This is a genomic window from Methylosinus sp. DMC45 (genome assembly GCF_056313885.1).
On record NZ_JBQUZK010000044.1, the window covers coordinates 56449 to 110222 of the forward strand.

The following is a 53774-nucleotide window of genomic DNA, read 5'->3' on the forward strand; positions in this document are numbered from 1 at the left end:
GGAGGTCTTAACAAACATCTAAATGAAAGAGCTAACGAATTCCTATGATTTCCGCGCGAGGATTCGTGTCCGAGAGAGCGGTTCGCGGGCTGGCGGCGGCGCGCTCAAGCATTCGCGCGGAGCTCTCTTTCGTCCAGCGCCACCGATTTCACCAGCGCATAGACTTGCGCGCCGACGCTCAGATTCATTTCGGCGACCGACAGCCGCGTTGTCGCCGAGATGAGCCGATCGCCGCCTTCGAGCTCGAGCCGCACGAAGGCGAGCGGACTCGCATCCTCGTCGATCGCGACGATGCGGCCGCAAAGCACGGTGCGTATGCTGGTGTTCTCCGGCTTGCGGTAGGCGAGCGCCACATCGGTGGCGTTGATGAGCGCGCGCACTTGCCGGTCGCCATTGGCGACATGCGCCGCGACGACGATCTCGCCCGAGGGATGCGCGAGCCGCGTCACGCCATAGCGCGGATCATAGTCGCCGACATGCGCGACCAGCGCGCTGACCACCGAGAAGCGGCCGCCTTCCGTATGCCGGCTGGCGGCGGCGAGCGTCTCCGAGGGCAGGCCTTGCGCGACGCTGCCGCCGCGCTCGAGCGAGATCACCTCGTCGGCGAGGCGCAATATCTCGTCGGCCGCGTGAGACACGAGCAGGATCGGAATCGAGAACTCGTCGCGCAGCCGCTCGATCAGCGTCATGATCTCCTGGCGCCGGTCATAGTCGAGCGAGGCCATGGGCTCGTCCATCACCAAAAGGCGCGGCGAGCAGAGCAGGGCGCGGGCGAGGCCGACGCGCTGCCGCTCGCCGCCCGAGAGCGCGCCGGCTCGGCGGCGCAGCAGATGCGCGACGCCGAGCGTCTCGACGACGGCCTCGAATGGCACGCGGCGCTCCGCCTTGGGCGTGAAGAAGCGGCCGAACAGAATATTCGTCCTCACGTCGAAATGCGGAAACAGCAGCGCATCCTGAAACACGAGGCCGATTCGGCGCTTCTCCGGCGGCACGAAGAGACGCTGCGCCGTATCGACGAGAAGCGCGCCATTGACGACGATATGGCCCTCGTCCGGCGCCGTGAGGCCGGCGACGAGATGGGCGAGCGTCGTCTTGCCGGAGCCGGACGGTCCATGCAGCGCGAGGATGCGGGCCTTGGACGCGAAGGCGGCGGCGAGGGTGAAATCGCCCCGGTGCAATTTTATGTCGACGCCGATCATTTGCCGGCTCGCGTCGCATCGGCGCGTTTTTGCAAGATCTCCGAGACGACGAGCGCGGCCACGGCGATCGTCGCCGAGACGGCGGCGAGCCGCAGCGCGTCGGCGTCGCCGTCCGGCGTCTGGGTGAAGCTGTAGATGGCGGAGGGAATCGTCTGCGTCTCGCCGGGAATGTTGGAGACGAAGGTGATGGTCGCGCCGAATTCGCCGAGCGCCTTGGCGAAACCGAGAATGGAGCCGACGATGACGCCAGGCGCCGCCAGAGGCAGCGTCACCAGGAAGAAGGTCCACAGCGGATCGGCGCCCAGCGAGCGCGAGGCCAGCGCCAGCCGCTCGTCTATGCTCTCGAAGGAGAGGCGAATCGGGCGGATCATCAGCGGAAAGCTCATCACGGCGGCTGCCAGCGCCGCGCCGGTCCAGCGAAAGGCGAAGACGACGCCGAAATATTCCGCGAGAAAGTGGCCGAGCGGCGTCTTGCGGCCGAGCAGCAGCAGCAGGGCGAAGCCGGTGACGACCGGCGGCATGACCAGCGGCAGATGAATGAAGGCGTTCAGCGCCGCATGGCCGGGGAAGCGCCAGCGCGCCAGCGCATAGGCGACGAAGACGGCGAGCGGCAGCGAGAAGACGGTCGCCGTCCCCGCGACCTTCAGGCTGAGGGCGATCGCCGTCAGCTCCTGCGGGGAGAATTGGAGGGAAGGCGCGAGATCCGAGAGGGTCATGCCCCAGGACTTACGCCTTCACTCCCGCTACGTCGAGCGCTTATATAGCGCCGTTGATCCAGCGCAGCAATTCGCCCTTGGGCGCGGCGCCCACCTTCTGCGAGGCGGCCTTGCCGTCCTTGAAGATGATGAGCGTCGGGATGGAGCGAATGCCCAGCATGCCGGCGACATTGGGGTTCTCGTCGACATTGAGCTTGACGATCTTGAGCTTGTCCTTGAGCTCGGTGGCGATCTCCTCGAGCGCCGGCGCGATGGTGCGGCAGGGGCCGCACCATTCGGCCCAGAAATCCACGACGACCGGCTGGTCGGATTTCAGAACCTCGGCTTCGAAGCTCGCATCGGAGACTTTGACGGTCGCGGCAGACATGGCTTTCCTTTCGAATTGAAACTTTGTCGAAAGAGTAGGAACGGCGCGGCGGCGCGTCAAGCCGAGGTCGACCCTGGCGAGGCGGAGCCGGGTCGATCCGGCCCGCCCGGCGCCCGACCGTTGACAGAGGCGGCGCCGAGCTGGTCTATGCGGCTGCGCCGCCGTATTCGATCGAAGGAGGTTCGGCCTGTCGCTCGCTCAGATACCGCCCATCGCCTATGTCGCTCCCTTCGAGCGGGCCTGGCACCATAGGGAGCTCATCCGCGCCGTGGTGCGGCGGGAGCTGACCTCCAGATTCCGCGGCTCCGTGCTCGGGCCGCTCTGGGCCGTGCTCGCCCCGCTGATCATGCTGCTGACCTATACCGTTCTGTTTTCCATAACGGTTCCGCAATTGTCGGCGGGCATGAGCACCAGCGATTACGCCGCCGGCATCTTCATCGGGCTCATCGTCTTCAATGTGTTCAGCGAGCTCGCCTATCGCGCGCCGGGCCTGCTGCACGAGCATGTGACCTTTGTGAAGAAATCGATCTTCCCCAGCGAGACGATCGCCTGGGTGGCGACGATTCGCTCCTTCGTCTATGGCGGCATCAGCCTCGGCGTCTATGTGATCTTCCGCCTGCTGACGGCCGGCGAATTGCCGATGACGATTTTCTTCGCGCCGCTGCTGATTCTGCCCTTCGCCTGCTTCATGCTCGGCGTCGTCTGGTTTCTGATGGCGCTCGGCGCCTTCACCCGCGATGTGGCGCATATCATGGTGTCGGTCGTGCCGGTGCTGATGTTCGCGACGCCGATCTTCTATCGGCTCGATCAGATGCCTTCGCATATCTCGATCTGGCTGCGCCTCAATCTCGTCGGCGACTATATAGAGATGCTGCGCGGCGTGGCGCTCGACGGCGTGCTGCCCAATCCCATCGCTTATGTCGCGCTGGCCCTGGTGTCCTACGGGATATTCCTGTTCGGCTATCAGTTCTTCATGCGCTACAAATCGGTCATCGTCGATGTCATCTGAACCCATCATCCGCTGCGACGGCGTCGGCAAGGCGTTCCAGCTCTATCTGCACCGCAACGACCAGCTGAAGCAGATCCTCTTTGGCCTGTGGAAGAAGTTCTATCAGGAGCATTGGGTGCTCCACGACATAGGCTTCGAGGTCGGCAAGGGCGAGAAGGTCGGCATTATCGGCCGCAATGGCGCGGGCAAGACGACGCTGCTGCAAATTCTCTGCGGCATCACGCGGCCGACGCGCGGCTCCTTCGAGGTCAAGGGCCGCGTGGCGCCGATTCTGGCGCTGGGCTCCGGCTTCGACGGCCTGCTCACCGGACGCGAGAACGCCATGATCGGCGGCGCGATCCTCGGATTGAAGCGCAAGGAGGTGGAAAAGCGCCTGCCGGCCATCGCCGAATTCGCCGATATCGGGGCGTTCTTCGATCAGCCCATGCGGCTCTATTCCAGCGGCATGGTGGCGCGCGTCGCTTTCGCCATTTGCGCCAACGCCGACGCCGACATCCTCATCGTCGATGAGGCGCTGTCGGTCGGCGACGAGGTGTTCCAGGCCAAATGCGAGGCCTTCATCGCCGATTTCGCCAAGAAAGGGACCATTTTGATGGTCTCGCACGATCTGCGCTTTCTCGGCGATCTCTGCGACCGCGTGATCTGGATCGACGAGGGCGCGGTGCGCGAGACCGGCGCGCCGGATGTCGTCATTCCCCATTATCGCGAGGTGGTGCTCGCCGCGGCGTGATGTCGTCATTGCGAGCGATGCGAAGCAATCCAGGAGTCGAGGGCGGCCCCTGGATCGTCGCTTCGCTCCTCACGATGACGAAGGTTGGTCAGGCCGCGACAGTCTGCGGCTCGGCTGCGGCGATGGTCTCGAAGGCCGAGAGCTTGCGCATCGGGCTGGTGCTTCTGTTGCGCCGGTAGATCAGCAGGATCGACACGCCGACCTCGAGCGCCGCCGCTCCTCCCAGAAGGAAAGCGAAGCGGGCGTCGGCGCGCAGCAGCGATTCCAGCGCCACCAGAAAGAGGATATGCACCGCCGGAATGGCGATGATGACCAGCGAGCTCATGCCGCCGCGTCGTCCGGTGACATTGCCGAAGGTCAAGACCAGCGCCATGGCGAGCAGCGTATGCGCGATGGCGAGCGACGGCACGCCGAAGCGCTTGGCCGCCTCCGCCATCCATTCGCCGGCCTGGCGGCGGTCGAGCTTGGCGGTCTGCCAATTGGCGATGAATTCCGGCAAGGTCAGCTCATAGACGCCGCGCCAATTGCGCGGCGGCAGCGATTCGCTGCCCTGCATCGGCAGCGCCATCGCATATTCGTCGAAATTGGCGATGCGGACCTCGTCCGTGTCGAAGGGCTTGGTCTGAATGCTGCCGTTGGACAGCGCCACCACGACGCCGGAGGGCTGGCGGCGGAACTCTGCGCGCGCCGCGGTGATCGTCTCCTCCTGGCGCTTCTCGATGGAAATCTGCCGCACGAAGAGATTGACGGCTATGTCCGGCGTCTCCCAGCGCTGGAGGTAGAGCGTCTTCACGCCATTGTCGAAAGTGTAGAAATGCGCCGCGTCCAGCATGCGGTGATTGAGCGAGTTGCGCACCACATTGATGACGTCCTGCAAGCCGCTGGCGTAATAGGGCGCCATGAGATTGGCGAGCCCGTAGCCGAGGACGACCAGCGCGCCGGCGCAGACGACCGCCGGCCGGCAGATGGACCATACGGACAGCCGAAGCGCATAGAGCACGGCGATCATGCCCTCATTGGACATTCGCGCGAATTCGAGCGCCGTGGCGACGCCTATGGCCATGGGCAGGGTGATGAAGCCGACCGTCGGCATGGTGCCGATGAGCGCCGGGGCCAGCAGGCCGGCGCGAATCGCCGCCGGCGTCAGCGTGTAGAGCAGATAGGAGAGCACGACCGGCACGATGAGCGCGAGCTGGACGACGAGCGTGGTGAACAGGATGCGCCGTGCGAGATAGAGAAAGAGTAGGCGAGGCATTGGTCCTGTTCCGTGCGTCGAGAATGGCCCGTCCCGGAGGGAGGGCCGCCGCCGCACGAGAGTCTCATAGCGGAATTCGGCCTATTTGCGAAATTTCGCCCAGGCGGCTTTGGAAAACTCCTTCCACGAGGCGTCGAAAACGCCCGTCGAGGGGAGGGCGGTCGCGCCCGCCCAATGGCAGAAGTAGATTTCCTTGCCGTCGGGATCGAGCGGCTTGCCGTCGGCGAAGGTGATTCCGGGCGCCTGATAGAAGCTCTCATGCGAGGCGCGCTCGACGCAATGCGGCAAAAGCGTGATGGCGAGCCCGCGCCGATGCGTCACGAAATTCACCAGCGGCTGGGCGAAGAGCTGCCCGCGCTTGCGCACCTCATGGAAGAGCTTGGCGTCCTCGCGCATCGTCTCGATGAAATGGTCGAGCTTCAAATATTGGTTGGACGTGACCCAGAAGCCGTCATTGAACAGCAGCGCGTCGCGCAGGAAGGGGTAGTTCGCCTTCTTCTCGTTGTAGACATATTCGAAGCTCGGCGAGGCGACGATGAATTCCGTCTTCTTGGCCTCGAGCCGGCCGAAAATGGGCGAGAAATCGCGATAGAGCACCACATCGACATCGACATAGGCGACCTCGTCCAGTGGCAGGGCGAGGGCCTGCAGCTTGCGCAGCCGGCGGCGATTGCCATTGAAGGGGCCGGGATAGAGCTCGGCCGCGAGCCTGTCGATCGCCTCGGGAACCTCCTCGATGAAATGCGCGCCGTATATGTCCGCCGCGCGGCGCGTCTGCGCGACATTCTCGTCATAGGGGACGAGAAAGAGCGGCAGATGCGCGTTGGTCTGCGCATAGCTCTCGAGGAAGGGGAGCAGCCAGTCGATGATCTTGTCATTGCCGACGATGGCGATCCCATAGCGCTTGCCGGCCGCGGCCCCGCTCTGGTCCGAGGCGGCGCGTAGCGGGGAAAAATCTGGATTTGCGGGTCGAAGGCTCATATACCCCGTCTACTTGGAAACGCCGTCGCAGGGCAAGCGGGGCGGGCGGACGGCGCCGGCGTCGGAACCTGCGGAACCGCGCAGGAAGAGGCGTTTTCAGCTCCCCCCTGAAGGGGAGGACGCGAGCGCGCTGTGCGTCCTAAAGTCGCGGGGAACGGGAGGGGGCGATAGAGCAGCTGGTTTCCAATGACGCTTCCGTCGCCGCAGGACCGCTCGCGGGGAAAACGGTCGCGGTGATTCACGCCGCCTGGCATTCCTGCGGCAGCTATCAGGTCAATGTCAGCCAGCTCGAGGCCTATCGCGCGCTCGGAGCGCGGACGATCTCCGTCGCTCTGATGGATGCGCCAGCCCCGCGTCCGCCGCATGGGCCGCGCTGGGAGGCCTATTTCGCCGCCTCCGCCGATCTGCCCGCCGACAAGCGCTATTTCTGTGGTCCGAGCCGGCTCGCCGCCCTCTCGCCGTCCTTTCTCGCTCACGCGTGGTGGCGGCTGATCCATGGCGATCAGGCGACCTGGCTCGTCGAGCTCGCCAAGCTCGTCGATCTTCCTCCGGGCCTCGCAGACGAGAATGTCGATCTCGTGCACGCGAATCATTACTTCACCCTGCCCTTTGTTGCTCGACTGCTTCGCGGACGAAATGTCCCGGTCATGGTCGAGACGCAGGATATCCAGGCGCGTCAGTATATTCTACGCAATCAAGGCGGCTTCTTCCTGCCGCCCTATGTGTCCTATGACGACATGCTGTCGATAGAGCTGGAGTGGATGCGCGCGGCGGATCTCTGCATACACCTCAATGAGGAGGAGCGGGCGGAGTTCGCCCGTCTGCTGCCGCAGGCGCGCCATCGTCTCGTCTATCCAGCCATCGCGCCGGTTCCCTGCGGGCCGGGCGGCGATCGCATCGTCATCGTCGCCAGCGACAATTACGGAAATTTCGTCAGCCTGCGCTGGTTTCTGCGCGAGGTCGCGCCGCTCGCCCCTGGCGTCGAAGTGGAAATCTACGGCAATATCGATTCCGGCGTGAAGCGCCTCGACAAATCGCTCTACGAGTCCCATCGCGCGCTGTTCAAGGGGCGCGTCGACGATATCGGCGCGGTCTATGCGCAGGCCGCCTGCGTGCTGCTGCCGACAGTCGAAGGTCACGGCCTTTCGGTGAAGGCGGTGGAGGCGATGGCGAGCGGCGCGCCGCTCATCGCCACGCGGCGAGCATTTCGCGGCATGGCCATCGATCCAGAGCGGCTCGGCAATGTCATTCTCGCCGATGAGGCCGCCGATTTCGCCGCCGCCCTGCGCGAGATCGGCCAGCGTCGCGACGCGGGCGCGCGCGAAGTCTCCGACACGCGCCGCCTCTATGACGATATGTTCAGCCCCGCCGCCTATGCGCGCGCCTTGCACGAGACGGCGGCGCCGTTGCTTTTGCGATGAAAGACACAGCTTCTCGGCCGCTCGCCGGGCGTCATGTCGCCATTGTGCATCCGGCCTGGCATTCCTGCGGCACATATCGCGTCGTGCTGGGGCAGGTCGCAGCCTATCGCGCGCTCGGCGCCCGCGTCGCGCCGGTCGCCATTTGCGACATGCCGGGCTTCACGCCGGAGCGCGCCTGGCGCTGGCGCGCTTTCGTCGAGGCGACGCCCGAGCTCTCGCGAGGCGAGCGCTGGTTCGGCGGCGCGCCTTTCCACGCTTTCGCGACGCCGCGCTTTCTGCGCGATGTTCTGTGGCCTTATCTGCATGGCGATCAGGCCATTATTCGCGCCGGCGTGGCCGAGCGCGCGGAGCTGGCGCTGGGCCTCATGGATCGGCGCTTCGATCTCGTCCATTGCAATCATTTCTTCCTGATGTCGGCGGCGAAGCGCCTCGCGCGCGGCGCGCCGATCATGCTCGACAGTCATGATCTGCAGGCGCGCCAATTCGCGCTGATGAACGAGCATATGCCCTGGCTGCCGCCGCGCGTGACCTATGAGCAAATGCTCGCCCGCGAGCTGGAGCTGATGCGCGGCGCCGATCTTCTGCTGCATCTCAACGCGCAGGAATATGACGACTTCCGCGCGCTGCTGCCCGAGAAAGACCATGCGCTGCTCTATCCGAGCGCGCCGGAAGCGCCGCTCGGCCCCGGCGGCCAGGATATTCTGCTCGTCGCCAGCAACAATAGCGCCAATGTCGATAGCGTCTGCTGGTTCCTGCGCGAGGTTCTCGGCGATACGCGCATTCCGCATTTGCGCATCGTCGGCAATGTCGACGCCGGGGTGAAGGCGCGCGACCCCGCGCTCTTTGCCACGCATCGCTCATCCTTCGTCGGCCGCGTCGACGATCCGGGCGCCGCCTATGCGACGGCGCGGCTCGTGCTGCTGCCGACGATCAGCGGCCATGGCCTCTCCATCAAGACGGTGGAGGCGCTGGCGAGCGGCCTGCCGCTCCTCTCGACGAGCCACGCTTTTCGCGGAATGCATGTCGATCTCGCGCGCTTCGCCGATGTGACGATCGCCGACAGCGCGGAGGATTTCGCGCGCGCGTTGAAGGCCGCGGCGGCCGATGCGCGCGTTCCGAGCGAGGCGCAGCGCGCGGCGAGCGAGATGCGCCGCTTCTATGATGCGCATTTCTCGCTCGACGCCTATCGCGCCAATCTCGCCGCTCTCGCGCCGGCGCTCATAGGCGCGAAGATGCGAGCCTGAAGGCTCGCGGTCCGACGCGCGCCTTGGACCGCGAGCCTTCAGGCTCGCATTCTCGACAATCAAACATAATCCAGCATCGCTGTGAGATCGAAGCTCGAGCGCTTCCCCAAATCATCGCCATTGCGCTCGAGAAACGCCTCCGCGCGGCGCCGTCCTTCCTCGCGCAGCATCAGCAGGAAATCCCATTCGGCGATCAGCTTGGAGGAGGCCGACAGCTCCGCGGCCATGTCCGTCGCGACGGCGTGAATGCGCATGGAGGCCCAGCGCGCGCCCTCGCTATGGCCGGGATCGGCGACCTCGCGCAGCAGCGCGATCATGCGCAGCTCTTTCAGCAGCGGCGAGTTGAAGGAAATCTCGTTCAGCCGGTTCAATATGTCGATCGCGCTGCGTGGCGTCTCCTTGCGCTCGATCGGATTGACCTGCACCAAAATCGTGTCCTTCGACGCGCATTCGCGCACGAGCGGCGTGATCGTCGGATTGCCGGCGTAACCGCCGTCCCAATAGGCCTCGCCGTCGATTTCTATTGCCTGGAACATGGTCGGCAGGCAGGCGGAGGCGAGCAGCGCCTCGGCGGAAAGGTCGGCGTTGCGAAAGACGCGCGCGCGGCCGGTGCGCACATTGGTCGCTGTCACGAAGAGCTTGATCGGCGAGCGCGCCAGACGCTCGAAATCGATGGTCTCGCATAATATGTCGCGCAGCGGATTGGCGCCGGCGGGGTTGAGGTCATAGGGCGAGACCAGCCGCGAGGACAAATCCAGGGCGAGAAAGGCCGGCGAATTGTCGAGCGTCCAGCGGCCGAGCAGCATATCCAGCGGGCTGCGCTGCAGCGGGCTGAATCGCGCCGCGGCGGCGACGCGCCGCCAGAATTCTTCCATCGCCGCGCGGGCGCCCTCGACGCCGCCCTGCGAGAAGCCATGGATCAGCGCGGCGGCGTTCATCGCCCCGGCCGAAGTGCCGGAGACCCCGTCTATGCGCAGCCGAGGCTCCTCGATCAGCCGCTCGATTACGCCCCAGGTGAAGGCGCCATGCGCGCCGCCGCCCTGCAGAGCCAGATCGATGAGGATTTCGTCTCGCATCGCGCCCGCCCCGCCCAAAATCATATCCAAGAGAGATAGGGCGTCGGCTTCGCTCGCCATCCCGCGCGGCTCGTGCTGGCATAATATGCCAAAGGACACTATGATTATTAAAAGCTAGGAATCCGCCATGCCGATCCGCAACGTCGTTCTCACCGAGAGGCAGGAAAGCTTGATCGAGGCGCTCGTTCAGAGCGGCCGCTATCAGAATGCGAGCGAGGTTCTGCGGGAAGGCCTGCGCCTCGTCGAGAGCCGTGAGATCGACGAAGCGCGCAAGCTCGAGGCTCTGCGCAGCGCAGCGCGAGACGGCGCTTCGGCTTTCGATCGCGCGGAGTTCAAAGAATTCGCGGACGCCTCCGCGCTTCTCGCCCATCTCGACGCGCTCGCCTCTTCCGGGGCCGTGGAAAAGTGATCGAGGCGCCTTGGCGCATCCGCCTCGGCGCCGAGGCGGAGCGCGATTTTCTGCGCATTCTGCAATATACGGCGGAGACTTTCGGGTCGCGTCAGATGACGATTTATAAAGCGACGCTCATGGACGCCCTCGCCGAGCTGACGCAAGGACCGAATGTGGCGGGTAGCATGGCGCGCGACGAAATCCTTCCGGGGCTTCGTACGCTCCATTTGGCGAGGCGCGGTCGCCGCGGACGGCATTTCATCATGTATCGCAGGGCGGAGGGAAGGGTCGTCGAAGTCCTGCGCATCCTGCATGACGCCATGGACCTCGCTCGGCATATCCCGCCGGATATCGGTTGACGCTGTCGCCGGCATGGCGCGGAGCGCCTATTTGAAATCCTTCGCTCCTTCGCGCAGACCGGGCTTGACCCGCGCCGCCGAGGCGCCATTCTTCCGTCATGATCCGCATGGGCCATTCGATCCCTCCCGCCGGCGCGCAGAGCTTCGCCAATCTCGGCGATCGGCCGCGCGAAATCTTTCGCCAGATCGTCGACACCTATCTGTCGAGCGGCGATCCCGTCGGCTCGCGCCAGCTGTCGCGGCTGCTGCCCATGGCGCTGTCGCCGGCCTCGGTGCGCAATGTGATGCAGGATTTGGAGGAGCTCGGCCTCGTCTATGCGCCGCACACCAGCGCCGGCCGCCTGCCCACCGAGCTCGGCCTGCGCTTTTTCGTCGATTCTCTGCTGCAGATCGGCGATGTCGCCGAGGCCGAGCGCGCGCAGATCGAGGCGCAGGTCGAAGCCGCCTCCAAGGACCATGATCTCGAGGGCGTGCTGGCGGAGGCGACGAGCCTGCTCTCCGGCCTCACTCGCGGCGCCGCCGTTGTGGTGACGAGCAAGGACAATGCTCGGCTGAAGCAGATCGAGTTCGTGCGCCTCGAGCCGGAGCGCGCGCTGGCCATTCTCGTCGGCGAGGACGGCTCGGTCGAAAACCGCGTGCTGCAGGTGCCGCGCGATCTGCCGGCCTCCTCGCTGATCGAGGCCGCCAATTATCTCAACGCGCGCATTCGCGGCCTCACCCTCGGCCAGGTCCGCACGGAGATAGAGGATGCGCGCAAGGCCGCGCAGACCGAGCTCGACGAATTGACCGCGCGGCTCGTCGACGCCGGGCTCGCCAGCTGGGGCGGGGCAGGGGCGGAGCATCGCCAGCTGATCGTGCGCGGGCAGGCCAATCTGCTCGAGGATTTGACCGCTATGGCCGATCTCGAGCGCATCCGCCTCCTCTTCTCCGACCTAGAGACCAAGACCGAGGTCATCGATCTCCTGGAGCGCGCCGAGACCGGCGAGGGCGTGCGCATTTTCATCGGCTCGGAAAATCGGCTGTTCTCGCTGTCCGGCTCCTCGATGATCGCCGCGCCTTTGCGCGACGGCAATAAGCGCATCGTCGGCGCGCTCGGCATCATCGGGCCGACGCGGCTCAATTACGCGCGCATCGTGCCCATGGTGGATTACACGGCGAAGGTGGTGGCGCGCGTCGTCGGCGGGTGATCTCGGCGGCCAGCGTCGTGAACATGAAAGCCCACAAACAAAAACGGCGCCCCGAGGGACGCCGTTCTGCTTTCGCGAGACCGAGGTCTCAGTAGTTGTAGGCGCGCTCGCCGTGATCGGCGATGTCGAGGCCCTCGCGCTCCTGATCGGGAGCGACGCGCAGGCCGATCACCACATCGACGATCTTATAGAGGATCGCCGAGCCTATGCCCGAGTAGAGGATGGTCGCGCCGACGGCGGTCGCCTGCGAGATCATCTGCTGCACGAGATCGTATTTGCCGGCGAAATTCTCGCCGATGTTGGTGTAGTCGGTGATGCCGACGCCGCCGAAGTCCGGGCTCACCAGAATGCCGGTGGCCAGAGCGCCGGTGATGCCGCCGATGGCGTGCACGCCGAACACGTCGAGCGAGTCGTCATAGCCGAAGAAGTTCTTCACCTTGGAGACGAAGAACAGGCTGATCGGCGAGACGATGAAGCCGAGCGCGATGGAGCCGATCGGACCGGCGAAGCCGGAGGCCGGGGTCACGGCGACGAGGCCGGCGACGGCGCCCGAGATGAGGCCGAGCAGCGAGGGCTTGCCCTTGAGCGCCCATTCCGTCAGCAGCCAGGAGAGCGCCGCCGCGGCGGTCGCCACCATGGTGTTGACGAAGGCGAGCGCCGTCGTGCCATTGGCCTCGAGGTTGGAGCCGGCGTTGAAGCCGAACCAGCCCACCCACAGCAGCGAGGCGCCGACCATGGACAGCGTCAGCGAGTGAGGCGGCAGCGCCTCCTTGCCATAGCCGATGCGCTTGCCGAGGATCAGCGCGCCGACGAAGCCGGCGATGCCGGCGTTGATGTGAACGACGGTGCCGCCGGCGAAGTCCAGCGCGCCGACGCCCTTCATCCAGGGAGCGAGGCCGCCGGCGATCCAGCCGACAGAGGCTGTGAGGCTGTCGATCTCGCCCTGAGCGGCGGTCTTGGCTTCATCCGTCGTGGCGGCGGCGAGCTTGGTGGCCGCGTCGACGAGGGCGTTCGGATCGGCGACGCCCCACACCCAATGCGCGACCGGGAAGTAGATGAACGTCACCCACAGCAGCACGAACACGAAGGCCGCCGAGAATTTGATGCGCTCGGCGAAGGCGCCGATGATGAGCGCCGGCGTGATCATGGCGAATGTCATCTGGAACACGAAATAGGCGTATTCGGGAATGACGTGGCCGGGGGTGAAGGTCGGCGCGTTGGAGGAAGCGTCGACGCCCTTCAGGAACAGCTTGTTGAAGCCGCCGATATAGGCGTTGAGCGAGCCGCCGTCGCCGAAGGCGAGCGAATAGCCGTAGAGCGTCCAGACGACGCCGACCAGCGCCACGATGGCGAAGGTCTGCGTGAGGACGGAGAGCATGTTCTTCGAGCGCACCAGGCCGCCGTAGAACAGCGCGAGGCCGGGGATCGACATCAGCAGCACCAGCGCCGACGAGACGAGCACCCAAGCCGTGTCGCCGGGGTTGGGAACGGGCGCGTTGCCGGCGGCGAAGGCGGGATCGGCGAGGCCCACGGCGATCGCCGCGCCGACGAAAGTCGAAGCCGCAGACAGGCTCCGAGGCAGACGAAGTCTCATTTGGAACTCCTGGTGATTTTTCGAGAGTGGGTCAGAGCGCGTCGGCGTCGCGCTCGCCGGTGCGGATGCGGATCGTCTGCTCGAGGGGAAGGACGAAAATCTTGCCGTCGCCGATTTGGCCGGTATGGGCGGCGGTCGTGATCGCTTCGATGGCCTTGGCGACGAGCTCGGACGTCACGGCGACCTCGATTTTCAGCTTCGGAAGGAAGCTGACGGCGTATTCCGCGCCGCGGTAGATCTCGGTATGACCCTTCTGGCGCCCGTATCCCTTGACTTCCGTCACGGTGAGTCCGTGGACGCCGATGTTCGTCAGCGCGTCACGGACCTCATCGAGCTTGAAGGGCTTGATGATCGCTGTCACGATTTTCATCTGCCTATCCTGTTGTTTTAGACCTTCATGGCTATGACTGCTCGCGTCGCGAGACGGCGCCCAATGCGGCGATGGCCATGATGAGCACCGTTGTGCTCATGCCGCAGAACCATCAAATGCCGTGCCATCTCTGGCGCGCTCTCGCGGCGCGACACGAATTGGAAAAGAACTGCAAAAAAAATCAAGTCCGTGGCGAAGCGCCGCAGGAAGCGCAGGGCCTGCTGCGAAAAGGATTTGCGCCGGCGGTTGCGGAGAGGGGCGGGAAGGCCGCGGAAAGCGCAGGCGCCTGCAAAAAGGCGGCAGGCGCCTATAAAATCATCAATCAGCTGCTCGAGTTTCGGATGAGTGATCGCGGATCAGGCCTTCCTGCGCCACGGAGGCGACGAGGCGTCCGTCAAAGGAGAAAATCATTCCCCGCGTGAGCGTGCGCGCTCCGGCTGCGGTGGGGCTGTCCTGCGTGTAGAGCAGCCATTCGTCGGCGCGGAAGGGGCGATGGAACCACAAAGCGTGATCGAGGCTCGCCACCTGCAGGCGTTCGTCGAAGATCGAGCGGCCGTGCCGCACCAGCGCCGTGTTGAGCAGCGTCATGTCGGAAAGATAGGCGAGCAGCGCCTGATGCAGGCCGATCTCGTCGCCGATGCGGTCGGCGATTCTGAACCAGATGAATTGTCGAGCATCCGCCGCGGCATTGTTCAAAAAAAAGGCGCTCGGATCGATCACGCGTATATCGACCGACGGCGATCCGGCGATGCATTGCGTGGCCGCGAGCGGGAGAAAATCGGCGAAACGCTCGGCAAGCGCGTTTTTCGTCGGCAGCGTCTCGGGCGGCGGCGTCGCCGGCGCGGGAACGGCGTGCTCTAGGCCCGGCTCCTCGATATGGAACGAGGCCTCCATCGAGAAGATGGTCCGCCCGCGCTGCTTCGCTTCGCAGCGCCGCGTCGTGAAGCTCTTGCCGTCGCGCAGCCGGGTGACGAAAAAGTCGATCGGCTCGTGCGGGTCGCCGGCGAGCAGGAAATAGGCGTGCAGGGAATGGGCGGGGCGGTCGGACGGCACGCTGCGCTGCGCGGCGACCAGCGCCTGGCCCACCACCTGCCCGCCATAGACGCGCGCATTCTTGCACCGGCTGTAGCCACGATAGGCGTCCGGGCCGATCGGCTCGAGATCGAGAAGCGCGAGCAGCTCGCGCGCGGGGTTGAGCGCGTCCATCGGGTCAGTCGACCGGCCTGGCCTCCTCCGGCAGCATGATGGGGATGCCGTCGCGGATCGGATAGGCAAGCCGCGCGGAGCGTGAGATCAGCTCCTGGCGCTCGGAATCATATTCGAGCGTCGATTTGGTGAGCGGGCAGACCAGAATTTCGAGAAGGCGCGGATCGACCTTCGTCGCCTCGGACGCGTCCTCGCCCTCATGCGCGGGCTTATCGGATTTGTCGCTCATCGTGACGCCTTTCTGCTGCGAGCCGCGGGGCCTCGGGAAGACCGGGGCTTTCTGGAAAACGCCGCAGGCAGCCTCGGCCGCGGCCCGGTTGAGGTAAAAACTATCTCGCTATATGCCGCAGCGGCGGAAAAAGTCTCTAATGGAATTGCGGCGGATCGTCGCTGTTCTGCGCCAGATCGAGCTCGGCCAGCGCCACCAGAATCTCGGCGCGCGAGCGCAGGTCGACCGCCTCCAGCAGCGCCTGCTTCTCGCTGGCGCCGAAGGGGCTCATCATGGCCAGCGCATTGACCAGCGCCTCATTGGGGGCGGCGTCTATGCTGGTCCAGTCGACGTCGAGCTGCGAGCCGTCGGCGAATTCGCGCAGCATGCGGATCATTCCGGTGCGGTCGACATTGTCCTCGCCGGCGCCGGGCTCGAGATCGACGAGGAAGTCGTCATAGCTGACCCGGCAGCTGCGATAGGCCAGCGTCGTCGGCAGCTCCTCCTCTATGCGGAAGCGCGCTATGCCGGTGAGCGAGATGAGATAGCGGCCGTCGCCGGTCTCGGAGAAGCGCGTGATGCGGCCGGCGCAGCCGATCTTGTGCAGCGCGGGCGTCTGCTCGCGCTCGTCCTGGCCGGGCAGCGGCTGAATCATGCCGATGACGCGTTGCGAGGCGATGGCGTCGTCGACCATGGCCAGATAGCGCGGCTCGAATATGTTCAGCGGCAGCTCGCCGCGCGGCAGCAGCAGCGCGCGCGTCAGCGGGAAAACGGGAATGACGACGGGCAGGGCGCTCGTGTCTTTATAGGGATGATTGACGCTCATGGCGGTCGGCGGCGGTCGCCGCTGCTCCTCGAGAAAACGCGCTCACATCATGAGAACAGCAGCGACGACAGGCGTCGCCTGGCGCCTATGGTCGCTTTGTCGAGCGGTCCCCAGGCGTCGAAGAACTGGATGAGCTGCTTCCTCGCCCCGTCGTCGCTCCAACTACGGTCCTTTCGGATGATGTCAAGGAGCGCGGTTGCAGCCTCGTCGCGCTTGCCTTTGGCGTTGAGCGCGAGGGCGAGATCGAAGCGCGCCTGCAGATCGTCGGGATCGAAGGCGACGCGTTTTTGCAGCTCGTCGATCTCGCCGAGATCGGAAGCGGCGAGCGCATTCTCCAGCGACGCCGCCGCGGCGGCGACCAGAGAATCGGCGCGAATGGGGGCGGGCAGGCCGTCGAGCAGCGCTTGCGCGTCGGCGAGGCGCTCCTGCTCGACATAGAGGCGGACGAGCTCGGCCGCCGCTTTCGTGTAAGGGGGCTGATGCGCGACGAGCTGCAGCAAGATCGCCTCGGCGGCCTCGAGCTGTCCCTCGCCGATCAGCGCCTCGGCGGTGAGGAAGTCGTCGGTTCCCTCGTCCTCCAGCGGGCCGGCGAGGCGCTCGATGAAGCCGCGCAGCTGCTTCTCCGGCAGCGCGCCGACGAAGCCGTCGGCCGGCCGTCCGCGCTGAAAGGCGACGACCGCGGGAATGGATTTGACGCCGAGCTGTCCGGCGACCTCGGGATGCTGGTCGATATTCATCTTGACGAGCTTGACGCGCCCGCCGGCGGCTTTCACCGCGCGCTCGAGGGCGGGCGCGAGCTGCTTGCAGGGCTCGCACCAGGGCGCCCAAAAATCGACGAGCACGGGCTGGCGCAGCGACGCCTCGAGGACGTCGGCGCGAAAGCTCTCGGTCGTCGTCTCGATCGTCCGGGCGTCGTCCTGCGCCGTCAGTTCCGCCGCCATCGCACCCTCTCCTGCACCGTCTGCAGAGCTTCGGCCGGTTCCCGCTTCGCTCGAAAACACTCTAGGCGTCGCGAGCTCCGTCGCGACGCCGCTCGAAAGTCAGATAGACCGGTTTGCGTCCGGCCGCCATCGCTTTCGCCTCGTATTTCGTCTGTGTCCAGCCCCGCCAGGGCGTCAGCCAGTCCGCCGAGGCTCGAGCTGTCCATGCAAAATCCGTGGACTCCCGGACGCGCGCCAGCGTCCAGCCCGCATAATCGTCGATATCGGTGGCGAAACGCAATTCTCCGCCGGGGCGGATCACGCGGGCGAGCGCCGCCAATGTCTCCTTCGAGACGAAGCGGCGCTTGCGATGCCGGCGCTTGGGCCAGGGGTCCGGGTAGAAGAGATAGGTCCGGCCGAGGCTCGCCTGGGGCAGCCAGCCGATCGCCTCCGCGGCATCGCCCTGGTGGAGGCGGATATTGGCGAGGCCGAGCGCGTCGATCCGCGCGAGCAGCTTGGCCATTCCATTGACGAAGGGCTCGCAGCCGATGAAGCCGACATCGGGCCGGGCGGCCGCGGCGGCGATCAGATGCTCGCCGCCGCCGAAGCCGATCTCGAGACGCACGTCCGTCACCGCGGTCGGAAACAGGCCGGCGGCGGACGGGCAGGGTTGCGTGAGATCGAGCGTCAGCCGCGGCAGCAGCTCTTGCAGCAGCCGGGCCTGGCCGGCGCGCAGCGCCTTGCCCTTGCTGCGGCCGTAGAGGCGGCGCGCCACATGGGCCGCGCCGCCGTCGATCGCCTCTTCCATGGCTTCGTCTCGGGCGTCTTCGTCGCCGGAAATCGCCTGCGTCAGGAGAATTGCGCCTTCAACGCGTCGACGAGATCGGTGCGCTCCCAGGAGAATCCGCCTTCCTCGTCCGGCGTGCGGCCGAAATGGCCATAGGCCGAGGTGCGGGCGTAGATCGGCTTGTTGAGCTGCAGATGCTCGCGAATGCCGCGCGGCGACAAGCGGATGATCTGCGGCAGAATGGCCTCGAGCTTGTCCTCGGGAACCTGGCCGGTGCCATGCAGATCGACATAGATCGACAGCGGCTCGGCCACGCCGATGGCGTAGGAGAGCTGCAGCGTCGCGCGATCGGCGAGGCCGGCGGCCACGATGTTCTTGGCCAGATAGCGGGCGGCGTAGGCGGCCGAGCGGTCCACCTTGGTCGGGTCCTTGCCGGAGAAGGCGCCGCCGCCATGGGGCGCGGCTCCGCCATAGGTGTCCACGATGATCTTGCGGCCGGTGAGGCCGGCGTCGCCGTCCGGGCCGCCGATGTGGAACTTGCCGGTCGGATTGACGTGCCAAACCGTCCCCTTGGTGACGAAGCCCGCGGGCAGCGCCTCGAGGATATAGGGCTCGACGATGGCGCGAATGTCCTGGGGCGTCAGATTCTCGTCGGTGTGCTGATGCGAGAGCACGATCTGCGTGGCCTCGACCGGCTTGCCATTCTCATAGCGCAGCGTGACCTGGCTCTTGGCGTCCGGGCCGAGGCCCTTCTCCTTGCCGGTGTGGCGGGCGTGGGCGAGCTTCTCCAGAATCTTGTGCGCGTAATAGATCGGCGCCGGCAGCAAGTCGGGCGTCTCGCGCACGGCGTAGCCGAACATGATGCCCTGATCGCCCGCGCCCTCGTCCTTATTGCCGGCGGCGTCGACGCCTTGCGCGATATCGGCGGATTGGGCGTGCAGCAGCACCTCGACGTCGGCGTTCTGCCAATGGAAGCCGGCCTGCTCATAGCCGATGGACTTGATCGCCTTGCGGGCGACGTCGACGATCTGCTCCTTGGGAATGGCGGGGCCGCGCACCTCGCCGGCGATCACGACGCGATTGGTGGTGGCGAGCGTCTCCGCGGCGACGCGGATCTGATAAGGGTCGACGCCGAATTTGGCGCCCTCACGAAAAAACAGATCGACGATCTCGTCGGAAATGCGGTCGCAGACCTTGTCGGGATGGCCTTCGGAAACCGACTCGCTGGTGAAAAGATAGTTCTGTCGCGTCACATCCAATCTCCGTCCAATCGCCGCTCCGCCGCTTCGGCGGACAGACCTCTCCATTCGCCCAAATCAGTACAGGCGTCGTTCGTTTCGTCAAGCCGTATGTGCCAAAATGTTCTTTATAGAGAACTCGGGCGGGCTGCGCCGAGCTTCGGCCTATTTGTCGGCCGTGTCGCCTATTGCCGGCTCCCGCGCGACTTCCTCCTGCTCGGCCAGCGTCGAGATGAGGTCGATGACGCGCTTGCGCACCTTGGGGTCCTTGATGCGGGCGAAGGCGCGATTGAGATGCAGGCCTTCCGCCGTCGAGAGGAAATCGACGACATATTGCGAGGAGGACTCCTCTGCGAAGCCGTCGCCGGAGGCCGGCTGGGCGTTGGGCGCGCCCTCGAAAAAGAAGGAGGGCGGCACGTTCAGCGTCTTGGAAATCTGCTGCAGCCGGCTCGCGCCGATGCGGTTGGTGCCTTTCTCGTATTTCTGCACTTGCTGGAAAGTGAGGCCCAGAGCCTCGCCGAGCTTCTCCTGACTCATCTTCATCAGGATGCGTTGCATGCGCACGCGACTTCCGACATGCCTGTCGATCGGATCGGGCGCTTTTTTCACTGCGAATGCTTCCTTTTGCTCATCAGGGGCCGCCTTTTGTTTCGAAGAGGCTGATCTACAGCGGATTTCGCCCTTTCGATCGCTGGCGCGGTGGTGCTCGCCATAGTGTCGAGGAGCGTGTCGTCACGCGCTCGCACGACCGGAAGTCGAACCCGCGAGGCCACGAAAGCGTCCGAACAGGGCGAAAATTATTGTGAAGAACCAAAGCGTTGAAGTCCAGCGAAAAGGATGGGCGGCAAAGGGCGGCGCGTCGGCCGCGCGCGGCAGGCGCGCATCGATGACGCCATCGACGCCGAGCGGAAGCCGGTGGAGAACGCGGCCATAAGGGTCGACGACCGCGGAAACGCCGGTGTTGGCGACGCGCGCCAGCGGCAGCCCTTCCTCTATGCTGCGCAGACGCGCCTGGGCGAAATGCTGATAGGGTCCGCTGGTCATGCCGAACCAGCCGTCATTGGTCACATTCAGCAGCCATTGCGGCCGCTCGCCGGCGGGGTCCGCCGTCTCGCCGGGGAAGATCGCCTCATAGCAGACGAGCGGCGCGGCCAGCGGCAATCCCGGCGCGGCGAGCCGTCGCGGCCCCGTTCCTTCGTCCCATGTTCCGGGAACCAGCTGCGAGACGCCGAGCGGCGCGAGCAGCTCGGCGAAAGGCAGATATTCGCCGAAGGGCACGAGATGCGCCTTGTCATAGGCGGCGACGATGCGGCCGCCCTGGACGGCGAGGATCGAATTGAAAATCTTGGTGTGGCGCTTGCCGTCCTCGCGCCGCGCATCCTCCTCCGCGCGCGCCGCGCCGGTCAGCAGCACGGCCCCGCGCATGGTCGCGGCGATGCGCGCCAGCGCCTCGGGATCGCGCGAGAGAATGAAGGGGAAGGCCGATTCCGGCCAGATCAGATGCGTCGCGTCGGCGACGCCGGAGCGGCCGGGCGCGACGGCGCGATCGGAGAGCTCGAGATAGCGGCTCACGATCGCCGGGCCGTTCTCGGGCTTGAATTTCGCGTCCTGCGGGAGATTGGGCTGCATCAGCCGCAATTTGACGCCCTCGACATATTCCGTCTTGCCGGCGCCGAGCCGCAGCGCGCCATAGCCCGCCATGCCGATGGCGAGGACGAGCGCGACGATGATGGCCGGCGTCAGGCGGCGCGGGCCGTCGATGAGCGTCGCCGGCGCGGCGAACAGAATGACGGCGAGAATATCCAGCCCATGCAGGCCGACGATCGCGGCGGTCTGATCGAGAAATGGAATGGCGGCGAGCGCCATGCCGAAATCATTCCAGGGAAAGCCGGTGAGGATGTGGCCGCGCAGAAATTCCGAGGCGCCGAGCCCGGCTGCGAGCGCGAAAATGCGCGCCGAGCCGCCCGACCACAACGCCCGCGCGAGCGCGAAGCCCAGCGCCGGAAACAGCGCGAGGACGGCCGGCGCGCCGATGACGGCCAGCGGCAGCGCCCAGGCGAACTGGTCCGGCTCAACCAGCATGGCCGCGCCGAGCCACCACAGCCCCGCGAGAAAATAGCCGAAGCCGAGCCACCAGCCGGCTCCCGCCGCACGGCGCATGGAGCCGGCGAGATAGGAGAGGCCGCCGTCGCCGCGCGCGGAGGCCGAGCCGTCGAGCAGCCACACGGAGACGCACATGGTCACGAGCATAGCCGGGGCGAGATCGAGCGGAGCCAGCGCCAGCGCGCCCACGGCGCCCGCCGCAAAAGCGATGGCGCGGCGCGTCCAGCCCTCGGCGAGGATGATGCGTTGCGGAAGTGTCGGCCCCGTCCGCGCGCCATCGGCGAAGGACCGGGTGAGAAATTGCTGCGCCATGTGCATCCGTTCGATTCGAATTGGCGTAACGACTTTATCCCGTCCAATGGCTACGCCCTAGAGCCGGCTCGAAAACGGCTCTCGCATTTCAATGGGATCGAATTGTGATCGCTCGCGCTATTTGCGAGAATCGTTATCATTTTCACGCGCGGCCGCGTTGTGCGGCGGCGCACGCGGCGACGGCCGCGAGAGACGAATCGAGAGACGAATTCGCCCGATGACCGCCAAGCGCCTTCTCATCCTCGCTCATGCGCCTTCGCCCAATACGGAGCGTCTGCGCGAGGCGGTTCTCGCCGGGGCGCGCGAGATCGCCGGCGTCGAAATCGTGATGCGCGCGCCGCTGGAGGCGACGCCGGAGGATGCGCTCGCAGCCGATGCGCTCATTCTGGGAACGACCGAAAATCTCGGCTATATGAGCGGCGCGCTGAAGGATTTCTTCGATCGCAGCTATTATCCCTGTCTCGAGCGCATGCAGGGCCGTCCCTATGCGCTCTATATTCGCGCCGGAAACGACGGCGCCGGCGCGCGGCGCAGCGTCGAGACGGTCGCGACCGGGCTGCGCTGGCGCGCCGTGCAGGAGCCGCTGATCTTTCGCGGGCCTTGGCGGGAGGAGTTCGTCGAGGCGTGCCGCGAGCTCGGCATGGCGATGGCGGCGGGGCTGGAGGCGGGGGTGTTTTGAAGGAGGCCGCGGTCGGTCGCGCGAGGCGTCGTCGATTCCGGCGCGCCTATCTTTCTTCGCGGTCTCTCGATATGTTCGCGTATCTATTTTCGAAAGGTGCGACTTTGCGCTCGGGATTTGTCATCGGCGGCGTCATTGCGTCGGCGCTGTTCCATTGCATCGCTTTTCCCCACGGTCGATGAGTCATGGCGGAGGAAGAGCCCGGCATCGAATTTTTCGGCCACGGTCTGGGGCCGAGACGCGCGGAGAGCCCGCGCAAGCGATCGCTTCGCGTCGAACGCGAAGGCATAGCGATCTATGGCCACGGCCTCGGACCGCGCCCGGCTCCGCCGCCTCGCCTCGAGGAGCCCGTCGGCGAATCTCTGCATCTGCCGTCAGAGCAAGCGTGGCCGCTCGCCATCGCGCTGATCGCGCTCGGCGCGATCTCTATCGGAATTTTCGCGCTGGCGCAGATTGTCGATCGTCAAATATGCGCGGCCGATCCGCGGCGCGATTGTGAACGCGGCAGCGACCCGGGGGGCGGCGGAGGTGGCGGCGGGGGCGGCGGGGGCGGCGGTTGGTCGGGCTATCATGCCTATTACGGCGGATTCGGCGAAAGCGGCGGCTTTCACGCGGGCGGCTCGTGAGACGGCGTCTCTCGGCGCTTCTATCTTTCGTTCATCCGCTTTGCTAACCTCGTCGCGATTTTTACGAGAGGACCGACCTTGCCCGCAGATCTCGCATCCGGCCTTCTGTCCTTTGCGGCGTATTTTCTCGGGGCCATCGCCTATTGCGCCGCATTTTGCGTCGTCTACACGCGCTTGACGCCGCATTGCGAGTTCGACCTCATCGTCGAGGAGCACAACGCCTCCGCCGCCATCGCTTTCGGCGGCAGCCTCATCGGCTTCGCCATCGCGCTCGCTGGCGCGGTGCACAACACGCAATCGGCGCTCGAATTCATCATTTGGGGCTTTGTCGCCTTCGCCACGCAGATCATCGCTTTTCTTCTCGCGCGGCTCGCGCATCCGGGCCTTTCGCAGGCGATCGAGCAGAACGCCATCGCCGCGGCGGTGTGGCTCGGCGCCGTTTCCATTTCCGCAGGCGTGCTCAGCGCCGCCTGCATGAGTCCGTGAGAGCCATGGCCGCGCCGCCGCGCAAGGAGTTCGGCCGCCGCGGAATGGCGCCGCCCATCGTCACCCATGCGCCCAAAGGGCTTCCCGGCGGCGGCGCCACTCCGTCGCCCTTTCGCAAGCGCTCGCTCGCCATCGCCGCGATAGCGGTCGGCTCGCTGTCGATCGGCGCGCTGGCGCTGCTAGAGAAGCCGCGGCGCGATTGTCCCGAGGGCGCCGATCCCGAGCGGCAGGATTGCAGCCAATCCAGCAGTCAATCCAGCAGCCATGGCGGCTCGGGCGGACATTCCTATTCCAGCGGCTCGTCGTCTTCCGCCTCGCATTCTTCCTCTGGCGAGAGCGCGTCCGGCCATGCGGGCGGCTCCTCTCTCGGTCATGCCGTCTCATTCGGCGGTTTCGGCGGCGCCGGCGCTGGACATGGCGGCGGCTCGTGAGGCGCGAGCTTTCGCCGCCGCGGCCGGACTTCGCCGAGGAGGCGCGCAAAATCGGCTTCCAATATGCGCAGGCCGATGGCGAGCCCTATTGGGACGAGAGCGCGCGCTATGTTTTCTCCTTGCGCGAGATCGAGGACGATCTCGAGAAAGCGACGGCCGATCTTTCCGCGCTCAGCGAGGAGGTCGTCGCGCGCATCGTGAAAGACGAGCGCGCGCTCGAGCGTCTGCGTATTCCACATCACGCATGGGGGCTCATCGCCGAGAGCTTCGCGCGGCGCGATCCTTCGCTCTATGGCCGTTTCGATTTTTCCTATGGCGGGGAAGGGCCGCCGAAGCTGCTCGAATATAACGCCGACACGCCGACGAGCCTTTACGAATCTTCCGTCGTGCAATGGTTCTGGCTCGAGCAGATGATCGCGCGCGGCCATTTGCCGAAAGGCGCGGATCAGTTCAACTCGCTGCATGACCGCCTGATCGCGCGCTGGCGCGAGATCGCCGGCGGCGGCCCTGTGCATTTCGCCTGCATGACGCAGAGCGTCGAGGATCGCGGCAATGTCGCCTATCTCGCCGATTGCGCGACGCAGGCCGGCTCCTGGACTGCGCGCATCGACATGCGCGACATCGGCCTCGCAGGCGAGCGATTCGTCGATCGCCTGGGGCGGCGCGTGGAGCGAATGTTCAAGCTCTATCCTTGGGAATGGATGTTCGCCGACGCTTTCGGCAAATCGGCGGCGATGGGCGCGACGCGTTTCGTCGAGCCGCCATGGAAGGCGATCGCGTCGAGCAAGGGATTTCTCGCCTATTTGTGGGAGGCGGCGCCGGGCCATCCCAATCTTCTACCCTGCTTCTTCGAGGACGACGCGCGCGCTGCGTCTTTGACGCGATATGCGCGCAAGCCGCTCTACTCGCGCGAGGGCGCCAATGTCGCGCTCTACGACGGCGAGACTCTGCTCGCGCGCACGGATGGCGACTATGGCGGCGAAGGCTTCGTGCGTCAGCAATTGTGCTTGTTGCCGAGCTTCGGCGGACGTTATCCCGTGCTCGGCTGCTGGCTCGTCGGCGGCGAGCCGGCCGGCCTGGGCGTGCGCGAGGATTCGTCATTGGTGACGACGGATCGCTCGCGCTTTTTGCCGCATGCGATCATCGATTGACGCTTACCCAGTCGGGGCGTACGCTCTTCCCTGCAAATAAAAAAATAAGGGAGGACGGCCATGCCCGATGTCACCTTCTCCACCCCTCTTCTCCATAAAAATGTGACGGTCTATGCGGTCGCCGGCGACACGCACACGATACTCGCCGTCGCCGAGGCGAATAAGATTCCGATCCCGCATGATTGCAAAGACGGCGAATGCGGCTCCTGCCTCATCGAGGTGACGCCGCTCGACGACAAGACCATGGGCGCGACGCTCACCGAGAAGGAGAAAGCGCAGCTGAAATCCATGGGCAAGATCACAGCGGAGGAGATTTCCCGCGCGGTGGTCGACGACATTCCGCCCAAGTTTCGGCTCGCCTGCCAATATGTGGTGCGCGACCAGGACATATTGGTGAAATTCACCGGAGAGCCCGGCGGCGCCTGACTCTGAGCCCGAGCGCTTTCGATCCAGAGCCGCAGGCCGGCTCTGGATCAGACGCGCCGACAGCCCCCTCGGGCGGGCGCCGCGCTATATTGATCCTCGGCGATTTTCCCGCCGGCTTCGCCCCTGGCTGTGGCGAAGCCGTTTCGGCGCGGGCGACGCCGGGGGAACTGGCCTTGCGTGCGCGCGCATGCTAACAGCGGCCTCCGCGCCGGGAACCGCCGGCGCCCACGCGACAGGAGCGGTCATGTCCGACATTTTCCACGAGGTCGACGAAGACGTCCGCCGGGACAAGGCGGCCAACCTCTGGAAGCGCTATCAGACGCCGGTGTTCGTCGGCGCTTTTCTGGTCGTCGTCGCGACGGGCGTCTACAGCTTCTACGAGAGCAATCGCTTGAAGACGGCCGAGGCCGCCAATCTGCGCTTCGACGCGGCCGCCGCTTTGGCGACCGACGGCAAGGACGCCGAGGCGGTCGCCGCCTTCGAGGCGCTGGCCAAGGATTCGCCGCGGGGCTACGCCACTCTGGCGCGCATGCGCGCCGCGGAGGGGGTGGCCAAGACCGACAAGGCCAAGGCCGTCGCCGCCTTCGCCGCCATCGCCGAGGACAAGGGCGTCGACAAGCTGACCCAGCAGGTCGCCAAGCTGCGCGCCGGCGTGCTGCTGCTCGAGCAGGGCGACCGCCAGAAGATGGCGGATCTGCTCGGCGAGCTCGTCACCGCCAATGGCCCGTTCCGCTACACGGCGCAGGAGCTCATCGGGCTCGACGCGCTGCAGGACAGCGATTTCGACGAGGCCGAGCGCGCCTTCAAGGTGATCCTCAACGATCAGGAGGCGCCGCACGCCATGCGCCAGCGCGCCGGCGCCTATAAGGCGCTGCTGGACGCCGCGCGCGGCTCCGCGCCGCCGCCGGCCGCCAAAGAGCCGGCCGCTTCCGCATCCGCTCCCGCCAAGTAAGCGCGAGCCTCACAGGCGACGTCGCCGCGACGTTGGACCAAAGGGCCACAATGTCCTTCACGCTCGCCATCATCGGCCGGCCGAATGTCGGCAAGTCGACTCTGTTCAACCGGCTCGTCGGCAAGAAGCTCGCGCTCGTCGACGATCGGCCCGGCGTGACGCGCGACCGCCGCGAGGGCGAGGCGCGCCTCGCCGATCTGCGCTTCACCATCATCGACACGGCCGGGCTCGAGGAAGGCGCCTCCGCCACGCTGGAAGGGCGCATGCGCGCGCAGACCGAGGCGGCGATCGAGACCGCCGACGCCATTCTCTTCATGATCGACGCGCGCGTCGGCGTGACGCCGGACGACAAATATTTCGCCGATCTGGTGCGCCGCGCCGGCAAGCCGGTGATCCTCGCCGCCAATAAATCGGAAGGGCGCAAGGGCGAGGCCGGCCTGGTCGAGGCCTATGAGCTCGGCCTCGGCGATCCCGTGCCGCTCTCCGCCGAGCATGGCGAGGGCCTCGGCGAATTCTACGACGCGCTGCGCGAGGCGCTGCCGGAGGCGACCGCGGATTGGGAAGAGGATGAGGAGGCGACGACCGACATCGCCGTCTCGGCCGATGAGGACGGCAGCGAGGTCGATCCCACCAAGCCGCTGCGCATCGCCGTGGTCGGCCGGCCCAACGCCGGCAAATCGACGCTCATCAATCGGCTGCTCGGCGAGGACCGCCTGCTCACCGGGCCGGAGGCGGGCATCACCCGCGACAGCATTTCCGTGCCTTTCCGCTGGCGCGACCGCGATATGAAGCTCTTCGACACCGCCGGCCTGCGCAAGCGCGCCAAGGTCGTCGACATGCTGGAGAAGCTCGCCGGCGCCGACGCGCTGCGCGCCGTGCGCTTCTCGGAGGTGGTCGTGCTGCTGCTCGACTCCGCCATTCCATTCGAGAAGCAGGATTTGACCATCGCCGATCTCGCCGCGCGCGAGGGCAGGGCGGTGGTCATTGCGCTCGGCAAATGGGATGCGGTGGACGATCCGGGAACGCGCCTCGCCAAGCTGCGCGAGGAGGCCGAGCGCCTGCTGCCGCAGATCAAGGGCGCGCCGGTCGTGGCGGTCTCGGGTGTGACCGGCTATGGGCTCGACAAGCTCATGCGCGCCATTCTCGATGTGCATGAAGTCTGGAACCGCCGCATCTCGACGGCGCGGCTCAATCGCTGGCTGGAGAGCGCGATCGACGAGACGCCGCCGCCGGCGGTCTCCGGCCGGCGCATCAAGATCCGCTATATGACGCAGGCCAAGGCGCGGCCGCCGCACTTCATCCTGTTCGGCAATCAGCTCGACGAGTTGCCGACGAGCTATCAGCGCTTTCTCACCAATGGATTGCGCCGCGCCTTCGATCTTCCCGGCACGCCGATCCGCATTTCGACGCGCTCGGGCGAGAATCCGTTCGACAAGGGGAAGAGGTAGGTCATCCTCGCTCGACGTCCGATTTCTTCGGCGCGAGCGACGGCTTCGCCGGCGCCTCGACGATCAGCTCGGTCGTCTGGTCTCTCCTGAATTGCTCGGGCCGCGTGATGGGGGTCAGCGCAGGCCAAAAATCATAGGCGCCGGGCTTTGTCGGATCGGCGGACCCTCTGTTCGCGCGCTCCGAGCGGCCGATCGGCAGCAAGGTGAGCAGCGCGCCGAAAAGAGCGAGCGTCAAATCGAGCTCGCTGAGAAGAACGGCGGAAATGACGCGGGCGTGTCTGCGGAAAAAGCGCATGTTCGGCTCGCTGCTTCGAAGCCTCGGCAATTTTCCCATTCTATGATGATTTTGCGACTTCGCGACCGAAATCGCACGACTGCTCTCAGCTCGCCCCTTCGAACTGCGCCAGCAGCGCGTCGCGCGCCTCGGCGATGCGGCGGTAGTCCTCCGCGCTGCCGCCGGCGTCGGGATGGGCGGTCTTGGCGAGACGGCGGAAGGCGGATTTGATCTCGGCCGGCTCCAGCGCGCCTTCCAGAGGCAATTCCAGCGTCTCGCGATGCTCCTGATTGTCGTCCGCGTCGAAATCGAACATCTTCTGGAAGGCGGCGCGCTGCTTGCGGCCCTCTAAGCGCAGCTCGACCTGATCTTCCTTCCAGCGTTGCAGCGACATCACGAAGCAGGCGCCGAAGGCGATGCGGCCCTGCGTCTCCAATTCGTCCAGGCTGAACGGCCCCACCACATCATAGGGCGGCGCGAGACAGGCCATGCGGACGCCGTCGACGATCTCGACGCGGCCGATCGCGACCTTGTCGGATACGCCGAGCGAGCCGTTCCAGACGACCCAGTCCAATTGCTCCGCCATTCGGTCCGCTCTCGTGCCGTCGGGCGGTCCGTCGCTTTTGTGCGAAACGGGCCGCCGCATTCGTACAATCTCACGTTACATGCAGTTTCGAAGCCAATATCGCGCTGCAGCATGGTTTTGACGCGCCGTCCCCAGCCAAAGGCCGCTATGGCGCTTGGCAAGCGGCAATTTCAAATTATTCTAAACAAGGGCGTTCCGACTGGCCGTCGGGACAGCGGGCGTCCCCATGAGAGTACATCCAAGGAGCTTTAGTCATGGCTACGCTCAAGGGCACCAAGACCGAACAGAATCTGAAGGATGCGTTTGCCGGCGAGTCTCAGGCGAACCGCCGCTATCTCTATTTCGCTCAAAAGGCCGATATCGAGGGCCATAATGACGTCGCGACCGTGTTTCGCTCCACCGCCGAGGGCGAGACCGGCCATGCCCATGGCCATCTCGAATTTCTCGAGGTGGTGGGCGACCCGGCGACCGGTCTGCCGATCGGCAAGACCGAGGACAATCTGAAGGCCGCCGTCGCCGGCGAGACGCATGAATATACGGATATGTATCCGGGCTTCGCGCGCTCGGCCCGCGAGGAGGGCTTCGAGGAGATCGCCGATTGGTTCGAGACGCTGGCCAAGGCCGAGCGCTCGCACGCCGGCCGCTTCCAAAAGGCGCTCGACGAGCTGAAGTAGGCTTTTCCGACAATCGTCCGGCGGCCCGAACGAAAGCAGGAGCCGCCGGAACGGCCTGCCGCCGTCATTGCGAGCGAAGCGAAGCAATCCAGAGCCGCCCTGCGGCCCCTGGATCGTTTCGTCGCTTCGCTCCTCGCGATGACGAACGCGGAACAATGCATCAGGCAATCGACGCGAAGGGCTGGAAGCGATGAGAGAAGGCGGGCTCGAGGCGCCCTTCCGGCGTCCATTGGATTGGGAAAATCCAGATTTCTACGACGAGGCGAAGCTCGACGCCGAAATGCGCCGCGTGCTGGATATTTGTCATGGCTGCCGGCGCTGCTTCAATCTCTGCGATTCCTTTCCGCGCCTGTTCGATCTCGTCGACGAATCCGCTAAGGGCGAAGTCGAGACCGTCGCCAGCGTGGATTTCAAAAAGATCGTGGACGCTTGCACGCTCTGCGACATGTGCTTTTTGACCAAATGCCCCTATGTGCCGCCGCATGAGTTCGATCTCGACTTTCCGCATTTGATGCTGCGCTATCGCGCCGTCGAGGCGAAGAAGAAGGGCGTCGGCTTCGCGGATCGCCAGCTCGCCGAGACCGACCGCAATGGCGCATTGGCGACGAAACTCGCGCCGCTCGCCAATTGGGCGACCGATTGCGCGCATACCGCGGCGCGCAATGCGCTGGAGAAGCTCGCCGGCCTGCATCATGAGGCCGTGCTGCCGAAATATTCGAAGAAGACGCTGGCCGCGCTCGCGAAGGAGCGGCCCGTCGAAGTGAATAGAGACGCTCCGGGCTTCGGCCGCAAGGCCGTGATCTACGCCACTTGTTTCGGCGAATATAATGATCCCGGCGTCGGACTCGCTGCGCGCGCCGTGCTCGCCAAAAATGGCGTCGAGACGGAAATTCTGCATCCGCACTGCTGCGGCATGCCGCTGCTGGAGCAGGGGCTCATCGGCGAGGTCGCGGCCTCCGCGAAACAGGTGGCGGCCGCCTTCGAGTCTTGGATCGACAAGGGCTATGACATTATCGCGCTGGTTCCCTCCTGCGCGCTGATGCTGAAATTCGAATGGCCGCTGATCGTCACTGATGACGAGAAGGTGAAGCGTCTCGCCGCCTCCACCTATGATCTCAGCGAATATGTCGTCGGCATCGCCCGCAAGGAGGGGTTGGCGGAAGGCCTTTCGCCGATCGAGGGCGGCGTCGCTTTCCATGTCTCCTGCCATTCGCGCGCGCAGAATATCGGGCGGAAGGGCGCCGAGCTTTTGAGTCTCGTCCCGCAGGCGGATGTCGCGGTCATCGAGCGTTGCTCCGGCCATGGCGGCGCCTGGGGCTATAAGACGGCGAATTTCGAGACGGCGCTGAAGGTCGGCAAGCCGGTGGCGCGGCAGGCGCAATCCTCTGGCAAAGCCTATATCGTCTCCGAATGTCCGCTCTCCGGCCCGCATATCGCGCAGGGAATGGAGCGGCTGGACGCGGAGGCGAAAAAGCCCGAGCTTCTCGCGCATCCGATCGAGATTCTCGCGCTTGCCTATGGGGTGAAGTGACGGCGTCGCGCCCTTCCGCCGTCATTGCGAGGAGCGACGCGACGAAGCAATCCAGAGTCATGGGGCGGCTCCTTGATTGCTTCGCTTCGCTCGCAATGACGCCCGAGGCGGCGCGAGCGTTCGTCCACGCCATCGAACCGACCGAAAAGAAACTGGAGCGATCAATGGCGCAAAAGCACCACATCACCGTCGCCGATCTTCTTCCGCCGGACGAATACGCCAAGGTGCGCGTCGAGAGTCGCCGCCGCATCGCCGCGAGAAAGCGCAATCGCCGCGTCGAGGTCGGGCCTTTCGTGACCTTTTATTTCGAGGATTTCGAGACGATCTGGCTGCAGATCCAGGAGATGATCCACATAGAGAAGGGGACGCTCGAGCAGGCGCCGAGCGAGATCGCCGCCTATGCGCCGCTGATCCCCAAGGGCCGCGAATTGGTCGCCACTTTCATGATTGAGATCGACGATCCGTTGCGCAGAAAGCGCGTGCTGGACACGCTGGGCGCGATAGAGGAGACCGCCTTCATCGAATTGGGCGGCGAGCGCATCGCCGGCGTCGCCGAAGCCGATCAGGACCGCACCAGGGCGGACGGCAAGGCCTCGGCCGTGCAATTCGTGCATTTTCCTTTCACGGATGCGCAGGTCGCCGCCTTTGGGGAGCCCGGCGTGCGCGCGCTGATCGGCTTCACGCATCAGAATTATGGGCATATCGCCGTCATGCCGGAGGCGGTGCGGGCGGAGCTTTCGGGGGATTTCGCCTGAACACAGGGTGACGACGCCGTCGTGATGCCTGCCAACACCGTCATCAGCCGGCTCCTGCGGCCTGCAAGTGTGTGTCGACTCTGGCGGAGCGCTCTACAAAAAAGCGTCCTGTCCTCGACGGGTAGAAGCACGCCGCCTCAAACGAGTGGTGGTGCGCTTCTGTCCAGCCCCTTCGAAGCGAATAGCGCGTCCCATTCGGCGTCTATCCCGAGCGCGCCAGGGGTGTGCGTCGCGGAGTGAATCGAGCAATTGCCGATGGCGCGGCCGCTAAAGGCGGAGCGCTCGAACTGAAAGCCTTCTTGGCGAATGTAACAGACCTCGAAGTTGTCGTGGTCGAGCTTTGCCTTTAGAGCCTCGACGAGATCAGCCATCTCTCGGTCTGTGACCGCGTCATTGTCGTCGGGGGCGTCAGTGCCGGAGCCATAACGCAGGAATAGCGTCCTATGGCCTCGCGCAAGAGAAACCATCTTATTGTATTTGTATAACATTTTTGATCTGGCGCGTTCCTTTGCAGCTTCATCGATAACGACGTGCCGATAACCATGGGGCCGGAATTCATGATGGTATAGGACGCCATATCGTTCGCAAAAAGCGGATGCTCCGTCATGGCATTCTGACACGTCTAAGCAAAAGCCAGCGCCGTCATCCGCAAGAATGCGCTCAATAGAGCGAACGGGCGTTATTAGCCAGTCGAAACAACTTCTAGAGCCCGCGCCAAAATAACGCCTCAGCTGGTGCGCCGGCGTGCAATTGGAGCCAAGACTGAAAACCGCCTCGAATGTCATCGCCTAAATACTCCGCAGAAAATCAATGTGCTAGCGGGAACGCCGCCCCGCGCGCCGCATGTTAAGCACGCCAACGCCTCCTCTGCCAAGCCCCCAGGAGCAATGATGAATTGCCGTCTCGTTGCCTTCGCGGCGACTTGGGGGTGATCGACCTAGAGACGAGTTGGCCGTCGCCTTCACCCTAACAGAACCGGAGGCGGTCTCGACACGGCCTTCGCCGCTCTGCTGGGCGTGTCCGTGCGGACCTTGCAGGATTGGGAGCAGGGCCGGCGCAAGCCTTCCGCGGCGGCGGTGACGCTCTATAAGATCGCCGAGCGCCGGCCGGAGGTCTCGCGCGAGCTGGCGGCGTGAGCCGGCACGGAAAGCTGGCCTTATCCGCCGATTGCCCTTAAAGGGCGTGGCGAACCCGCCACTTTCCAGCGAGCCTCAGCCTTGACCAGTCCACAGCCGAGCGACCCCGTCTCGCGGCGGCGCACCTTCGCCATCATTTCCCACCCGGACGCGGGCAAGACCACGCTCACCGAGAAGCTTCTGCTGTTCGGCGGCGCGATCCAGCTCGCCGGCGCGGTGAAGGCCAAGCGCAACGCTCAGCAGACGCGCTCGGACTGGATGAGCATAGAGCGCGAGCGCGGCATTTCCGTCGTCACCTCGGTGATGACCTTCGAATATGGCGATTGCGTCTTCAACCTGCTCGACACGCCGGGCCATGAGGACTTCTCCGAGGACACCTATCGCACGCTCTCCGCCGTGGACGCGGCGGTGATGGTGATCGACGCCGCCAAGGGCATAGAAGCGCGCACGCGAAAGCTCTTCGAAGTGTGCCGGCTGCGCGACATTCCCATCGTCACCTTCATCAACAAGCTCGATCGCGAGGGGCGCGATCCTTTCTCGCTGCTCGACGAGATCGAGAAGACGCTGGCGCTCGACACCGCGCCGGTGACTTGGCCGATCGGCTCCGGCCGCAGCTTCGCCGGCACCTACTGCTTCGCGACGAAATCCGTGCGCAAGATCGACGCCGACACCGAGCCGATGGTGGTCTCCGGCCTCGACGATCCGGCGCTGCTCGCGCTGCTGCCGGCGCATGAGGCGGACGCCTGGCTGGAAGAGGCCATGCTCGCCGAGGAGGGCTGCAAGACGTTCGAGCTCGCGGCGTTTCGCGAGGGGCATTTGACGCCGGTCTTCTTCGGCAGCGCGCTGCGCAATTTCGGCGTGCGCGATCTCATCGACGCAATGGCCGAATATGCGCCCTCGCCGCGCGGGCAGGACGCCGACAAGCGCCATGTCGAGGCCAAGGAGCCGAAGATGGCCGGCTTCGTCTTCAAGATTCAGGCGAATATGGACCCGAACCATCGCGACCGCATCGCCTTCATGCGCGTCTGCTCGGGCAAGCTCTCGCGCGGCATGAAGGCGAAGATCGTGCGCACGGGCAAGACCATCTCGCTCAATGCGCCGCAATTCTTCTTCGCGCGCGACCGCTCCATCGCCGATGAAGCCTATGCGGGCGATGTGGTGGGCATTCCCAATCACGGCATTTTGCGCATCGGCGACACGCTCACAGAGGGCGAGGAGATTTCCTTCCGCGGCGTGCCGAGCTTCGCGCCGGAAATTCTGCGCCGCATCGTCATCTCCGACGCGATGAAGGCCAAGAAGCTGCGCGAGGCGTTGCGCCAGCTGGCGGAGGAGGGCGTCGTGCAGCTCTTTCTGCCCAACGACGGCTCCGGCGCTCTGGTCGGCGTCGTCGGCGCGCTGCAGCTCGACGTGCTGGCGACGCGGCTCGAGGCCGAATATGGGCTGGAGACGAAATACGAGACCTCGCGCTTCGGCATATGCCGCTGGATCACCTCTCAGGATCCGATCGCGCTGAAGAGCTTCATCGACTCGCACGGCTCCTCGATGGCGGAGGACATAGACGGCGCGCCCGTGTTCATGTCGTCGAGCGAGTTCCAGCTGCGCTATGACGCGGAGCGGCATTCGTCCATCGTGTTCTCGGATGTGAAGGATTATCAGAAGAGCGGGGCGGGGAAGGGGTGAGCGGCTCCCTGTCGCCTGTGGCGTGATCGTGTTACAGTTTTCGCGAGGAGAGCGCGGATGGCTAATGTCGAAAAGCGGAGCTTCAGCCTGCCGACCGAGAATTTGGCCTTTATCGACGCGAAGGTCTCCGCCGGAGACTATGCTTCGGAGAGCGACGTGATCCGCGCGGCGCTTTCCGCCTTGCAGGAGCGGGACGCCGCCGTCGAGCGATGGCTACGGGAAGACGTTGCGCCCGTTTATGACTCCATGCGCGCCGAGCCGGACCGCGCCGTTTCTATCGACGCGGTATTCGACGAGGTGAGGGCGCGTCATGCGCTTCGATCGAAGGATCGCGGTTGAGACGGCGAGCGATCGTTTTCTCGCCAGAAGCGCGCGACGACATTCTGCAGATTTACGATTGGATAGAGGAAAGGGCCGGCTCGGACGTCGCGCTCGCCTATATCGGCCGGCTCGAAACCTATTGCCGGCGTTTCGACATGGCGTCCGAAAGAGGGCGTCGCAGAGATGATCTGCGGCCCGGACTTCGTGCGGTCGGTTTCGAGCGGCGCGTGACGATCGCCTTTTTCGTCGAGGAAGAGCGCGTCACTATCCTCCGCCTGTTCTACGGCGGCAAGGACTGGGAGGCCGCTCTGGCCTGACGACCCTCGCCACGGCCAAGCGAGACAATCCGTTCGCCTTCGCCTATGCTGCTCGATCGCAAGAGCAAAGGAGCACCGACCCATGTCCGAGGCGTCGTCCGGCCTCAATCTCGATCCGATCGGAGAGGATTTCATTCTGAGCCGGAAAGGCGACGATGGCGTGACGGCCAAAATCGTCCTCACCGCCGCCGATATTCTCGAGCTGACTCGTTCCGCCCTCGCGCTGCGCGAGAAGGGCCTCGCCGAGCGGCAGCCGGCCAGCGGCGAGGTCGAGGCGGTGCTGGCGACTCCGGTGGAGTCGATCGCGCTGCATCGGGAGATGCTCGGCGACAATCTTCTGCTCACCCTCGTCTCGCCGGACGGCAATCGGCTCGCCTTCGCGCTTCCCTCGGCGGTCGCCGGCGATCTCGTTGAACGGCTCTCGGCCGTTCTCGCGACGCAGACCGCCGCGCCGGCGCGGCAGTGAGCCGGCGCGTCAGGGCGAGACGCGATATTCCTCGGTGAGATCGCCGCGGATCAGCGTGACGATCTTCTCCGTTCCCGAGCGGAGCCAGCGCGCGTGGCAGATTTTCGGGCCGCACAGAACCTCAGGGAAGCGATAGAGCGGCTTGCCGGAGGGGAGCTTGAGGCCGAAGCCGGCGTCCGGCCTCCAGCCCTGCGCGGCGAGCTGGTCGCGAAACTCCCGATAGATCGGCAATTGCGAGAAATCGGCGTCCTGCGCGACCGCCGCTCCCGACAGGAACGCGAGAAGCGAGCCGATGCAGGCGAGCGTCGCGCGCCGACCGGAGCTGGAGGAATTCATCTTGGCGAGCCCCTTCTGCTGCGCGGGCGAACGGGCCGGCGCCGCAGGCTTCATCGCATGATCGCGCGGCTCTGAAAAGTTCGACGCGACTTTCGTGACTAAAGATGAAAACGGCCCCGCTCGCGCGGGGCCGTTTCTCGTCCGTGGCGTCGCTCAGCGCTCGGCGGCTTCCAGCGCCCGCGCGAGGCTGTGGACCTCCGCGTCGCGGGAGCCGAGCGGGGCGAGATGGTGGCGCTCCTCGATCAGCTTCAGGATCGAGGTCGTGTCGTAATTCGCATGATCCACCCCGGAGCGGTCGAAGCGCTTGGAGATCAGCAGCGCCGGAATGCGCGTGCCGGGACCCCAGCGATCATGCGCGCCGCCGCCGGCGTGATGCTCGTGGCCGTGATGGCGCTCGCCCTCGGCCACTTGCTCGGTCTGATAGGGCGGCGGCGGGACATGGTCCCAGGCGCCGCCGAACTCGTCATAGGTGACGATGATGAGCGTCTCGCGCCCGTCCGGGCCGTTGACGATGGAGGCGATCAGATCGACGAGATGCGAGCTGCCGTCCGGCTCGCTGGCGTAGCCGGGATGCTCGTTTTCCGCGCCGATCAGCTTCACGAAGCTGACGGGCTTGAGCCGGCCGGTCTTGGCGAGCTGAACGAACTCGGCCTCGTCGCGCAGATGATCGCGGCGCGCCGCCGTGCCCGGCGCATAGGCCTTGAAATAGTTGAAGGGCTGATGGTGGAACTGGAACAGCTTGTCCGGGCAGTTCGGAAAGACCGCCGTCGCCAGCGCGTTCGGATCGGCGCAGCTCGTCCCGGCGCCATTGGTCCAGCCGGGCGCGCCTATGTCGCCATTGGCGTTGGACCAGCCGCCCGAATACCAGGCCCAGTCGATCCCGCGCGCGGAGAGGCGATCGCCGATCGTCGGATTTTCCAGCGGCGGCAGGCGCTTCGCCTCCACCGTGCCGGGCGCGTAGGGCTGATAATAAGGCTGGGTCGTGTTGACCGCGAAATCGCCGCAGACGACCGTGGCCGGCGTCGCCGGACGTCCCGCGGGCGGGGTGCAGGAGGCGGTCAGCTGCGCGTCCTTGGCGGCGGAGCCGAGCGGGTTGGTATAGAGCGGCGTGCCGGTCGCCATGCCATTGGCGTCGACCACCGAATGGAGGTCGTTCGCGCTGGCGTCATTCGGCGCATTGGCGAAGACCGGCGTCGCCGCGGCGACGAGCCATTGGTGATTGAGGAAGGAGCCGCCGAAGGCCGATTGGAAGAAATGATCGGCGATGACGTAATGCGGCGCGCCATGCTTGTGGAGCGCGACATAGATCGGCAGCTTGGTGGTGTCGTAATAGCCCATGGAGAGGCCGGCGGCGTCGCTGCCCGTCACATAGCGGTTCTGCTTGCCGCCGTTGATCTGGAACTGCTCGCTGTAATAGCGATGCACGAGATCGCGCGTGCAGCCGCCCGTGAGGGCGCCGGCGGCGTTCTTCAGCACGCCATTCGTGGCGGAGACGCCGGGCGCGGGACAGGTCTTGTCGGTCGAGGCGATATAATCGTCGATCTCGAAGGGCTTGTTCTGGAAGGCGCTCACAAAGGACGTCGCGCCGGTCGCATCCGTGCAGCTCGTCGCCAAAGGCGAGGGCGAGGCGAGATTCACATCGTTCTGCAGCAGGCAGGAATAGGCGGTGGTTCCGTCGGCGCGGACCTGCTTGGTGTGCGCGGCGTCGGCGAAGGGCAGTCCCTGCACCGGCTCGCCGTTCACCGCGCCCCACAGGCCGAACAGATTGTCGAAGCTGTGGCTTTCTTGGTAGATGACGACGATATGATTGAATTCGTGCAGAGATTCTGAGCTGGCGGGAGTAGCCGACGCCGCGCAGGCGAGGGCCGCGAGGCCGCCGATCGAGTGCTTCAGGAACATTTTTAGCCCCCTTATATTGGCGGGGCGGACGCTAGCGAGGCAAAATATCGGGCCTATGACAGTCGCGGCGACGCTTCGATCGCCCGCGACGCCCCAGAAAGCGGAGCGAATTGGCCGGCGCCGCGACAAACTCCGTCTCCGCGTCGGTTGCGCCTCTTTTCGTCCCTGCGAGAGCGTGATAAGCGAACCCTCACACCGATGCGCGAGCGCGCATTCTGCGGCCGGATTTCGATCGGCCGAAAGAGTTTTGCGCTGAAAACGGGAGCTCGAGGCCGTTTCGGGGTCGCCGTTTCCGGCGTCCCCGAGCGAAACCTCGCTTCCCGCGAACGGCTCCGCCCGAAGGCGCGGGCGAGCCGGGAGCCGCCCGTCACTTGCCGCGCCTTGTCTCGATAGAGGATGCTAAATGAGCCAATCCGCTTTCTTCACTGCCTCGCTCGCCGATTCGGACCCTGATCTCGCCAAGGCCATCGGCCTCGAGCTCGGCCGTCAGCGCGACGAGATCGAGCTCATCGCCTCCGAGAACATCGTGTCCAAGGCGGTTCTCGAAGCGCAGGGCTCCGTCCTCACCAACAAATATGCCGAAGGCTATCCGGGCAAGCGCTATTACGGCGGCTGCCAATTCGTCGACATCGCCGAGAATCTGGCGATCGAGCGCGCCAAGCAGCTGTTCGGCGCCGGCTTCGCCAATGTGCAGCCGAACTCCGGCAGCCAGGCCAATCAGTCGGTGTTCCTCGCGCTGGCGACGCCCGGCGATACCTTCCTCGGCCTCGATCTCGCCGCGGGCGGCCATCTGACCCATGGCTCGCCGGTCAATCTCTCCGGCAAATGGTTCAAGCCGGTTCCCTATACGGTGCGCAAGGACGATCAGCGCATCGACATGGAGCAGGTCGCCGCCCTCGCCGCCGAGCACAAGCCGAAGATCATCATCGCCGGCGGCTCCGGCTATTCGCGCATTTGGGACTTCGAGGCCTTCCGCAAGATCGCGGATAGCGTCGGGGCCTATTTCATGGTCGATATGGCGCATTTTGCCGGTCTGGTGGCGGCGGGCCTGCATCCCTCGCCCTTCCCGCACGCCCATGTCGTCACCACCACCACGCATAAGACGCTGCGCGGCCCGCGCGGCGGCATGGTGCTGACGAATGACGAGGACATCGCCAAGAAGATCAATTCGGCGGTCTTCCCGGGCCTGCAGGGCGGCCCGCTGATGCATGTCATCGCCGGCAAGGCGGCTGCCTTCGGCGAGGCGCTGAAGCCCGAGTTCAAAGCCTATCAGCAGCAGGTCAAGGACAACGCCCAGACTCTGGCGCAGACGCTGGTCGACGCCGGCCTCGCCATCGTCTCCGGCGGCACCGACAATCATCTGATGCTGGTCGATCTGCGTCCGAAGAAGCTGACCGGCAAGGCCGCGGAAGCCGCGCTCGGCCGCTCGCACATCACCTGCAACAAGAACGGCATCCCCTTCGACCCGGAGAAGCCCTTCGTCACCTCCGGCATCCGCCTCGGCTCGCCGGCCGCCACCTCGCGCGGCTTCGGCACGGCCGAGTTCAAGCTGGTCGGCGGCTATATCGTCGAGGTGCTGGACGGTCTCGCCGCCAAGGGCGAGGCGGACAACGCCGCGACCGAAGCCGCGGTGAAGGAGAAGGTCCACGCGCTGACGGCGAAGTTCCCGATCTATTGATCGGGGCTTTCCGCTGGGGCGCCGCTGTCCCTTCTCCCCGCTCGCGGGGAGAAGGCTAGGATGAGGGGCCGGGGGCTTTTCCCGCTGTGGCTCACGCCCCGAGCCCCTCGCCTTGATCCTCTCCCCGCGAGCGGGGAAAGGGAAACGCGTCCCACACGGAAGCATCGGCGGTAAGGTGAGTCCATGCGCTGTCCCTATTGCGGCTCGCCCGACACGCAGGTGAAAGACTCCCGGCCGGCCGAGGATTCCTCCTCGATCCGGCGTCGGCGCGTCTGTCCCGGCTGCGGCGGCCGTTTCACCACTTTCGAGCGCGTGCAGCTGCGCGAGCTGATCGTGGTGAAGAAATCGGGCCGCCGCGTGCCTTTCGATCGCGACAAGCTGATGCGCTCGCTGGAAATCGCGCTGCGCAAGCGGCCCATCGATCCCGAGCGCGTCGAGCGCATGGTCAATGGCGTCGTGCGCCAGCTCGAGAGCTCCGGCGACACGGAGATCGAGAGCACGCAGATCGGCGAATTGGTGATCCAGGGCCTCAAAACGCTCGATGACGTTGCCTATGTGCGTTTCGCCTCCGTCTATCGCGACTTTCGCGAGATCGGCGATTTCCATGCGCTGATCGACGAATTGTCGCATAGCGAGGGCGAGCAGCGCGCGGATACGGTGGTGGACGCCGAAACCGCGCCGGGCGGGAGATGACCGCGACGAAGCCGCAATCCGATTCATTGGACCTCTTGGACGACGCCTTCATGGCGGCGGCGCTGGCGCTCGGCCGCCGCAATCTCGGCCGCACCGGGCCCAATCCCGCCGTTGGCGCGATCATCGTCAAGGATGGCGTCGTGATCGCCCGCGGCTATACGGCGCTGGGCGGGCGCCCGCACGCCGAGGCGGTCGCCGTGGCCGCCGCCGGCGAGGCCGCGCGCGGCGCGACGCTCTACGCCACTCTGGAGCCATGCTCCCATCACGGGGCGACGCCGCCCTGCGTGGACACGATCATCGCCTCTGGAATAACCCGCGTCGTTTCCGCGCTCGAGGACCCGGACGATCGCGTCGCCGGCCGCGGCCACACCCGGCTGCGGGAGGCGGGGATAGAGGTGACGACCGGCGTGCGCGCGCGTGAGGCTCGCGCCGATCATCTCGGCCATATTCTGCGCGTGACGCAGGGGCGGCCCATGGTCACTCTCAAGCTCGCCCAGACGGCGGACGGCTACGCCGCCGGGGCCGAGCACGACCCGCGCCTCTTCATCACCGGCGCGCTGGCCGATAGCGTCACCCATATCGAGCGCGCGCTGCACAGCGCGATCATGGTCGGCTATGGCACCGCCTCGGTCGACGATCCGCTGCTCACCGTGCGCCTTCCCGGCCTCGAGGCCTTCAAGCCGCTGCGTGTGGTGCTGGACGCGCGTTTGCGCCTGTCGCGCAGCTCCCGCCTCGCCGCCACGGCGCGCGAGACGCCGGCGCTCGCCATAGTGGGGGAGGGCGTCGCCGAGGCCGAGGCGCAGGATTTCGCCGCCGCCACCGGAATAGAGGTCGTGCGCGCCGGAGTGGACGCCGCCGGCCGCCTCCTTCTGCGCGAGGCGCTGGCCGTGCTGGCGCAACGCGGAATCACACGCGTCTTCAGCGAGGGCGGCCCGCGCATCGCCGAGAGCCTGCTCGCCGCCGCGCTCGCCGACGATGTCGTTCTCCATACCGGGCTGAAGCCGCTCGGCCGTCAGGGGCGGCTCGCGCTCACCCCGGCGGCGCGCGCCATTCTCGAGGATGAGAGCCGCTATCGCCTCGCCGATACGGCCATGCTCGGCGTCGATCGCATGACCCGCTACGAGAGGATCGGCTGAAATGTTCACGGGCCTCGTCACCGACGTCGGTGAAATCCTCGCGATCGAGCCGCGCGGCGAATTGCGCCGCATCGCCATCGCTTGCGCCTATCCGCTGGAGAGCATCGCGCTCGGCGCTTCCATCGCCTGCTCCGGCCCATGCCTCACGGCGGTGGGCCTGCGCCGCGAGGGCGCGCGCACGGTCTTCGAGGTGGACGCCGCCGCCGAGACCTTGGCGCGCACCACGGCGGGCGAATGGGCGGTCGGCCGCCGCATAAATCTCGAGCGCTCGCTGAAGATCGGCGACGAATTGGGCGGCCATATCGTCACCGGCCATGTCGATGGCGTCGCGACGATTGTCTCGCGCGATGATTTCGACGGCATGTCGCGCTTTTGGATCGAGGCGCCGCATCAATATGCGCGCTTCATCGCCGAGAAGGGCTCGGCGGCGCTGGACGGAACCTCGCTCACCGTGAATGCGGTGGAGGGCGACCGCTTCTCCGTTCTCATCATCCCGCACACGCTCGCGGTGACGACCTGGGGCGGCTACAGGGCAGGGGACCGCCTCAACCTCGAGGTCGATCTGATGGCGAGATACGCCGCCCGGCTGACGGAAGCGGGGAAGTAGCGCGCCGTCATTGCGAGCCCCAGGCGAAGCAATCCAGAGTCGCGGGCGGAGTCGTTTATGGAAGCCGCTTCGCGAGTCTGGATCGCTTCGCTGCGCTCGCGATGACGAGCGCCGCTCACGAGCGGTAGGCTTTCCCCGAAAAAATGTGTATCCATCGCCGCTTCGTTTCTCGAGAGCGTCGTGCGCCCCCTCGCCAGCCTCCCCCGCTATGCGGGAGAGGGAGCAGGTTGCGCGTTTCATAAGAGAGTGCGCGCAGCGCTCGTTGCATCCCTCTCCCGCGAAGCGGAGGAGGGTGAGGGAGGGGGCAGCCCCTCCGCCCATGGAGTCGTGAATGGCAGGGTCCTACCGCGCCGATGACGATGATCTCGCGCCTGTCGAAGGCGCGCGCATTCTCGTCGTCGAATCGCATTTCAACGAAGATATCGTCGAGCTTCTGCACGAGGGCGCCGTCCGCGCGCTGGAGGAGCTCGGCTGCGACGTCACCACCATCACCGTCCCCGGCGCGCTGGAGCTGGCGGCTGGCGCGGCCATAGCGCTGGACGCGGCCGAGGCCGCCGGCGCGCCTTATGAGGGCGTGGTGGCGCTCGGCTGCGTCATTCGCGGCGACACCTATCATTTCGAGATCGTCGCCAATGAGAGCGCGCGCGCGCTCACTGAGCTTTCTGTCGCGCGCCGTCTGCCGCTCGGCAATGGCGTCCTGACCGTGGACAATGAGGAGCAGGCGACCGTGCGCGCCGACCCTAAGCAGGGCGGGGCCGACAAGGGCGGCGACGCCGCGCTGGCCGCGCTGGCGCTGGTGCGCCTGAAGCGCAAGCTCGGAGGCCGCTCGTGAGCGTCGAGGAGAGATCGGCGGCGCGGCTCGCGATCGTGCAGGCGCTCTATCAGATGGAGGTCGCCGGCAAGGGGCTCAACGAGATCTATGCCGAATTCGAGTCGCATTGGATCGGCCGCGAGATCGAGGGCGACCAATATAAGCCGGCCGAGCTGCAGTTTTTCCGCGATATCGTGAAGGGCGTGCTCGACAATCAGGCGACGATCGACCGCGCGCTCGACCAGGCTTTGCAGGGCGGCTGGCCGCTGCAGCGCATAGAGGCGGTGATGCGCGCCATATTGCGCGCGGGCGGCTTCGAGCTGGGGTTTCGGCGCGACATACCTGTCAAAGTGGTCATCAAGGAATATGTGGACGTCGCCGGCGCATTTTTCGGCGCGACCGAGTCCGGCATGATCAACGCCGTGCTGGATCGCCTGGCGCGACAGGCGCGGCCGGAGCATTTTTCCGAGAAGTGAGGCGCGTGATCGAAAACCCCGCGCCCTCATCCTGAGGCGCTTTTTGCGGAACGCAAAAAGCCTCGAAGGATGCCCCAGAAGGCGCGGCGGCCAATCCTTCGAGACGGCCCCTCCGGGGCCTCCTCAGGATGAGGGGACTGTTCGTCTAGGGCGATGCGAGCCGGAAGGCTCGCTTTCGAGAGAGAGTTCATGGCGGAGCGCCGCTTCGGCGAGGACAAGCTGATCGCCGAAATCTTCGCGCCGCTCGCCGCGGAGAGCGCCTTCGGCCTGCGCGACGACGCGGCTCTGTTGCCGTTGGGCGGAGCGCGGGAGATCGTCGTCACCACCGATGCGCTCGTTTCCGGCGTGCATTTCTTCCCCGACGATCCGCCCGGCCTCGTCGCGAAGAAAGCCCTGCGCGTCAACCTCTCCGATCTCGCGGCCAAGGCGGCGGAGCCGCTCGGCTTTCTGCTCACTCTGGCGCTGCCGCCGGACTGGACCAATGAGTGGGCGCGCAGCTTCGCCGCCGGCCTCGCCGAGGATGCGCGGGAATTCGCCTGTCCGCTGCTCGGCGGCGACACGACGGCGACGCCCGGTCCTCTGACCATCTCCATTGCCGCCTTCGGCCGCGCGACGCGCTTCGTCTCGCGTTCCGGCGCGCAGCCGGGGGATCGCATTTTCGTCTCCGGGACGATCGGCGACGCCGCGCTCGGCCTCGGCGTCGCCCGCGGCGAGGCTTTCGCGGAAAGGCTGGGCGAGGGGGCGCGGGCGCATCTGCTCGAGCGCTACCGGCTTCCGTTGCCGCGCCTGCCCTTGATCGCAGCCCTGCGCGCGCACGCGAGCGCCGCCATGGACGTCTCCGACGGGCTCGCGGGCGATCTCGCCAAGCTGCTGCGGGCGAGCGGCGCGAGCGCGCGGGTGGAACTCGAGAAGGTTCCGCTCTCGGCGGCGGCGCAGGAGGCGATCGCGGGCGAGCCGGAGCTGCTCTCTCGCGCGGTCACGGGCGGAGACGATTACGAGATCCTCTGCTGCGCCTCCGCCGAGGCCGCCCCCGCGCTGGCGCTGGCGGCAGGGAAGGCGGGGATCGCCCTCGCCGAGATCGGCGTCGTCACAGCCGGCGCCGAGCCGCCACAATTCTTAAATTCTTCTGGAACGATTATAAAATTCAACCATCTATCCTTCAGTCACTTCTAAGGGCGCGGCGGTGCGCGACCTTTGCCGGCATTGCCGAAAACCGGTGTTTCTGGCATGACTGACGCGCTTTTCCCCCGGCGCCGCAGCCGTACGATTCGACTGCGGTCGGACTATCGTTGTCGCGGGGACGAAATTGCCGCAAGCGCGGGCCACGAGAACAAATCAGCGCGCGCGGCCGAGGAACGGAGAGGGCGCAATCGTCATGGTATTGTTTCTCAGCATCGTCTTCGGACTATTGTCTGTCGCCTATGGCGTCAAGACTTGGCAAGAGCTCGAGAAGGCGGACGCCGGCTCTGCGCGCATGCAGGAAATATCCGGCGCCGTCGCAGAGGGCGCGCAGGCCTATCTGAAACGCCAATATACGACGATCGCCTATGTCGGCGGCGTCATCTTCGTGCTGCTCGTCATTCTGCTCGGCTGGGCGGTGGCCTTCGGCTTCCTCATCGGCGCGGTGCTCTCCGGCGCGGCCGGCTTCATCGGCATGAATGTCTCCGTGCGCGCCAATGTCCGCACCGCGCAGGCGGCGACGAAATCGCTCGCCGGCGGGCTCGACATCGCCTTCAAGGCGGGCGCGATCACCGGCCTGCTGGTCGCCGGCCTCGCCCTGCTCGGCGTCGCGATCTATTACTTCATCCTCACCGTCTTCGCGGGCTATGCGCCTTCCGATCGCGTCGTGGTCGACGCGCTGGTGGCGCTCGGCTTCGGCGGCTCGCTGATCTCCATCTTCGCGCGCCTCGGCGGCGGCATCTTCACCAAGGGCGCCGATGTCGGCGCCGATCTCGTCGGCAAGGTCGAGGTCGGCATTCCCGAGGACGATCCGCGCAACCCCGCCACCATCGCCGACAATGTCGGCGACAATGTCGGCGATTGCGCCGGCATGGCGGCCGATCTCTTCGAGACCTATGTCGTCACCATCGTCGCGACCATGGTTCTCGCTTCCATCTTCTTCGCCGGGCAGGCGGGCCTCGCCTCTGCGATCGTCTATCCGCTGGCGATCGGCGGCCTTTCCATCGTCACCTCCATCGCCGGCACCTATTTCGTGAAGCTCGGCGCCGATGATTCCGAGATCGGCAAGATCGCCGGCCCGCTGTTCGACAAGATCGGCGTGCCGGACACGATCATGGGCGCGCTCTACAAGGGCCTCATCGCCGCCGGCGTGCTGTCGATCGGCGGCCTCTTCCTCGCCACCACCTTCACGGTCGGCTGGGGCGAGATCGGCAAGGCCAATGGCGAGGCGATCCACGGCTATGGCCTGTTCTTCGCCGGCCTCATCGGCCTCGCGGTGACGGGCCTCATCGTCTACATCACCGAATATTACACCGGCACGGGCAAGCGCCCTGTGGTGTCGATCGCCCAGGCCTCGGTGACGGGCCATGGCACCAATGTCATCCAGGGACTCGCCGTCTCGCTCGAGGCCACGGCGGCGCCGGCGATCGTCATCGCGCTCGGCATCATCTTCGCCTATCAGGCGGGCGGGCTCTATGGCGTCGCCATCGCCGTGACGACCATGCTCGGCCTCGCCGGCATCATTGTCGCGCTCGACGCCTTCGGCCCGGTGACGGACAATGCCGGCGGCATCGCCGAAATGGCGGGCCTGCCGAAGGAAGTGCGCCACAATACCGATGCGCTGGACGCCGTCGGCAACACCACCAAGGCCGTCACCAAGGGCTACGCCATCGGCTCGGCGGGGCTCGGCGCTCTGGTGCTGTTCGCCGCCTATTCCAATGATCTGCGGCATTTCACCGAGAGCGGCGTTCCCTACTTCAAGGATATCGGCAAGGTCGATTTCGATCTCGCCAATCCTTATGTCGTCGCGGGCCTCATCCTCGGCGGCCTCATCCCCTATCTCTTCGGCGGAATCGCCATGACGGCCGTGGGCCGCGCGGCGGGCTCCGTCGTGGAGGAGGTGCGCCGTCAGTTCAAGGAGAAGCCCGGCATAATGGATGGCACGGAGCGCCCGGATTACGGCCGCGCCGTCGACATGCTGACGCAGGCGGCGATCAAGGAAATGATCATCCCCTCGCTGCTGCCGGTGCTGGCGCCGATCGTCGTCTATTTCGGCGTGACCATCATCTCCGGCTCCAAGGCCAATGGCTTTGCGGCGCTGGGCGCGGCGCTGCTCGGCGTCATCGTCAACGGCCTCTTCGTCGCCGTGTCGATGACCTCCGGCGGCGGCGCCTGGGATAACGCCAAGAAGAGCTTCGAAGACGGCTTCGTCGATAAGGACGGCGTCACCCATTACAAGGGCGGCGACGCGCACAAAGCCTCGGTGACCGGCGACACGGTCGGCGACCCCTATAAGGACACCGCCGGCCCGGCCGTGAATCCGGCGATCAAGATCACCAACATAGTGGCGCTGCTGCTGCTGGCGATTTTGGCGCGGTGAGGCGAGGCGAATAGCGAGTAGCGAATAGAGGCGGGGGAGACCCCGCCTTTTTCGTTTCGGCTTCGGTCTTGATATGTCTTGACGTTTCTTGATAGCGGCCGATATTCGCTTTCGAGGGAGAGCGCTATGGCCGTCGTTCGGGAGAAATTCGCCACGCAGGTGGATCGCGACATGTTGGCGGCGATCCGAAAGATCGCCAAGGAAGAGGGGCGGCAGCTTCAGTCGATCGTCGAGGAGGCGCTCGGCGCCTATGTCGAAAAGCATGACAAGGCGCGGCCGCGGGGGCATGTCATGTCCGCCTATGAGTCCAGTCTCGAGCGTTTCGGATCGCTCTATGAGAAGCTGGCCAAGTGACGGATTTTCCGACCGTGGTCGAGGTGCTGGCGATCCACTATCACCAGATAGAGCGATTTGGCGGCGCGCATGGCGTTCGCGACCTCGGGCAGCTCGAGGCGGCGCTGTTCCGACCGCAGTCGGGATATTATTCGGACTTGATCGCTCAGGCGGCGGCGCTGTGGGAGAGCCTATCGCAAAATCATGCCTTCGTGGATGGCAATAAGCGCACTGCCTTTGCCGTCACATTCACGTTTCTGGCGATCAACGGAATGCGTTTGACCGCCGATGCCGATGAGACTTGGGCTTTTCTGTCCCGTCTCTACGAAGCCGGCGCCTTTCGTTTCGATGCGCTCGACCAATGGCTCAGGCAGAATACGGCTTTTTGATCGTGGGTCCGGCGTGCTCGCGATCACCCGCCATTCTTCGTGATCCGTATCGCCGCTAACAGGTTTTCGACGGAATCGGCGATAGAGCGATCAGCCGCCAGCGGCGACGTCTCCAGCCATAAATTGATCAGACCGCATCCGTCGCTCGCCGAAGCGGTGACGATGTCGTGGCTGGCGTTCCCATCCTTTCGAAACGTCTCGTAGCTGCGCCGCCAGCCGGTAAAATCGCCGAAGCGAGTCGCACTCTCTTCGCCCCGTGGTCTCGCGGTCTCGTAAGGCGTGATGAACCAGATCTTGAAGCGCGCCTCCAGGACGCTTCGAGCCACAGCGGCGCCGAGTTCATGAAGCGGCTGGTCCGACACGCCCAGCCAGATGAGCCCCCGTACGACGCGTCCCGGTTCGCAATGAGCGCATTGAATCACTGCCGTCGCGTGATAGCCGATTGGCTGCAATTCCCAATCAGAATGGCCGCTCGACACTGTATAGGCGATTTCCTTTCCTTCGCCGTTTCGAACGACAGCGTTACGAAAGCCTCCCCACAGCAATTTGCATCCGAATTCTTCCGCTCGGACGTGTTCCGAAAGAAGCGACGCGATGAAAATCGTCGTGAGAATGCGAAGCATGGTCATGCTCCAATTTTTCTGTAAACGAGACGCGGCTACGTCACCCCAGCCTATCCCCGAACAAAAACTCCATCGCCCGATCGAGCCTGATATGCGGCAGCGGCAGGGGCTCCTTGTCGCGGCCGAGGGAGGCGATCGGCGGGCGGAATTTCAGGAAGCGGAAATCGGCGTCCTCCTCGGCCAGCGCCAGAGCGTCGCCGCGGAAGACATGGCGCGGATCGGCCGGCAATTCGCCGGGGAAGATCGCGCCCTCCGCCACGCCGTCGAACACGTCGTCGCCGATGCGCTCGCCCTCGATCGGCGTGCCGACGATGGCCGCGAGCGATTCTCCGTCATGCTTGACGATGGCCTCGCGCGTCGCGCGCACGGCGGCGAGCGCGATCACGTCTATGGTCGCGCCCACGCCCTCGGCGCGCTCGATCGCGCGCGAGGTGAGGTGGCGCAGCACGGCTTCGAGCCGATCATGGCTCGTATGGTGGAGATGGTCGGCCTTGGTGGCCGCGAAGAGGATGCGGTCGATCTTCGGGCGGAAGATGGTCGAGAGAAGACTGGAGCGGCCGGTGCGGAAAGCGGTCAGCACATCGGCGAGCGCGGTCTCGAGATCGCGCACGGCGGCGGGGCCGGAGTTCAGCGCGGCGAGCGCGTCCACCAGCACGATCTGCCGATCGAGCCGCGCGAAATGATCGCGGAAGAAAGGCCGCACCACATGGGTCTTATAGGCCTCGTAGCGGCGCTCCATCATCGCCGCGAGGCTCCCGGACGGGGGCGCCGAGCCTTCCTCGATTGGCAGCGGCGCGAAGGTCAGCGCCGGCGAGCCCTCGAGCTCGCCCGGCATCAGAAAGCGCCCCGGCGGCAGAGTGGAGAGGGCGAAGCGCTCCGTCTTGGCGGCGCGCAGATAATTGGTGAATAGCGCCGCGAGCTTGCGCGCCACATCCTCAGAGGCCGGCTCCTTCGGATCGACGCTCGCCGTCGCGCCGCGCCAATCGGCGGCGATGGTCGCGCGCGCTGCCGCCGAGGCGGCCTCCAGCGTCTCGCGCGACCATTGCGCATAGGATTTTTCCAAGAGCGGCAGGTCGAGCAGCCATTCGCCGGGATAATCGACGATGTCTATGTCCAGCCGCGCCGGACCGGGACGAAAGCTCGACAGCAGCCCGGCGGATTTGCGGTCATATTCCAGCGTCACGCGCAGCTCGGAGATGCGGCGCGTCGATTGCGGCCAATGGCGATCGGCGCCGGTCAGCGCGGAGAGGTGCTCCTCATAGGAGAAGCGCGGCACGGCGTCGTCCGGCTGCGGATCGAGATGGGCGCTGCGCAGGCGATTCTCGGCGGCGACGCGGAAGACGGGCAGCTGATTCTTGCGGCCATGCGCGGCGTCGCGCGCGGCGACGGCGCGGGTCAGATGATGCACCAGCGAGGTGATGAACACCGTCTTGCCGGAGCGCGACAGGCCGGTGACGCCGAGCCGCAAGCGCCCGCCCGCCAGAAAATCCTTGAGGCTGGCGGCGGCGACGGTGGTGTCGAAGAGAAGATCGGAAATCTGCGACAAGGTGGCGGCTCGGGCGTGCGGGGTCGCCTCTCGTGTAACAAGCGGCCGGCGATTTGGGTAGGGCGCGCAATGTTCGCCAGCGCACAAACGCCAGGGGGAACGGCGGCTAATCTCCACACATCGCAAATGACGCGAAACACCGAATGGAGAAACCCCGATGAAGAAGCTTTTCCTGACCCTCGGCCTCGTCGCCGGCTTCGTCTTCAGCGCCGCCGGCGCTCAGGCCTTCAATCCGCAGCCCGACCCGCCCGGCGTCCACGGCGGCGACGAGTGATACGGCCCGTCCTCCCTCTCCCCGCGAGAGCGGGGAGAGGGCCGGGGTGAGGGGCTCGGGGCGTTAGCCAGGGACGGAAAACGCCCCGAGCCCCTCATCCTCACCTTCTCCCCGCAAGCGGGGAGAAGGAAGGCGGCGACGCCGCGCGAGCCGATCGGCCGAAGATCGCGGGAGGCTGCGCTTCAGTCCGGCTCGTCGGCGATTCCGCCGCGCAGATCGCCCGGCGTCACGAAACGCTCGAGATGGCCGGCGCCTTCGCCGACCATCGCCCAATCCTCGGCGTCGAAATCCAGCACCGCCAGCGCCGCGGTCGGATATTTGGAGCGCATGCGGGTGAGCGCCTCGGGCTCGCCGTCGGAGGCGAGGGCGGAGGCCAGCTCGGCGAAGCCGGGATTGTGCCCGATGGCGAGCAGGGTGGATATCTCGGCCGGCGTCTGGCGCACGGCGTCCAGCAGCCGATCCGGCGTCGCCAGATAGAATTCATCGTCCAGCCTGTGCTCGACCTCGCGCGGAAACGCCTCCAGAGCGAGGTCCAGCGTGCGCTTGGCGCGGCGCGCGTCGGAGGCGACGGCGAGATCCGGCGCCAGCCCGGCCTCGGCCAGATAGCGGCCGACGGAGCGGGCGTCCTCCTCGCCGCGCTTGGTCAGCGGGCGCTGGCGATCGCCCCCCGCGGAATGGGCGTCGGCTTTGGCGTGGCGCAGCAGGATGAGACGTCGCATCATTCTTTCGGCCCGATCGCTAGACGGCGGCCCGGAGCGGGAGCGCCCCGAGCGGCGTTTTTTTCACAAATTCGCCACGTCGGCGCGCCGGAGCCCGTCCGGCCGGAAATCACTCTTTGCCGATCATAGCGAAAGTTTCGCGACGCGGCGCGCCCATATGCGTGGCGCCGCCCGCCGGTCCCGCGAGCGAAATGCCGCGCCGATCCGCTCGCGCGCGAGGTTTTCGAAGCGGCTCGGTTGCGCTATAGCATTTTCCCCGATGGCGCTTCGCCGCCATCCCGCGCGCGCGTGGACGGAATCGCTCGCGCGCGGCCGGCATAGACGATTGCGGCGCTCGCGCCGTGGGAACTGGGGGAAGGGAACGCATGATCCGCGAATTCCAATATCGTGGCGAAACTTTCAGGGTCAACGCGCATGGCGTCGCCGGTCACGAGGAGGTGTTCATCATGCACCTCGTCGACGGCGAGGAAGAGGGCGAGATCTCCATCGATCGCATGACCGAGGAGAACGACACCAGCGCGCCGATCGACGCCATCTGCGTGATGCTGTGCGACAAGCTCATCATCGAGAACAGCATCGCCGTCGCCGATCCGAACGGAGCCTTCGCCTGGGTCGAGATGAAGACGCAGCGCGACGTGCTGCCGACGCGCGACGACTGGGCCGCGCACTGAGACGGCGCCGGCCCGCCGCGAGCGTGGGCCGGCGGCGAGCATTCTTTGTCGAGAGGCCGCTTCGTGCGGCTTCTCGACGAAAAGCGGCGCGCCAGGATTTTACGCATGAGCTCCGACCCCGCCGCGCCTGCGGCCGAACGGATCGATTTTACGCATTTTTCGGCCGTCGACATTCGCATCGGCACGATCGTCGCCGCCCATGCTTTTCCCGAGGCGCGCAAGCCCGCCTATAAGCTCGAGATCGATTTCGGCCCTGGCCTCGGCGTGAAGCGCTCCAGCGCGCAGATCACGGCTCATTACGATGTTTCGACGCTGGTCGGGCGCCAGGTGGCGGCAGTGGTGAATTTCCCGCCGCGGCAGATCGGCAAGTTCATGTCCGAGGTGCTGACGCTCGGCTTCCCCGACGAAAATGGCGATGTGGTTCTGGTCGCGCCGGAGCGGGCCGTGCCGAATGGGGCGCGGCTGTATTGAAGGGGCGGGGGCTCGCCGCTTTATTTGAACACGTTGAGCCAGCCGAACAGATCGACGAGAAACTCGAGCGTCGCCAGCCAATCGTCCCAGGCGAATATCCGCTCTCGTATCGTTCGTGGCTTTTCTTCCGACATCGCCGTCGCGAAACCGCCGTCGCGCCCACTCGAATTGAAATTTCGAGTCTGTATGCTATTGTCATACGCATGAAAGAGCAATCCACAACGACCTCCGTCCTGAGCGTGCGGGTCTCGCCCGATGAGCGCGCGCTGCTGGAAGAGGCGGCGGCCCAGTCGCGCATGACGTTGAGCGAATTCATGCGTCGCAAGGCGGTGGAGGCGGCGGAGGCCGAGGTGCTCGAGCGTGGCGTCGTCACCATACCGGCGAAAGATTGGGAAGCGTTCGAGGCGTGGCTCGACCGTCCCGCCGAGCCGATAGCCGCGCTTTCGGCGTTGGCGCGCCGAACGCCCTCTTGGAAAAAATGAAGATCGCGGCGCCGTCGCCGCCGCGGCCGCTCCAGGAAAGCGACGACCGCAGCCAGTTCGATTGCGGGCGAGCGTCCCTCAACGAGTGGTTTCGCCGTCGCGCGTGGATCAACCAGCTCAATGACGTGTCGCGCGTCAATGTGATGACGGCCGGCGACACGGGCCTCATCGTCGCCTATGTGGCGATGAGCGCGGCGCAGATCGAGCGCGCCTATCTGCCGAAGCCGCAGCAACGCAATCGCCCCGACCCTGTGCCCGTCCTATTGCTCGGACAGCTCGCTGTAGACAAGGCCTGTCAGGGACGGGGATACGCCGCTGACCTTCTCTTCTTTGCTTTCGAGACGGCGCTGCGCGTTTCCGAGATCATCGGCGGCGCCGGCCTCCTCACCCATCCGCTCGACGATGATGCGCGTCGCTTTTACGCACGATGGGGGTTTTGCGAGCTGCCTTATGATCCGCGCCGCGCGATGATCATTCGCATGGCCGATCTGCGGCTGAGCTTCGCGGAGCGTCGCTGATTTAGCGGCTCGCAGGATGTAGCGCGACAAATCAAATGGCGCTCCGCGACAGATCGAATGGCATAGGGCGCGCTCACGTCTGCCCCGGCCGCAGCCGATAGAAGATATGATTGCCGATCTTGTCCATCTTCTTCAGCTGCTTGGCCCAACGCGGTTTCACGTAATTGGCGTGGTAATGCGTCGAGCGGCCCACGTCCGAAATATAGGTGTGGCCGTTCATCACCTCATCGGCGATGCGCTGGGCGGTCGCCCAGGAATCGGGCTCGGTGACGCGCAGCTTGCGGCCTTCGCAGGCGAAGGAGAATTGGCAGGCCTTGTAATGGCTGCGGTTCTGATAGACGACGCCGCAGACGCTGGTCGGATAGAGTCCCGAGGACACGCGGTTCAGCACCACTTGCGCCACCGCCGCCTGGCCCGCCTCCGGCTCGCTGCGCGATTCGAAATAGACCGCCTCGGCGAGGCAGCGCTTCTCGCGCGCCAGCTTGTCGGGATCGATCAGCGAGGCGTAATCGGGCGGCATCTTCGAATCTTGCAGAGCGCGCGACGGCGCGAAGGAGGCGACGGCGATCGGCACCGCGTCGGGCTGCGCCGGCGTCGAGGAGGCGAGCGCCGCGGCGCGCGCGACCTGCGGCGTCGCTCCATGGGCGGCGCGTTCGCGCATCGCCTCGGAGATGCGCTGCGTCGTCGCCGAGCCGCGTTGCGAGGGCGAGGCCTGGCCATTGCCGCGCTGTGTCGTCGGCGCGCCGCTGGAATCGGCGGGGAGGTCGGCGGCTTCCGGTTCGGCGAGGGAGATGGTCGTCGTCTCGTTGTCCGAGCCGAGCGAAATCTCCACCGTCTCGCTATCATTGCGTCGCGTGTCGAAGGAGGGCCGCATGGCGATGACGGGATCGCCCTTTTTGGTGCGGTCCACCTCGGGGAAAGCCTCGGCGTGGGGCTTCAGCGCGGCATGCGGCTCGCGCTCGTCCGGCTGCGCGTGAATGTCTTCTGGCGCGCCGACAGAGAGCCGCGCCGTCTGCAGGCGCGCGAGATGCGGCGCTGTGTTCCAGCCTTGCGAAGGGTCCTGGCCGGCGGCCGCGGTGAAGGACACCAACAGGCCCGCGCCCAGCCACCAGGGC

Annotated in this window: 61 protein-coding genes and 1 pseudogene (1 of these 62 running past the window's edge); 37 read left to right on the forward strand and 25 right to left on the reverse strand. The window is 65.7% G+C overall.

Annotation, left to right across the window (positions count from 1 at the left end; translation table 11 throughout):
- Nucleotides 1-104: 104 nt before the first annotated feature.
- The 3 genes from modC to trxA are packed head-to-tail and all read right to left on the reverse strand — an operon-like array spanning nt 105 to nt 2282.
- Nucleotides 105-1199, reverse strand: coding sequence for a molybdenum ABC transporter ATP-binding protein (gene modC / locus ACT53T_RS12185; RefSeq protein WP_476161394.1), 1095 nt, complete (start codon nt 1197-1199; stop codon nt 105-107).
- A complete protein-coding gene (gene modB / locus ACT53T_RS12190) occupies nt 1196-1915 on the reverse strand; it encodes a molybdate ABC transporter permease subunit (RefSeq protein ID WP_018264918.1) in 720 nt (239 codons plus the stop codon). The genes modC and modB overlap by 4 nt, the downstream gene beginning before the upstream one ends.
- Before the next feature lie 40 nt (nt 1916-1955).
- Nucleotides 1956-2282: a thioredoxin gene (gene trxA / locus ACT53T_RS12195; RefSeq protein WP_018264919.1), complete on the reverse strand. Its 327-nt coding sequence runs from the start codon at nt 2280-2282 to the stop codon at nt 1956-1958.
- A 211-nt stretch (nt 2283-2493) separates the two neighbouring features.
- Between trxA and ACT53T_RS12200 the strand changes: the two genes are divergently transcribed.
- Nucleotides 2494-3291, forward strand: a complete 798-nt coding sequence (locus ACT53T_RS12200) for an ABC transporter permease (protein WP_371212328.1) — start codon at nt 2494-2496, stop codon at nt 3289-3291.
- Nucleotides 3281-4021: an ABC transporter ATP-binding protein gene (locus ACT53T_RS12205; RefSeq protein ID WP_018264921.1), complete on the forward strand. Its 741-nt coding sequence runs from the start codon at nt 3281-3283 to the stop codon at nt 4019-4021. Before ACT53T_RS12200 ends, ACT53T_RS12205 begins: the two co-directional genes overlap by 11 nt.
- Before the next feature lie 88 nt (nt 4022-4109).
- Here ACT53T_RS12205 and ACT53T_RS12210 read toward each other — a convergent pair whose 3' ends face one another.
- Together ACT53T_RS12210 and ACT53T_RS12215 are read right to left on the reverse strand one after the other, a co-directional pair.
- Nucleotides 4110-5276 (reverse strand): LptF/LptG family permease, encoded by a 1167-nt coding sequence (locus tag ACT53T_RS12210; protein ID WP_400767227.1) that lies wholly within the window; start codon nt 5274-5276, stop codon nt 4110-4112.
- Between the two features lie 81 nt (nt 5277-5357).
- Nucleotides 5358-6257 carry a hypothetical protein gene (locus ACT53T_RS12215; RefSeq protein WP_476161395.1) on the reverse strand — a complete coding sequence of 300 codons (900 nt, stop codon included), beginning with the start codon at nt 6255-6257 and terminating at the stop codon, nt 5358-5360.
- Nucleotides 6258-6490: 233 nt separating this feature from the next.
- Between ACT53T_RS12215 and ACT53T_RS12220 the strand changes: the two genes are divergently transcribed.
- A complete protein-coding gene (locus ACT53T_RS12220; protein WP_476161396.1) occupies nt 6491-7678 on the forward strand; it encodes a glycosyltransferase in 1188 nt (395 codons plus the stop codon).
- On the forward strand, nt 7675-8922 hold the full coding sequence (locus tag ACT53T_RS12225) for a glycosyltransferase (RefSeq protein ID WP_476161397.1): 1248 nt from the start codon (nt 7675-7677) through the stop codon (nt 8920-8922). Before ACT53T_RS12220 ends, ACT53T_RS12225 begins: the two co-directional genes overlap by 4 nt.
- A gap of 59 nt (nt 8923-8981) precedes the next feature.
- Here the strand turns inward: ACT53T_RS12225 and ACT53T_RS12230 are convergent, their stop codons facing one another.
- On the reverse strand, nt 8982-9998 hold the full coding sequence (locus tag ACT53T_RS12230) for a patatin-like phospholipase family protein (RefSeq protein ID WP_476161398.1): 1017 nt from the start codon (nt 9996-9998) through the stop codon (nt 8982-8984).
- A 127-nt stretch (nt 9999-10125) separates the two neighbouring features.
- Here ACT53T_RS12230 and ACT53T_RS12235 point away from each other — a divergent pair, with 127 nt between their 5' ends.
- The 3 genes from ACT53T_RS12235 to hrcA all read left to right on the forward strand — a co-directional run bounded on the left by ACT53T_RS12235 (nt 10126) and on the right by hrcA (nt 11935).
- A complete protein-coding gene (locus ACT53T_RS12235) occupies nt 10126-10407 on the forward strand; it encodes a type II toxin-antitoxin system ParD family antitoxin (RefSeq protein WP_476161399.1) in 282 nt (93 codons plus the stop codon).
- Nucleotides 10404-10748 carry a type II toxin-antitoxin system RelE/ParE family toxin gene (locus ACT53T_RS12240; protein ID WP_476161400.1) on the forward strand — a complete coding sequence of 115 codons (345 nt, stop codon included), beginning with the start codon at nt 10404-10406 and terminating at the stop codon, nt 10746-10748. The genes ACT53T_RS12235 and ACT53T_RS12240 overlap by 4 nt, the downstream gene beginning before the upstream one ends.
- Nucleotides 10749-10846: 98 nt before the next feature.
- A complete protein-coding gene (gene hrcA, locus ACT53T_RS12245) occupies nt 10847-11935 on the forward strand; it encodes a heat-inducible transcriptional repressor HrcA (protein ID WP_476161401.1) in 1089 nt (362 codons plus the stop codon).
- Between the two features lie 88 nt (nt 11936-12023).
- Here the strand turns inward: hrcA and ACT53T_RS12250 are convergent, their stop codons facing one another.
- From ACT53T_RS12250 to lnt, 10 genes are all read right to left on the reverse strand, one after another.
- Nucleotides 12024-13529, reverse strand: coding sequence for an ammonium transporter (locus tag ACT53T_RS12250; protein ID WP_476161402.1), 1506 nt, complete (start codon nt 13527-13529; stop codon nt 12024-12026).
- 31 nt (nt 13530-13560) lie between these two features.
- Nucleotides 13561-13899 (reverse strand): P-II family nitrogen regulator, encoded by a 339-nt coding sequence (locus ACT53T_RS12255; protein ID WP_003610684.1) that lies wholly within the window; start codon nt 13897-13899, stop codon nt 13561-13563.
- 318 nt (nt 13900-14217) lie between these two features.
- Complete coding sequence (locus ACT53T_RS12260) at nt 14218-15105, reverse strand: acyl-CoA thioesterase (RefSeq protein WP_476161403.1); 888 nt, start codon at nt 15103-15105, stop codon at nt 14218-14220.
- Nucleotides 15106-15109: 4 nt separating this feature from the next.
- On the reverse strand, nt 15110-15334 hold the full coding sequence (locus tag ACT53T_RS12265) for a Trm112 family protein (RefSeq protein WP_018264933.1): 225 nt from the start codon (nt 15332-15334) through the stop codon (nt 15110-15112).
- Nucleotides 15335-15470: 136 nt separating this feature from the next.
- Nucleotides 15471-16139, reverse strand: coding sequence for an LON peptidase substrate-binding domain-containing protein (locus ACT53T_RS12270; protein ID WP_018264934.1), 669 nt, complete (start codon nt 16137-16139; stop codon nt 15471-15473).
- 47 nt (nt 16140-16186) lie between these two features.
- Nucleotides 16187-17080, reverse strand: coding sequence for a tetratricopeptide repeat protein (locus tag ACT53T_RS12275; RefSeq protein WP_476161404.1), 894 nt, complete (start codon nt 17078-17080; stop codon nt 16187-16189).
- A 61-nt stretch (nt 17081-17141) separates the two neighbouring features.
- Nucleotides 17142-17867: a tRNA (guanosine(46)-N7)-methyltransferase TrmB gene (gene trmB / locus ACT53T_RS12280; RefSeq protein ID WP_476161405.1), complete on the reverse strand. Its 726-nt coding sequence runs from the start codon at nt 17865-17867 to the stop codon at nt 17142-17144.
- A gap of 41 nt (nt 17868-17908) precedes the next feature.
- Complete coding sequence (gene metK, locus ACT53T_RS12285) at nt 17909-19099, reverse strand: methionine adenosyltransferase (RefSeq protein WP_026191231.1); 1191 nt, start codon at nt 19097-19099, stop codon at nt 17909-17911.
- A gap of 150 nt (nt 19100-19249) precedes the next feature.
- Complete coding sequence (locus tag ACT53T_RS12290; RefSeq protein ID WP_018264936.1) at nt 19250-19693, reverse strand: helix-turn-helix domain-containing protein; 444 nt, start codon at nt 19691-19693, stop codon at nt 19250-19252.
- Nucleotides 19694-19816: 123 nt separating this feature from the next.
- Nucleotides 19817-21499, reverse strand: coding sequence for an apolipoprotein N-acyltransferase (lnt, locus tag ACT53T_RS12295; RefSeq protein ID WP_476161406.1), 1683 nt, complete (start codon nt 21497-21499; stop codon nt 19817-19819).
- A gap of 217 nt (nt 21500-21716) precedes the next feature.
- Between lnt and ACT53T_RS12300 the strand changes: the two genes are divergently transcribed.
- The 8 genes from ACT53T_RS12300 (at nt 21717) to der (ending at nt 27698) form a co-directional block, all read left to right on the forward strand.
- Nucleotides 21717-22178 (forward strand): flavodoxin family protein, encoded by a 462-nt coding sequence (locus tag ACT53T_RS12300; protein ID WP_476161407.1) that lies wholly within the window; start codon nt 21717-21719, stop codon nt 22176-22178.
- 185 nt (nt 22179-22363) lie between these two features.
- A complete protein-coding gene (locus ACT53T_RS12305; RefSeq protein WP_476161408.1) occupies nt 22364-22804 on the forward strand; it encodes a hypothetical protein in 441 nt (146 codons plus the stop codon).
- Nucleotides 22805-22882: 78 nt separating this feature from the next.
- A complete protein-coding gene (locus ACT53T_RS12310; protein ID WP_476161409.1) occupies nt 22883-23290 on the forward strand; it encodes a DUF350 domain-containing protein in 408 nt (135 codons plus the stop codon).
- 5 nt (nt 23291-23295) lie between these two features.
- Nucleotides 23296-23721, forward strand: coding sequence for a hypothetical protein (locus ACT53T_RS12315; protein ID WP_476161410.1), 426 nt, complete (start codon nt 23296-23298; stop codon nt 23719-23721).
- Complete coding sequence (locus ACT53T_RS12320) at nt 23718-24872, forward strand: glutathionylspermidine synthase family protein (protein WP_476161411.1); 1155 nt, start codon at nt 23718-23720, stop codon at nt 24870-24872. The genes ACT53T_RS12315 and ACT53T_RS12320 overlap by 4 nt, the downstream gene beginning before the upstream one ends.
- 60 nt (nt 24873-24932) lie before the next feature.
- On the forward strand, nt 24933-25298 hold the full coding sequence (locus ACT53T_RS12325; RefSeq protein WP_018264944.1) for a 2Fe-2S iron-sulfur cluster-binding protein: 366 nt from the start codon (nt 24933-24935) through the stop codon (nt 25296-25298).
- A gap of 244 nt (nt 25299-25542) precedes the next feature.
- On the forward strand, nt 25543-26250 hold the full coding sequence (locus tag ACT53T_RS12330; protein WP_476161412.1) for a tetratricopeptide repeat protein: 708 nt from the start codon (nt 25543-25545) through the stop codon (nt 26248-26250).
- A gap of 50 nt (nt 26251-26300) precedes the next feature.
- Nucleotides 26301-27698 carry a ribosome biogenesis GTPase Der gene (der, locus tag ACT53T_RS12335; protein WP_476161413.1) on the forward strand — a complete coding sequence of 466 codons (1398 nt, stop codon included), beginning with the start codon at nt 26301-26303 and terminating at the stop codon, nt 27696-27698.
- A 1-nt stretch (nt 27699) separates the two neighbouring features.
- Here der and ACT53T_RS12340 read toward each other — a convergent pair whose 3' ends face one another.
- Together ACT53T_RS12340 and ACT53T_RS12345 are read right to left on the reverse strand one after the other, a co-directional pair.
- Entirely contained in the window at nt 27700-27993 is a 294-nt protein-coding gene (locus ACT53T_RS12340) for a hypothetical protein (RefSeq protein ID WP_476161414.1), read from the reverse strand.
- A gap of 85 nt (nt 27994-28078) precedes the next feature.
- The gene (locus ACT53T_RS12345; RefSeq protein ID WP_476161415.1) at nt 28079-28558 is read right to left on the reverse strand and encodes a J domain-containing protein; all 480 of its coding nucleotides are present in this window, start codon (nt 28556-28558) and stop codon (nt 28079-28081) included.
- 254 nt (nt 28559-28812) lie between these two features.
- Here ACT53T_RS12345 and ACT53T_RS12350 point away from each other — a divergent pair, with 254 nt between their 5' ends.
- The 3 genes from ACT53T_RS12350 (at nt 28813) to ACT53T_RS12360 (ending at nt 31518) form a co-directional block, all read left to right on the forward strand.
- The gene (locus tag ACT53T_RS12350) at nt 28813-29232 is read left to right on the forward strand and encodes a rubrerythrin family protein (protein ID WP_018264950.1); all 420 of its coding nucleotides are present in this window, start codon (nt 28813-28815) and stop codon (nt 29230-29232) included.
- A 190-nt stretch (nt 29233-29422) separates the two neighbouring features.
- Nucleotides 29423-30763, forward strand: a complete 1341-nt coding sequence (locus ACT53T_RS12355) for a heterodisulfide reductase-related iron-sulfur binding cluster (RefSeq protein WP_476161416.1) — start codon at nt 29423-29425, stop codon at nt 30761-30763.
- A gap of 164 nt (nt 30764-30927) precedes the next feature.
- Nucleotides 30928-31518: a DUF3501 family protein gene (locus tag ACT53T_RS12360; protein WP_476161417.1), complete on the forward strand. Its 591-nt coding sequence runs from the start codon at nt 30928-30930 to the stop codon at nt 31516-31518.
- Between the two features lie 137 nt (nt 31519-31655).
- On the opposite strand, the gene ACT53T_RS12365 is transcribed toward ACT53T_RS12360, so the two are convergent.
- The gene (locus ACT53T_RS12365) at nt 31656-32303 is read right to left on the reverse strand and encodes a hypothetical protein (RefSeq protein ID WP_476161418.1); all 648 of its coding nucleotides are present in this window, start codon (nt 32301-32303) and stop codon (nt 31656-31658) included.
- 219 nt (nt 32304-32522) lie between these two features.
- On the opposite strand from ACT53T_RS12365, the pseudogene ACT53T_RS12370 reads away from it, so the two are divergent.
- The 5 genes and pseudogenes from ACT53T_RS12370 to ACT53T_RS12390 all read left to right on the forward strand — a co-directional run.
- Nucleotides 32523-32654, forward strand: a pseudogene (locus tag ACT53T_RS12370) (helix-turn-helix domain-containing protein); the annotation flags it as partial.
- 81 nt (nt 32655-32735) lie between these two features.
- Nucleotides 32736-34334, forward strand: a complete 1599-nt coding sequence (locus tag ACT53T_RS12375; RefSeq protein ID WP_476161419.1) for a peptide chain release factor 3 — start codon at nt 32736-32738, stop codon at nt 34332-34334.
- A 57-nt stretch (nt 34335-34391) separates the two neighbouring features.
- Complete coding sequence (locus ACT53T_RS12380) at nt 34392-34673, forward strand: ribbon-helix-helix domain-containing protein (RefSeq protein WP_476161420.1); 282 nt, start codon at nt 34392-34394, stop codon at nt 34671-34673.
- On the forward strand, nt 34670-34972 hold the full coding sequence (locus tag ACT53T_RS12385) for a type II toxin-antitoxin system RelE/ParE family toxin (RefSeq protein WP_476161421.1): 303 nt from the start codon (nt 34670-34672) through the stop codon (nt 34970-34972). The genes ACT53T_RS12380 and ACT53T_RS12385 overlap by 4 nt, the downstream gene beginning before the upstream one ends.
- An 82-nt stretch (nt 34973-35054) precedes the next feature.
- The gene (locus ACT53T_RS12390; protein ID WP_476161422.1) at nt 35055-35438 is read left to right on the forward strand and encodes a hypothetical protein; all 384 of its coding nucleotides are present in this window, start codon (nt 35055-35057) and stop codon (nt 35436-35438) included.
- A gap of 9 nt (nt 35439-35447) precedes the next feature.
- On the opposite strand, the gene ACT53T_RS12395 is transcribed toward ACT53T_RS12390, so the two are convergent.
- Together ACT53T_RS12395 and ACT53T_RS12400 are read right to left on the reverse strand one after the other, a co-directional pair.
- Nucleotides 35448-35828 (reverse strand): hypothetical protein, encoded by a 381-nt coding sequence (locus ACT53T_RS12395; RefSeq protein ID WP_476161423.1) that lies wholly within the window; start codon nt 35826-35828, stop codon nt 35448-35450.
- 99 nt (nt 35829-35927) lie between these two features.
- Nucleotides 35928-37673 (reverse strand): alkaline phosphatase family protein, encoded by a 1746-nt coding sequence (locus tag ACT53T_RS12400; protein ID WP_476161424.1) that lies wholly within the window; start codon nt 37671-37673, stop codon nt 35928-35930.
- Between the two features lie 403 nt (nt 37674-38076).
- Between ACT53T_RS12400 and glyA the strand changes: the two genes are divergently transcribed.
- The 10 genes from glyA (at nt 38077) to ACT53T_RS12450 (ending at nt 47355) form a co-directional block, all read left to right on the forward strand.
- The gene (gene glyA / locus ACT53T_RS12405; RefSeq protein ID WP_476161425.1) at nt 38077-39351 is read left to right on the forward strand and encodes a serine hydroxymethyltransferase; all 1275 of its coding nucleotides are present in this window, start codon (nt 38077-38079) and stop codon (nt 39349-39351) included.
- 183 nt (nt 39352-39534) lie between these two features.
- Entirely contained in the window at nt 39535-40044 is a 510-nt protein-coding gene (gene nrdR / locus ACT53T_RS12410; RefSeq protein ID WP_018264962.1) for a transcriptional regulator NrdR, read from the forward strand.
- A complete protein-coding gene (ribD, locus tag ACT53T_RS12415) occupies nt 40041-41180 on the forward strand; it encodes a bifunctional diaminohydroxyphosphoribosylaminopyrimidine deaminase/5-amino-6-(5-phosphoribosylamino)uracil reductase RibD (protein ID WP_476161426.1) in 1140 nt (379 codons plus the stop codon). The genes nrdR and ribD overlap by 4 nt, the downstream gene beginning before the upstream one ends.
- Nucleotide 41181: 1 nt before the next feature.
- Nucleotides 41182-41787: a riboflavin synthase gene (locus ACT53T_RS12420; RefSeq protein WP_476161427.1), complete on the forward strand. Its 606-nt coding sequence runs from the start codon at nt 41182-41184 to the stop codon at nt 41785-41787.
- Nucleotides 41788-42118: 331 nt separating this feature from the next.
- A complete protein-coding gene (ribH, locus tag ACT53T_RS12425; protein ID WP_018264965.1) occupies nt 42119-42619 on the forward strand; it encodes a 6,7-dimethyl-8-ribityllumazine synthase in 501 nt (166 codons plus the stop codon).
- The gene (gene nusB, locus ACT53T_RS12430) at nt 42616-43074 is read left to right on the forward strand and encodes a transcription antitermination factor NusB (RefSeq protein ID WP_018264966.1); all 459 of its coding nucleotides are present in this window, start codon (nt 42616-42618) and stop codon (nt 43072-43074) included. The genes ribH and nusB overlap by 4 nt, the downstream gene beginning before the upstream one ends.
- Nucleotides 43075-43263: 189 nt before the next feature.
- The gene (gene thiL, locus ACT53T_RS12435; RefSeq protein WP_476161428.1) at nt 43264-44247 is read left to right on the forward strand and encodes a thiamine-phosphate kinase; all 984 of its coding nucleotides are present in this window, start codon (nt 43264-43266) and stop codon (nt 44245-44247) included.
- A gap of 202 nt (nt 44248-44449) precedes the next feature.
- Nucleotides 44450-46633, forward strand: coding sequence for a sodium-translocating pyrophosphatase (locus ACT53T_RS12440; protein WP_476161429.1), 2184 nt, complete (start codon nt 44450-44452; stop codon nt 46631-46633).
- Between the two features lie 126 nt (nt 46634-46759).
- Complete coding sequence (locus ACT53T_RS12445; protein WP_476161430.1) at nt 46760-46987, forward strand: hypothetical protein; 228 nt, start codon at nt 46760-46762, stop codon at nt 46985-46987.
- 14 nt (nt 46988-47001) lie between these two features.
- Nucleotides 47002-47355, forward strand: a complete 354-nt coding sequence (locus ACT53T_RS12450) for a type II toxin-antitoxin system death-on-curing family toxin (protein WP_476161431.1) — start codon at nt 47002-47004, stop codon at nt 47353-47355.
- Nucleotides 47356-47378: 23 nt separating this feature from the next.
- Here the strand turns inward: ACT53T_RS12450 and ACT53T_RS12455 are convergent, their stop codons facing one another.
- The 3 genes from ACT53T_RS12455 to ACT53T_RS12465 form a co-directional block, all read right to left on the reverse strand.
- Complete coding sequence (locus tag ACT53T_RS12455) at nt 47379-47978, reverse strand: hypothetical protein (protein ID WP_476161432.1); 600 nt, start codon at nt 47976-47978, stop codon at nt 47379-47381.
- Between the two features lie 40 nt (nt 47979-48018).
- The gene (locus ACT53T_RS12460; RefSeq protein WP_476161433.1) at nt 48019-49524 is read right to left on the reverse strand and encodes a YcjX family GTP-binding protein; all 1506 of its coding nucleotides are present in this window, start codon (nt 49522-49524) and stop codon (nt 48019-48021) included.
- A gap of 456 nt (nt 49525-49980) precedes the next feature.
- On the reverse strand, nt 49981-50520 hold the full coding sequence (locus ACT53T_RS12465; RefSeq protein WP_400767282.1) for a SixA phosphatase family protein: 540 nt from the start codon (nt 50518-50520) through the stop codon (nt 49981-49983).
- A gap of 362 nt (nt 50521-50882) precedes the next feature.
- Here ACT53T_RS12465 and ACT53T_RS12470 point away from each other — a divergent pair, with 362 nt between their 5' ends.
- The 4 genes from ACT53T_RS12470 to ACT53T_RS12485 all read left to right on the forward strand — a co-directional run bounded on the left by ACT53T_RS12470 (nt 50883) and on the right by ACT53T_RS12485 (nt 52659).
- On the forward strand, nt 50883-51188 hold the full coding sequence (locus ACT53T_RS12470) for a hypothetical protein (protein ID WP_018264978.1): 306 nt from the start codon (nt 50883-50885) through the stop codon (nt 51186-51188).
- 105 nt (nt 51189-51293) lie between these two features.
- Complete coding sequence (locus ACT53T_RS12475; protein WP_476161434.1) at nt 51294-51659, forward strand: tRNA-binding protein; 366 nt, start codon at nt 51294-51296, stop codon at nt 51657-51659.
- Nucleotides 51656-52141: a type II toxin-antitoxin system TacA family antitoxin gene (locus ACT53T_RS12480; RefSeq protein ID WP_476161435.1), complete on the forward strand. Its 486-nt coding sequence runs from the start codon at nt 51656-51658 to the stop codon at nt 52139-52141. The genes ACT53T_RS12475 and ACT53T_RS12480 overlap by 4 nt, the downstream gene beginning before the upstream one ends.
- Complete coding sequence (locus ACT53T_RS12485; protein ID WP_476161436.1) at nt 52138-52659, forward strand: GNAT family N-acetyltransferase; 522 nt, start codon at nt 52138-52140, stop codon at nt 52657-52659. Before ACT53T_RS12480 ends, ACT53T_RS12485 begins: the two co-directional genes overlap by 4 nt.
- A 73-nt stretch (nt 52660-52732) precedes the next feature.
- Here the strand turns inward: ACT53T_RS12485 and ACT53T_RS12490 are convergent, their stop codons facing one another.
- Nucleotides 52733-53774, reverse strand: the 3' portion of a protein-coding gene (locus ACT53T_RS12490; protein ID WP_476161437.1) for a cell wall hydrolase. 44 nt of this gene lie beyond the right edge of the window; 1042 of the gene's 1086 nt are visible here — the last part of the coding sequence; its start codon lies beyond the right edge, outside the window; its stop codon occupies nt 52733-52735.

What these genes read in the sequence shown, in the direction of transcription:
- ACT53T_RS12340 (WP_476161414.1), bottom strand. Translation starts at nt 27,993, where the DNA reads ATGCGCTTTTTCCGCAGACACGCCCGCGTCATTTCCGCCGTTCTTCTC.
- ACT53T_RS12300 (WP_476161407.1), top strand. Translation starts at nt 21,717, where the DNA reads ATGACCGCCAAGCGCCTTCTCATCCTCGCTCATGCGCCTTCGCCCAAT.
- ACT53T_RS12345 (WP_476161415.1), bottom strand. Translation starts at nt 28,558, where the DNA reads ATGGCGGAGCAATTGGACTGGGTCGTCTGGAACGGCTCGCTCGGCGTA.
- ribD (WP_476161426.1), top strand. Translation starts at nt 40,041, where the DNA reads ATGACCGCGACGAAGCCGCAATCCGATTCATTGGACCTCTTGGACGAC.
- ACT53T_RS12330 (WP_476161412.1), top strand. Translation starts at nt 25,543, where the DNA reads ATGTCCGACATTTTCCACGAGGTCGACGAAGACGTCCGCCGGGACAAG.
- ACT53T_RS12400 (WP_476161424.1), bottom strand. Translation starts at nt 37,673, where the DNA reads ATGTTCCTGAAGCACTCGATCGGCGGCCTCGCGGCCCTCGCCTGCGCG.
- ACT53T_RS12455 (WP_476161432.1), bottom strand. Translation starts at nt 47,978, where the DNA reads ATGCTTCGCATTCTCACGACGATTTTCATCGCGTCGCTTCTTTCGGAA.
- ACT53T_RS12235 (WP_476161399.1), top strand. Translation starts at nt 10,126, where the DNA reads ATGCCGATCCGCAACGTCGTTCTCACCGAGAGGCAGGAAAGCTTGATC.
- ACT53T_RS12350 (WP_018264950.1), top strand. Translation starts at nt 28,813, where the DNA reads ATGGCTACGCTCAAGGGCACCAAGACCGAACAGAATCTGAAGGATGCG.
- ACT53T_RS12445 (WP_476161430.1), top strand. Translation starts at nt 46,760, where the DNA reads ATGGCCGTCGTTCGGGAGAAATTCGCCACGCAGGTGGATCGCGACATG.
- ACT53T_RS12210 (WP_400767227.1), bottom strand. Translation starts at nt 5,276, where the DNA reads ATGCCTCGCCTACTCTTTCTCTATCTCGCACGGCGCATCCTGTTCACC.
- ACT53T_RS12475 (WP_476161434.1), top strand. Translation starts at nt 51,294, where the DNA reads ATGAGCTCCGACCCCGCCGCGCCTGCGGCCGAACGGATCGATTTTACG.
- ACT53T_RS12485 (WP_476161436.1), top strand. Translation starts at nt 52,138, where the DNA reads ATGAAGATCGCGGCGCCGTCGCCGCCGCGGCCGCTCCAGGAAAGCGAC.
- ACT53T_RS12255 (WP_003610684.1), bottom strand. Translation starts at nt 13,899, where the DNA reads ATGAAAATCGTGACAGCGATCATCAAGCCCTTCAAGCTCGATGAGGTC.
- ACT53T_RS12470 (WP_018264978.1), top strand. Translation starts at nt 50,883, where the DNA reads ATGATCCGCGAATTCCAATATCGTGGCGAAACTTTCAGGGTCAACGCG.
- ACT53T_RS12215 (WP_476161395.1), bottom strand. Translation starts at nt 6,257, where the DNA reads ATGAGCCTTCGACCCGCAAATCCAGATTTTTCCCCGCTACGCGCCGCC.
- ACT53T_RS12305 (WP_476161408.1), top strand. Translation starts at nt 22,364, where the DNA reads ATGGCGGAGGAAGAGCCCGGCATCGAATTTTTCGGCCACGGTCTGGGG.
- lnt (WP_476161406.1), bottom strand. Translation starts at nt 21,499, where the DNA reads ATGGCGCAGCAATTTCTCACCCGGTCCTTCGCCGATGGCGCGCGGACG.
- ACT53T_RS12265 (WP_018264933.1), bottom strand. Translation starts at nt 15,334, where the DNA reads ATGAGCGACAAATCCGATAAGCCCGCGCATGAGGGCGAGGACGCGTCC.
- ACT53T_RS12205 (WP_018264921.1), top strand. Translation starts at nt 3,281, where the DNA reads ATGTCATCTGAACCCATCATCCGCTGCGACGGCGTCGGCAAGGCGTTC.
- ACT53T_RS12275 (WP_476161404.1), bottom strand. Translation starts at nt 17,080, where the DNA reads ATGGCGGCGGAACTGACGGCGCAGGACGACGCCCGGACGATCGAGACG.
- trxA (WP_018264919.1), bottom strand. Translation starts at nt 2,282, where the DNA reads ATGTCTGCCGCGACCGTCAAAGTCTCCGATGCGAGCTTCGAAGCCGAG.
- ACT53T_RS12225 (WP_476161397.1), top strand. Translation starts at nt 7,675, where the DNA reads ATGAAAGACACAGCTTCTCGGCCGCTCGCCGGGCGTCATGTCGCCATT.
- ACT53T_RS12390 (WP_476161422.1), top strand. Translation starts at nt 35,055, where the DNA reads ATGTCCGAGGCGTCGTCCGGCCTCAATCTCGATCCGATCGGAGAGGAT.
- modC (WP_476161394.1), bottom strand. Translation starts at nt 1,199, where the DNA reads ATGATCGGCGTCGACATAAAATTGCACCGGGGCGATTTCACCCTCGCC.
- ACT53T_RS12325 (WP_018264944.1), top strand. Translation starts at nt 24,933, where the DNA reads ATGCCCGATGTCACCTTCTCCACCCCTCTTCTCCATAAAAATGTGACG.
- glyA (WP_476161425.1), top strand. Translation starts at nt 38,077, where the DNA reads ATGAGCCAATCCGCTTTCTTCACTGCCTCGCTCGCCGATTCGGACCCT.
- modB (WP_018264918.1), bottom strand. Translation starts at nt 1,915, where the DNA reads ATGACCCTCTCGGATCTCGCGCCTTCCCTCCAATTCTCCCCGCAGGAG.
- hrcA (WP_476161401.1), top strand. Translation starts at nt 10,847, where the DNA reads ATGATCCGCATGGGCCATTCGATCCCTCCCGCCGGCGCGCAGAGCTTC.
- ACT53T_RS12315 (WP_476161410.1), top strand. Translation starts at nt 23,296, where the DNA reads ATGGCCGCGCCGCCGCGCAAGGAGTTCGGCCGCCGCGGAATGGCGCCG.
- ACT53T_RS12380 (WP_476161420.1), top strand. Translation starts at nt 34,392, where the DNA reads ATGGCTAATGTCGAAAAGCGGAGCTTCAGCCTGCCGACCGAGAATTTG.
- ACT53T_RS12260 (WP_476161403.1), bottom strand. Translation starts at nt 15,105, where the DNA reads ATGGACGCGCTCAACCCCGCGCGCGAGCTGCTCGCGCTTCTCGATCTC.
- ACT53T_RS12420 (WP_476161427.1), top strand. Translation starts at nt 41,182, where the DNA reads ATGTTCACGGGCCTCGTCACCGACGTCGGTGAAATCCTCGCGATCGAG.
- ACT53T_RS12395 (WP_476161423.1), bottom strand. Translation starts at nt 35,828, where the DNA reads ATGAAGCCTGCGGCGCCGGCCCGTTCGCCCGCGCAGCAGAAGGGGCTC.
- ACT53T_RS12465 (WP_400767282.1), bottom strand. Translation starts at nt 50,520, where the DNA reads ATGATGCGACGTCTCATCCTGCTGCGCCACGCCAAAGCCGACGCCCAT.
- ACT53T_RS12355 (WP_476161416.1), top strand. Translation starts at nt 29,423, where the DNA reads ATGAGAGAAGGCGGGCTCGAGGCGCCCTTCCGGCGTCCATTGGATTGG.
- nrdR (WP_018264962.1), top strand. Translation starts at nt 39,535, where the DNA reads ATGCGCTGTCCCTATTGCGGCTCGCCCGACACGCAGGTGAAAGACTCC.
- der (WP_476161413.1), top strand. Translation starts at nt 26,301, where the DNA reads ATGTCCTTCACGCTCGCCATCATCGGCCGGCCGAATGTCGGCAAGTCG.
- ACT53T_RS12365 (WP_476161418.1), bottom strand. Translation starts at nt 32,303, where the DNA reads ATGACATTCGAGGCGGTTTTCAGTCTTGGCTCCAATTGCACGCCGGCG.
- ACT53T_RS12440 (WP_476161429.1), top strand. Translation starts at nt 44,450, where the DNA reads ATGGTATTGTTTCTCAGCATCGTCTTCGGACTATTGTCTGTCGCCTAT.
- ACT53T_RS12230 (WP_476161398.1), bottom strand. Translation starts at nt 9,998, where the DNA reads ATGCGAGACGAAATCCTCATCGATCTGGCTCTGCAGGGCGGCGGCGCG.
- ACT53T_RS12250 (WP_476161402.1), bottom strand. Translation starts at nt 13,529, where the DNA reads ATGAGACTTCGTCTGCCTCGGAGCCTGTCTGCGGCTTCGACTTTCGTC.
- trmB (WP_476161405.1), bottom strand. Translation starts at nt 17,867, where the DNA reads ATGGAAGAGGCGATCGACGGCGGCGCGGCCCATGTGGCGCGCCGCCTC.
- ACT53T_RS12270 (WP_018264934.1), bottom strand. Translation starts at nt 16,139, where the DNA reads ATGAGCGTCAATCATCCCTATAAAGACACGAGCGCCCTGCCCGTCGTC.
- thiL (WP_476161428.1), top strand. Translation starts at nt 43,264, where the DNA reads ATGGCGGAGCGCCGCTTCGGCGAGGACAAGCTGATCGCCGAAATCTTC.
- ACT53T_RS12360 (WP_476161417.1), top strand. Translation starts at nt 30,928, where the DNA reads ATGGCGCAAAAGCACCACATCACCGTCGCCGATCTTCTTCCGCCGGAC.
- ribH (WP_018264965.1), top strand. Translation starts at nt 42,119, where the DNA reads ATGGCAGGGTCCTACCGCGCCGATGACGATGATCTCGCGCCTGTCGAA.